The organism is Shewanella waksmanii, from assembly GCF_043643685.1.
Lineage (GTDB): Bacteria > Pseudomonadota > Gammaproteobacteria > Enterobacterales > Shewanellaceae > Shewanella > Shewanella waksmanii_A.
This window is the reverse complement of the sequence record NZ_JBHZSN010000004.1, coordinates 72,245-129,915: the sequence shown is the minus strand read 5'-3', so window position 1 is coordinate 129,915 and position 57,671 is coordinate 72,245. Positions and strand designations below refer to the sequence as shown.

48 protein-coding genes, 1 tRNA gene and 1 riboswitch (1 of these 50 cut by a window edge) are annotated in these 57,671 nt (G+C 44.7%); of the genes, 25 read left to right on the top strand and 24 right to left on the bottom strand.

Annotation, left to right across the window (positions count from 1 at the left end; all coding sequences use genetic code 11):
- The 3 genes from ACHUFW_RS07495 to ACHUFW_RS07485 all read right to left on the bottom strand — a co-directional run.
- Positions 1 to 820 carry the 5' portion of a DUF3108 domain-containing protein gene (locus tag ACHUFW_RS07495; RefSeq protein WP_394201896.1) on the bottom strand. It extends 20 nt beyond the left edge of the window, so only the first 820 of its 840 coding nucleotides appear in the window; it begins with the start codon at positions 818 to 820; its stop codon lies off the left edge, out of view.
- Positions 821 to 845: 25 nt separating this feature from the next.
- Positions 846 to 1,196, bottom strand: a complete 351-nt coding sequence (locus ACHUFW_RS07490) for an MGMT family protein (protein ID WP_394201894.1) — start codon at positions 1,194 to 1,196, stop codon at positions 846 to 848.
- A 215-nt stretch (positions 1,197 to 1,411) separates the two neighbouring features.
- Positions 1,412 to 3,139, bottom strand: a complete 1,728-nt coding sequence (locus ACHUFW_RS07485) for an MFS transporter (protein ID WP_394201892.1) — start codon at positions 3,137 to 3,139, stop codon at positions 1,412 to 1,414.
- A 150-nt stretch (positions 3,140 to 3,289) separates the two neighbouring features.
- On the opposite strand from ACHUFW_RS07485, the gene def reads away from it, so the two are divergent.
- Entirely contained in the window at positions 3,290 to 3,781 is a 492-nt protein-coding gene (gene def, locus ACHUFW_RS07480; protein ID WP_394201890.1) for a peptide deformylase, read from the top strand.
- A 102-nt stretch (positions 3,782 to 3,883) separates the two neighbouring features.
- On the opposite strand, the gene ACHUFW_RS07475 is transcribed toward def, so the two are convergent.
- A complete protein-coding gene (locus ACHUFW_RS07475; RefSeq protein WP_394201888.1) occupies positions 3,884 to 5,338 on the bottom strand; it encodes an ATP-binding protein in 1,455 nt (484 codons plus the stop codon).
- 140 nt (positions 5,339 to 5,478) lie between these two features.
- Here ACHUFW_RS07475 and imuA point away from each other — a divergent pair, with 140 nt between their 5' ends.
- The 4 genes from imuA to ACHUFW_RS07455 all read left to right on the top strand — a co-directional run bounded on the left by imuA (position 5,479) and on the right by ACHUFW_RS07455 (position 11,591).
- Positions 5,479 to 6,252, top strand: coding sequence for a translesion DNA synthesis-associated protein ImuA (gene imuA / locus ACHUFW_RS07470; RefSeq protein ID WP_394201886.1), 774 nt, complete (start codon positions 5,479 to 5,481; stop codon positions 6,250 to 6,252).
- Complete coding sequence (locus ACHUFW_RS07465; protein ID WP_394201885.1) at positions 6,249 to 7,832, top strand: Y-family DNA polymerase; 1,584 nt, start codon at positions 6,249 to 6,251, stop codon at positions 7,830 to 7,832. Before imuA ends, ACHUFW_RS07465 begins: the two co-directional genes overlap by 4 nt.
- Positions 7,833 to 10,994, top strand: coding sequence for an error-prone DNA polymerase (locus ACHUFW_RS07460; RefSeq protein WP_394201884.1), 3,162 nt, complete (start codon positions 7,833 to 7,835; stop codon positions 10,992 to 10,994).
- A gap of 63 nt (positions 10,995 to 11,057) precedes the next feature.
- The gene (locus ACHUFW_RS07455; RefSeq protein WP_394202256.1) at positions 11,058 to 11,591 is read left to right on the top strand and encodes a DTW domain-containing protein; all 534 of its coding nucleotides are present in this window, start codon (positions 11,058 to 11,060) and stop codon (positions 11,589 to 11,591) included.
- Here the strand turns inward: ACHUFW_RS07455 and trhA are convergent.
- Positions 11,577 to 12,254, bottom strand: a complete 678-nt coding sequence (trhA, locus tag ACHUFW_RS07450) for a PAQR family membrane homeostasis protein TrhA (RefSeq protein ID WP_394201883.1) — start codon at positions 12,252 to 12,254, stop codon at positions 11,577 to 11,579. The two genes, ACHUFW_RS07455 and trhA, sit on opposite strands and share 15 nt — an antisense overlap.
- Positions 12,255 to 12,492: 238 nt before the next feature.
- Here trhA and ACHUFW_RS07445 point away from each other — a divergent pair, with 238 nt between their 5' ends.
- The 9 genes from ACHUFW_RS07445 to ACHUFW_RS07405 all read left to right on the top strand — a co-directional run bounded on the left by ACHUFW_RS07445 (position 12,493) and on the right by ACHUFW_RS07405 (position 21,914).
- Entirely contained in the window at positions 12,493 to 13,515 is a 1,023-nt protein-coding gene (locus ACHUFW_RS07445; protein ID WP_394201882.1) for a hypothetical protein, read from the top strand.
- Positions 13,516 to 13,662: 147 nt separating this feature from the next.
- Positions 13,663 to 13,761: riboswitch (TPP riboswitch) on the top strand.
- A gap of 159 nt (positions 13,762 to 13,920) precedes the next feature.
- Positions 13,921 to 15,861: a phosphomethylpyrimidine synthase ThiC gene (gene thiC / locus ACHUFW_RS07440; RefSeq protein WP_394201881.1), complete on the top strand. Its 1,941-nt coding sequence runs from the start codon at positions 13,921 to 13,923 to the stop codon at positions 15,859 to 15,861.
- A 1-nt stretch (position 15,862) separates the two neighbouring features.
- Positions 15,863 to 17,473 carry a thiamine phosphate synthase gene (gene thiE, locus ACHUFW_RS07435; protein ID WP_394201879.1) on the top strand — a complete coding sequence of 537 codons (1,611 nt, stop codon included), beginning with the start codon at positions 15,863 to 15,865 and terminating at the stop codon, positions 17,471 to 17,473.
- The gene (locus ACHUFW_RS07430) at positions 17,470 to 18,240 is read left to right on the top strand and encodes a HesA/MoeB/ThiF family protein (protein ID WP_394201877.1); all 771 of its coding nucleotides are present in this window, start codon (positions 17,470 to 17,472) and stop codon (positions 18,238 to 18,240) included. Before thiE ends, ACHUFW_RS07430 begins: the two co-directional genes overlap by 4 nt.
- A complete protein-coding gene (gene thiS / locus ACHUFW_RS07425) occupies positions 18,237 to 18,464 on the top strand; it encodes a sulfur carrier protein ThiS (RefSeq protein ID WP_394202254.1) in 228 nt (75 codons plus the stop codon). Before ACHUFW_RS07430 ends, thiS begins: the two co-directional genes overlap by 4 nt.
- 3 nt (positions 18,465 to 18,467) lie before the next feature.
- Complete coding sequence (locus tag ACHUFW_RS07420; RefSeq protein ID WP_394201876.1) at positions 18,468 to 19,289, top strand: thiazole synthase; 822 nt, start codon at positions 18,468 to 18,470, stop codon at positions 19,287 to 19,289.
- Positions 19,290 to 19,298: 9 nt separating this feature from the next.
- Positions 19,299 to 20,411, top strand: a complete 1,113-nt coding sequence (thiH, locus tag ACHUFW_RS07415) for a 2-iminoacetate synthase ThiH (RefSeq protein ID WP_394201874.1) — start codon at positions 19,299 to 19,301, stop codon at positions 20,409 to 20,411.
- Between the two features lie 79 nt (positions 20,412 to 20,490).
- Positions 20,491 to 20,751: a chemotaxis protein gene (locus tag ACHUFW_RS07410; RefSeq protein ID WP_394201872.1), complete on the top strand. Its 261-nt coding sequence runs from the start codon at positions 20,491 to 20,493 to the stop codon at positions 20,749 to 20,751.
- 2 nt (positions 20,752 to 20,753) lie between these two features.
- The gene (locus ACHUFW_RS07405; protein ID WP_394201871.1) at positions 20,754 to 21,914 is read left to right on the top strand and encodes a putative metalloprotease CJM1_0395 family protein; all 1,161 of its coding nucleotides are present in this window, start codon (positions 20,754 to 20,756) and stop codon (positions 21,912 to 21,914) included.
- A 1-nt stretch (position 21,915) separates the two neighbouring features.
- Here ACHUFW_RS07405 and ACHUFW_RS07400 read toward each other — a convergent pair whose 3' ends face one another.
- The 8 genes from ACHUFW_RS07400 to cmoA form a co-directional block, all read right to left on the bottom strand.
- Positions 21,916 to 22,818, bottom strand: a complete 903-nt coding sequence (locus ACHUFW_RS07400; protein ID WP_394201869.1) for a LysR family transcriptional regulator — start codon at positions 22,816 to 22,818, stop codon at positions 21,916 to 21,918.
- Between the two features lie 118 nt (positions 22,819 to 22,936).
- Positions 22,937 to 24,028 (bottom strand): DUF3541 domain-containing protein, encoded by a 1,092-nt coding sequence (locus ACHUFW_RS07395; RefSeq protein ID WP_394201868.1) that lies wholly within the window; start codon positions 24,026 to 24,028, stop codon positions 22,937 to 22,939.
- On the bottom strand, positions 23,982 to 25,682 hold the full coding sequence (locus tag ACHUFW_RS07390; protein WP_394201866.1) for a hypothetical protein: 1,701 nt from the start codon (positions 25,680 to 25,682) through the stop codon (positions 23,982 to 23,984). Before ACHUFW_RS07390 ends, ACHUFW_RS07395 begins: the two co-directional genes overlap by 47 nt.
- The gene (locus ACHUFW_RS07385) at positions 25,645 to 26,601 is read right to left on the bottom strand and encodes an alpha-L-glutamate ligase-like protein (RefSeq protein ID WP_394201864.1); all 957 of its coding nucleotides are present in this window, start codon (positions 26,599 to 26,601) and stop codon (positions 25,645 to 25,647) included. Before ACHUFW_RS07385 ends, ACHUFW_RS07390 begins: the two co-directional genes overlap by 38 nt.
- A gap of 2 nt (positions 26,602 to 26,603) precedes the next feature.
- On the bottom strand, positions 26,604 to 28,109 hold the full coding sequence (locus tag ACHUFW_RS07380) for a UUP1 family membrane protein (protein WP_394201862.1): 1,506 nt from the start codon (positions 28,107 to 28,109) through the stop codon (positions 26,604 to 26,606).
- 14 nt (positions 28,110 to 28,123) lie between these two features.
- Entirely contained in the window at positions 28,124 to 28,876 is a 753-nt protein-coding gene (locus ACHUFW_RS07375) for an ATP-dependent zinc protease family protein (protein ID WP_394201861.1), read from the bottom strand.
- Between the two features lie 28 nt (positions 28,877 to 28,904).
- The gene (cmoB, locus tag ACHUFW_RS07370) at positions 28,905 to 29,897 is read right to left on the bottom strand and encodes a tRNA 5-methoxyuridine(34)/uridine 5-oxyacetic acid(34) synthase CmoB (RefSeq protein WP_394201860.1); all 993 of its coding nucleotides are present in this window, start codon (positions 29,895 to 29,897) and stop codon (positions 28,905 to 28,907) included.
- The gene (cmoA, locus tag ACHUFW_RS07365; protein WP_394201858.1) at positions 29,894 to 30,625 is read right to left on the bottom strand and encodes a carboxy-S-adenosyl-L-methionine synthase CmoA; all 732 of its coding nucleotides are present in this window, start codon (positions 30,623 to 30,625) and stop codon (positions 29,894 to 29,896) included. The genes cmoB and cmoA overlap by 4 nt, the downstream gene beginning before the upstream one ends.
- A 185-nt stretch (positions 30,626 to 30,810) precedes the next feature.
- Between cmoA and ACHUFW_RS07360 the strand changes: the two genes are divergently transcribed.
- From ACHUFW_RS07360 to ruvB, 6 genes are all read left to right on the top strand, one after another.
- Complete coding sequence (locus ACHUFW_RS07360; RefSeq protein WP_394201856.1) at positions 30,811 to 33,576, top strand: transporter substrate-binding domain-containing protein; 2,766 nt, start codon at positions 30,811 to 30,813, stop codon at positions 33,574 to 33,576.
- Between the two features lie 167 nt (positions 33,577 to 33,743).
- Positions 33,744 to 35,525 carry an aspartate--tRNA ligase gene (gene aspS / locus ACHUFW_RS07355; protein ID WP_394201854.1) on the top strand — a complete coding sequence of 594 codons (1,782 nt, stop codon included), beginning with the start codon at positions 33,744 to 33,746 and terminating at the stop codon, positions 35,523 to 35,525.
- Between the two features lie 66 nt (positions 35,526 to 35,591).
- Positions 35,592 to 36,338, top strand: coding sequence for a YebC/PmpR family DNA-binding transcriptional regulator (locus ACHUFW_RS07350; protein ID WP_394201853.1), 747 nt, complete (start codon positions 35,592 to 35,594; stop codon positions 36,336 to 36,338).
- A gap of 14 nt (positions 36,339 to 36,352) precedes the next feature.
- Entirely contained in the window at positions 36,353 to 36,874 is a 522-nt protein-coding gene (gene ruvC, locus ACHUFW_RS07345) for a crossover junction endodeoxyribonuclease RuvC (protein WP_394201851.1), read from the top strand.
- A gap of 22 nt (positions 36,875 to 36,896) precedes the next feature.
- Complete coding sequence (ruvA, locus tag ACHUFW_RS07340) at positions 36,897 to 37,514, top strand: Holliday junction branch migration protein RuvA (RefSeq protein ID WP_394201849.1); 618 nt, start codon at positions 36,897 to 36,899, stop codon at positions 37,512 to 37,514.
- An 18-nt stretch (positions 37,515 to 37,532) separates the two neighbouring features.
- Positions 37,533 to 38,546 (top strand): Holliday junction branch migration DNA helicase RuvB, encoded by a 1,014-nt coding sequence (gene ruvB, locus ACHUFW_RS07335; protein WP_394201847.1) that lies wholly within the window; start codon positions 37,533 to 37,535, stop codon positions 38,544 to 38,546.
- Positions 38,547 to 38,604: 58 nt separating this feature from the next.
- Here ruvB and ACHUFW_RS07330 read toward each other — a convergent pair whose 3' ends face one another.
- A complete protein-coding gene (locus tag ACHUFW_RS07330) occupies positions 38,605 to 39,126 on the bottom strand; it encodes a hypothetical protein (protein WP_394201845.1) in 522 nt (173 codons plus the stop codon).
- A 432-nt stretch (positions 39,127 to 39,558) separates the two neighbouring features.
- Between ACHUFW_RS07330 and ACHUFW_RS07325 the strand changes: the two genes are divergently transcribed.
- The 5 genes from ACHUFW_RS07325 (at position 39,559) to ACHUFW_RS07305 (ending at position 47,866) form a co-directional block, all read left to right on the top strand.
- On the top strand, positions 39,559 to 40,020 hold the full coding sequence (locus tag ACHUFW_RS07325) for a hypothetical protein (RefSeq protein WP_394201843.1): 462 nt from the start codon (positions 39,559 to 39,561) through the stop codon (positions 40,018 to 40,020).
- 113 nt (positions 40,021 to 40,133) lie between these two features.
- A complete protein-coding gene (locus tag ACHUFW_RS07320; RefSeq protein ID WP_394201841.1) occupies positions 40,134 to 40,913 on the top strand; it encodes a fimbrial biogenesis chaperone in 780 nt (259 codons plus the stop codon).
- A gap of 97 nt (positions 40,914 to 41,010) precedes the next feature.
- Complete coding sequence (locus ACHUFW_RS07315) at positions 41,011 to 44,151, top strand: carboxypeptidase regulatory-like domain-containing protein (protein WP_394201839.1); 3,141 nt, start codon at positions 41,011 to 41,013, stop codon at positions 44,149 to 44,151.
- Between the two features lie 246 nt (positions 44,152 to 44,397).
- Complete coding sequence (locus ACHUFW_RS07310; RefSeq protein ID WP_394201837.1) at positions 44,398 to 44,814, top strand: hypothetical protein; 417 nt, start codon at positions 44,398 to 44,400, stop codon at positions 44,812 to 44,814.
- A 535-nt stretch (positions 44,815 to 45,349) separates the two neighbouring features.
- The gene (locus ACHUFW_RS07305) at positions 45,350 to 47,866 is read left to right on the top strand and encodes a TonB-dependent receptor (protein ID WP_394201835.1); all 2,517 of its coding nucleotides are present in this window, start codon (positions 45,350 to 45,352) and stop codon (positions 47,864 to 47,866) included.
- A 57-nt stretch (positions 47,867 to 47,923) separates the two neighbouring features.
- On the opposite strand, the gene gloA is transcribed toward ACHUFW_RS07305, so the two are convergent.
- The 10 genes from gloA to ACHUFW_RS07255 all read right to left on the bottom strand — a co-directional run bounded on the left by gloA (position 47,924) and on the right by ACHUFW_RS07255 (position 57,670).
- Positions 47,924 to 48,334 carry a lactoylglutathione lyase gene (gloA, locus tag ACHUFW_RS07300; RefSeq protein ID WP_394201833.1) on the bottom strand — a complete coding sequence of 137 codons (411 nt, stop codon included), beginning with the start codon at positions 48,332 to 48,334 and terminating at the stop codon, positions 47,924 to 47,926.
- Between the two features lie 538 nt (positions 48,335 to 48,872).
- Positions 48,873 to 49,514, bottom strand: coding sequence for an endonuclease III (gene nth, locus ACHUFW_RS07295; RefSeq protein ID WP_394201832.1), 642 nt, complete (start codon positions 49,512 to 49,514; stop codon positions 48,873 to 48,875).
- 2 nt (positions 49,515 to 49,516) lie between these two features.
- Positions 49,517 to 50,215: an electron transport complex subunit E gene (locus ACHUFW_RS07290; protein ID WP_394201830.1), complete on the bottom strand. Its 699-nt coding sequence runs from the start codon at positions 50,213 to 50,215 to the stop codon at positions 49,517 to 49,519.
- On the bottom strand, positions 50,208 to 50,834 hold the full coding sequence (rsxG, locus tag ACHUFW_RS07285; protein ID WP_394202253.1) for an electron transport complex subunit RsxG: 627 nt from the start codon (positions 50,832 to 50,834) through the stop codon (positions 50,208 to 50,210). Before rsxG ends, ACHUFW_RS07290 begins: the two co-directional genes overlap by 8 nt.
- A gap of 26 nt (positions 50,835 to 50,860) precedes the next feature.
- Positions 50,861 to 51,913, bottom strand: coding sequence for an electron transport complex subunit RsxD (rsxD, locus tag ACHUFW_RS07280; RefSeq protein ID WP_394201829.1), 1,053 nt, complete (start codon positions 51,911 to 51,913; stop codon positions 50,861 to 50,863).
- 3 nt (positions 51,914 to 51,916) lie between these two features.
- On the bottom strand, positions 51,917 to 54,328 hold the full coding sequence (rsxC, locus tag ACHUFW_RS07275) for an electron transport complex subunit RsxC (protein ID WP_394201827.1): 2,412 nt from the start codon (positions 54,326 to 54,328) through the stop codon (positions 51,917 to 51,919).
- Positions 54,322 to 54,891 (bottom strand): electron transport complex subunit RsxB, encoded by a 570-nt coding sequence (gene rsxB / locus ACHUFW_RS07270; protein WP_394201826.1) that lies wholly within the window; start codon positions 54,889 to 54,891, stop codon positions 54,322 to 54,324. The genes rsxC and rsxB overlap by 7 nt, the downstream gene beginning before the upstream one ends.
- Before the next feature lie 2 nt (positions 54,892 to 54,893).
- Positions 54,894 to 55,472: an electron transport complex subunit RsxA gene (rsxA, locus tag ACHUFW_RS07265; RefSeq protein WP_394201824.1), complete on the bottom strand. Its 579-nt coding sequence runs from the start codon at positions 55,470 to 55,472 to the stop codon at positions 54,894 to 54,896.
- A 95-nt stretch (positions 55,473 to 55,567) separates the two neighbouring features.
- On the bottom strand, positions 55,568 to 57,481 hold the full coding sequence (locus tag ACHUFW_RS07260; protein WP_394201822.1) for an EAL domain-containing protein: 1,914 nt from the start codon (positions 57,479 to 57,481) through the stop codon (positions 55,568 to 55,570).
- Positions 57,482 to 57,594: 113 nt separating this feature from the next.
- Positions 57,595 to 57,670 (bottom strand) — tRNA-Asn (locus tag ACHUFW_RS07255).
- Position 57,671: the final 1 nt, after the last annotated feature.

Sequence of the window (57,671 nt, the reverse complement as noted above, 5' to 3'; positions counted from 1 at the left end):
ATAAGCCTTCTGCTAAATCTTTCTCTACTTCTTCGGCAAGGGCTTTAGCAGCTTCTGCATCTACGGGCTGGCTAGTGCCTTGGGCAATGCCTTTAGCGGGGGCGTCATTAAACTTGTAGTTAAGCAGTTTAATATCCAGTTGCTTACTGCCACGCTCAAAGTGCGTTAGGCGGATGGGGAGGTAACCAAGTTCAGGTGCCATCCAGAAAAAGGTTTGACGTTTTTTACTGCTACGCACTACTTCAATTTTTACGGTTTCATAACTGCCGCTTTCTATGTTTAAGCGTTCTTTAGAGACCACATTGAAGTCGTACTCATCAATTTCGCCTTCTTTGACCATGCTAAAGTTAAGCTGCTTTTTGCCTTCGGCCATCTCCATACGAAACTGCAGTTGCACCATTAATGGATCGAATAGGGTGTCGGTATAGGGCAGTTTGGCACGCTCATCTTTATAACGGCTATGCACCACTTGTTGATCTTTGGCAAAAGCGGCTTGCTCTTGATAGTCGGAGCCGGTGCCGCTGCGGCGATGAAGATAACGCAGTGGCATCAATTGGCCGTTTTCTAGTGAAAAATCACTGGTGACAGTGCGCCTATCTGATAACATTAATAAGCTAATATCACTATCAAATCGATAGTGGTATAGGTTATCGTTTGGCGCCTTTAAAATATAACGCGCTTTACCTAAGCCGATACTGCCGTAACTGACCCGATACTCGGCAGTTTGTGGTGTTAATGGGCTATAAGCTGCTGCGGAGGCAAAGCTTACAATAAGGCAGACAACGCCACTGAGACCGAAGAGTTTACTTGTGAACGACAATATCGACTCCTGAGATTAATCTTGACTAAAACGACAGCTGCATCACCAGTGTTGCCATGTCGGGTTGCCACATATATTGGGTTTTATCTACGCGGCCATTTTTTACATCAACACCTTCTAATCGCAACAGCATCATCTGCTCGGCGAATGCTTCTGTTTGTTTATCAAAAGCAATTCTGCCTTGGCTGTTAAGTACCCTGTGCCAAGGTAAGTTTAACTCATCATTGGCAAGTTTGAGTGCGCGCGAGACATATCGTGCTCGACCTGGTAACCCAGCAAGATCGGCAATCACGCCATATGAAGATATTTTTCCGGGCGGAATGAGTGCGACCACCTGCCAAATTCGCTCGGCATTTGAAAAGCTAGGTTTATGCATTGGTCATCCCATTTGCAAAGGTGTCTTTGATATTACTGGTAACTGTATGGCGATACCAGTGTTAACTGCGGTATGTAAGAAGGGGGTTATATTAGCGAAAACATTTGCGAGATGAAATGTAAAGCTTGTGTGTCATTAAGCAGCAAGCGGTTGTAAAACTTGCTGCTTATTGTTTTAAGACTCTCGTTCAGTGCTAGTGGTTTAGTGCTTGTGGATTAGCTAGCCGTTTGTGGCTTTTGGTTAGGGTTAGCACTGTCGGTGAGCGAGTCCATGACGCCAAAGCGATGAAACAGGACTAAGCCAATTGCCGTTAATCCGCCAAAACCACCGATGATGTACCACATTAAATCAGGGCGTCCGGCGGCTTTTGCCACTTCACTATATAGGTAACCTGATAGCGGGCCAGCGAGTAAAAAGCCAATAGCAGATGATACAAAGTAATATCCCATAAACATGGCTTTTTTATCGGTTGGGGCAAAACTGGCGACATACTCCTGACTTTTGGGAGAAGCGACCATTTCGCCAATGGAGAACACTAAGATAGAGGTGAGTACCATTGCGCCGCCCATCAACATACCGGTAGCAAGGCCACCTAAAGCGGTGCCCAGTGCAAGGATAAGCGTACCAGCCACCAAAATAGGTAAGGCTTGGTATTTTTCAATCGTGCGGCTGACGATGATTTGCAATAACACGATGGATAAGAAGTTCAACCCGATAAGGTACTCAGGGTTGACTTGGCGGTATTGGCTTGCCCATGTTGCGGCGATAGCTGTGGCTTTATCGGCATCATGGCTAATGGCGGCTAATGCAGATGTTAGTTGGGATTCTGGCACCATGACTTTGGTATGTACTAGCTCGAAATAGGCTTGGTTGACAGTTAAGCTCGCTTGGCTCACTTCGTTGGCAAGTCTAATCAATTCGGCTTGCAGGTGGGTTTGATCAACAGGGGCGAAGAAGGCTTGTAGATCTGGGTAGCTTGCTAATGCCATGACTAAGTCAGCGGTATCGACAAAGTCGCGAATAAAGATTGGCAGGGTAATAAAGATCTGCTGATAGACCATCCAAAACCCAGACAGAATCAACAAGTAGGTGACAAACGGCTTGTTACCGACACGAATTTTTTGTCGATACCAAGGTGAAGTCGTGCTGTTGTTAGCGCTTAGATTCCACAAATAGTGGCTGGTAAACCAGATAAGGTAAGTGATGGTGGTTGTTTGGCCGTCTATCCATTTTGCGCCGTATGCCATCAAAATAATTAGGCTGCCAAAAAAGATCAGTGCAAAGCGCGCATTGCCTAATACTTCTTGAATGTCTTGTAATACTTGTTTTAAAGGGCGGCCTTGTTGCTGGGCTTGATCTGTGGGTTCTTGGTAGAAAAACAGTGCCGGAATAAAGTTAAGTGCTATCCAGAACGAAGACATAATAAAGACCCAATCCCAACTGATAGCGCGCACATAGCCTGCAATGAAAGGCCCAAGAAAACCGCCGATGTTAACCATCATATAGAAGATGCCAAACCCAAGACCTCGGTTGCTACTGTCTGTGGTTCTGGCAATGGTGCCTGTGACTACGGGTTTAAAGCAGGCTGCACCAACGGCAACCCCCATAAAGGCAAAGAAGAAGCCTGAGAAACTACTCACTTGGCCTAGCAGATAATAACTTGGGCACATGATGGCATAGGCAATAATAAACATTTTGCGGTAGCCATATCGATCTGCAAGTGCGCCAGTTAATACAGGAAAGAGATATAAAAAGAACGGGATCATGCCTTGTAATAGTCCACGCTCTTGCTCGTTAAAGCCTAGTCCGCCTTGGTTAGCCGGTGAGGTCATATACAGCGAGGACAAGGTAAAAAAGCCATACCATGCTAGCCGTTCAAATATTTCCATGGTGTTGGCAACAAAGAAGGTGCGCGGTAGTGGTGTGCGTTCAGGGTGTGACATAGATATATCCGTATATTTTATACAATTATTTAATGCTACTGATTATCTATGGGGAATTCAAGCATTAACCCAAAAGCGCTTATCAGGAATAACTTGCCTTTAGTGTGACATTCGTCATAATGGCGACAAATTTTTTGATGATGACTGACTATGGCCGTACTCGATATTCTCACTATTCCCGATGAACGCTTAAAACGTAAAGCCGTTAATGTCGATGATGTGCAATCGGTGGCGGGTTTGGTGGACGATCTACTTGAGACCATGTATCACACCGATGACGGTATTGGTCTAGCTGCGACTCAAGTGGGTAGTACCGATGCGGTATTGGTGATTGACTTATCCAGTGACCGTGATCAGCCTTTAGTGTTAATCAATCCAGAGTTGGTTGAAGGGCGAGGCGAGTTTGTTGGTGAAGAAGGCTGTTTATCTATTCCTGGTTACCGCGCCAAAGTGACTCGCTTTGAGTATGTTAAAGTGAAAGCATTAGATAGAGAGGGTAAACCCTTTGAAATTGAGTCTGATGATTTTCTTGCCATTGTGTTACAGCATGAGATGGACCATCTTCAGGGCAAAGTGTTTATTGAACACTTATCTAAAATGAAGCAGCAGATTGCCCTGCGTAAAGTGAAGAAATTTGCCTAGGCGCATTTGTCTCTAGCCTTGCCTCTAGTTTTGTCTCTAGCGCCTTTTATTAGGCGCTTTTTGTTGCGAAAGGCGTTTTTCTTGCGTAGCTATTGGGTGTATTTAGCTGGTGGCTGCAAGTTGATTATCAGACGTCGCGTTTTGCGTTTTTGATGATTCAGGCGAATTAAGCGCTGCTGGCGCTAAGGGATGCGTGATTGGCAAAGTTAGGGTGAGCATTAGGCCACCGTCAATATGATTGGTTGCAGCGACATCACCTGCTAGTAATTTCATACATTGTTTCACAATGGCTAACCCTAGACCAAATCCTCCTTGGCTTGAATGACGCGCTTCATCTAAACGGGTAAATGGGTTAAACAGACTACTCAGCTCCTCTTGTTTAATGCCTGGGCCATTATCTGCAATGGTGATATGTAAGTCTTGATCGATCGCACGGGTTTCAATGTGGATCTCACACTGATCGCCTGCATATTTCAGTGCGTTACGAACAATATTCTCTATGGCACGGCACAGGTATTGACGATCAGTATGTAGTATTAGTTTGTCATGGTTGTGCCAGTGGATCTGCTGCTCCGGTTTTGCTTCAAACTGACAATCCTGTTGGATTTGGCTTTGCAGCGTACCCACATCAAACTGGCTATAGTTAAGCTGTATATAGGCGTTATTGAGACGGCTGTAATCCAAAATAGTATTAATCAATCGAGACATCTGCTCACCTTCAGTTCGTAGGCGATTAATCGATGCCTGATGGCGATCATCTAGTTGGCCTTCCAGCAGGTGCAGCGCCAGTTCCTGTCTAGCCAGCGGCGTACGTAATTCGTGAGACACATCCCTAAGTAAGCGTTTCTGGTTCTGCATGCCTTGCTGCAATTGTTCAGCCATATGATCAAATTCAGTGGCTAAGTGATAAAACTCAGGCTCTTTAGTGGAAAAGTGGTTGGCAATGCGGGTGTCTAGCTTACCTTGGGCTAGCGCCTCAGTACCTCGCTTAAGGTGCTGTAGCGGGGTGATCAAATAACGACTTAATAGATAGCTAAACAGCAACAATACCGTGATACCGACAACGCTACGAATTGTCCATAGGGCAAAGTTTAGTTGTTGTGCAGGGTGAAGATCAGCATTGAGCTGTATCACCAAACTAAGCGGTTGGTCATCTTCTAAACGGTTACTGAGTGGCAACATAATTAGCGGCTTGCGTACTCTATCTCCCATTGGCTGCTCTATCTGTCTTGAATATTGAAGCTTAAATACAAAGTGGGGATGAATAGGGCGTTGGGTAATAGGTTGCTGCTGTGGATTTAAGGTGTACAGCGTAAATGCTTGCTGGCTTTCCCAACGGGTTAATCCGGCAATATCTTTACGTTTAATAAATTCATTGGCTTGGGCTGCGAGGGCATGAAGTTGTTGCTGGGTCGCTGGAGATAAGGTCAGTAGTCGACTTACGATTAGGCTTTCAATACCAGTTGCTATCAATAGGATAGCGAGTAAAGAGATGGCAAAAAAGCTAAATACTCTCACTTGTAGGTGTGAAAATAGTTTGTTGAAAGAGGTCGACATAACACTACTAAATAAAAACGATTCTCATTAATGTTAACTTTTTATGCTAGTGATCGCCATGGGATCTTAAGATTATTGTGGTTGAGATCTGTAAATTCTCTATTATACTGTGTATCTGTACAGTATTTTGTGAGAGTGTCATGAAACCTGACTCTGTGGCTGCACTTGATGAGCAGCAATCCCTTGATGCATTAGACAGTTTATTGAACCGAGAAGACCTATGGCGTGGTCAGCAATGGCAGCAGCAACCCAATTGCTTTAGCAGTGGCTATGCTGAGTTAGATGCGGCATTGGCAGGTAAGGGCTGGCCAAGTTCTGGGGTGTGTGAACTATTAAGTGATCAGCTTGGTATTGGTGAGTTGACCTTGCTATTACCGTTAATGGCACAGCATATCCCGTTAAAGCATGCGACGGATAAACACCAAGCGGGAGTAGTGGCAATGGTGGCGCCGCCTTTTGTGCCTTACGCTGCAGGGTTAGCTCAATATAATGTGGATGTAGAGCGGATACTATGGATTGATTGTGAAGATCGTAAGTCGCAGCTATGGGCATTAGAGCAAGCTTTATCAAGCGGGGTTTGCCAGTTAGCCTTGATTTGGTTGACACAGCTGTCTGTGACCGAGTCTCGGCGTTTACAGCTTGCCTGTGAAAAAGGCCAAAGCTTATGTTTTTGTTATTTACCCACTCGCTTGAGTCAGCAATCGCACCCAGTACAGTTACGCATCCAACTCACACGCAATTATCATAGTACGATTAAACATGGGCAAACCGAGTTGTCTATTGTTAAACGACGTGGCGGTTGGCCAATATCAGCATTTGATTTGTGCTTATTACCTCGCTATCTAGCCAATACCCAGTGGCAACAACAAAGTTCTACACATGCGGATGTGATACAGGGACCGTGGTCGTCATGATCTGGCTTGCCGTTTATTTGCCCCAAGGTGCTTTGCAGTATCAACGTTTTTGTCATGGTATTGCGATAGAAATTCCTATGGCTTTTTATGATCCGCAACAGCTGACTATTTTAGCGGTCGACACTGTTGATGTCAGTGTTGACGCCAGTATTGAAGTGGGGCTTAGCGTTGCAACAGCGCAAGCCTTATGTGCAAATTTAGTGTTGATTGAATACCAGCCAAGTTTGAGTGAGCAGTATATCGATTGGCTGGCCAAATGGAGTTACAACTACAGTGCCCGCGTGGTGGTTCCTCATTGTGAGCTGCAATCTAAGCAGTCTGGTTTATTGAGGAAAGTGCCTGATGTGCTGCTATTAGAAGTGGGCTCAATGGCGCAAATTTTTTCGGGGGTAGCGAATTTATTGCGTCAATATGCCAAACAAGCCAGTGATTATGGTTTCCGTTGGCAGATGCAGCTGGCAGAGCATCCGCTGGTGGCGCAATTATTGGCTGTCTATCAACCGCAATTGACCTATCTGAGTGAATCAGGCTCATTGCAGGAGGGTGCTTACCAGCTTAGTGAGGCCAGTACCCATCAAGAAACCCTAGCTGAGCTGCCAATCAGTGCTTTACCCGTTGAAAATGCTGTCATGGTACGATGCCAGCAGATGGGAGTGACAAGTATCGGAAAACTATTGGCACTGCCCCATGGGGAGTTAGGGAAACGATTTGGCGAAGCCTTGTTAATGCGGCTTGGGCAGTTACAAGGGCGAATTGAGATGCCACAGTGTTTTTATGTGCCTGCCGAGACTTATCAGCAAAAACTCAGCTTAATGTATGATGTTGAACATATTGAAGGCATCTTGTTTCCCTTAAGTCGTATGTTGGCTCAGTTAAGTGATTACTTGGTACAACGGCAGTTAGCCATTTTGCAGTTGCAGCTAACTTTAGTGTATCGCAGCCATGAGTTTGCTCCTTTGTTATTAACGATTCATTACCCGTTTGCCGAGCATCGTAGCGATAATCTATTGGCTTTATGTCGGTTGCAGTTAGAGCGGCAGACCTTGTATTCACCGTTAGTGGCATTACAGCTGGATGTGGATGATTTTGTCAGCCAGCAAATTGATGAGTCTAGCTGGTGGCAAGAGCAGGGGATAACGACTGAAATTCGCCAGCTTTTTGCCACGCTAGAAGCCAGGTTAGGTGAAGGGTGCGTGAAAAGCTTACGCTTAGCCAATCATCATTTACCTGAATCTAGTTATCAATTAAAGCCTCTGACAGAGTGGGGGCAGACTCGGCATCAGCACACTTTAAGCGACTTAAGTCATAAGACTGCCGGGGTGTTTTACCACAGATTGGCAGCTGAAGGCGCTGCAATCAATGGCGCATTAGGTTTGTTCCGTCCTAGCTTTTTATTGCCGACGCCGCAAAAAGTCACCAGTAAAGAGATCACCCGTTTAAAGGGGCCTGAGCGCATTAGCCCTCCTTGGTGGCTAGCCCAAGCCGACCGTGATTATTATGTTGCAGCCCATTGTGATGGGGGCTTATGTTGGGTGTTTTACGATGGACAAGCCAATTACATACAAGGTTGGTTTAGCTAAATGTATGCTGAGCTTCATACCTTATCTAATTACAGCTTTTTACGTGGGGCTTCTCACCCCCACGAGCTGGTGGAACAAGCCGCAGCACTTGGGTATTCAGCCATTGCGCTGACTGATGAATGTTCCTTATCGGGGGTGGTAAAAGCCCATGATGCGGCGAAAAAGCATGGCATCAAGCTGATTGTTGGGGCTGAGTTTCAATTGCCTCAAGGGGTATTTGTACTACTTGCACCGAATCGTCGTGCCTATGGGCAGATCAGTCAATTGATCACACTGGCAAGACGGCGTGATGAAAAAGGCAGTTATCGGTTACGTTTTGCTGACATGCTAGCAGACCTTGATCAGGTACTGCTGCTTTGGCGTCCAGCCAGCCCTGAGCAACTGCAGATGACCCATGTTGTCGCTAACGATGACAACATAGAGACTGTCGCTGAAAGCGCTGCTGAGCTAGGTGTTAGCGGTGATCAAGCTCAGGTGTATTACCACACTCAGGTACAGCAGCTACTGCAGAAACTACAACAGCATTTTGCTGAGCGATTGTATGTATTAATGGAGCGCCAACTGCTTGCATCAGAAGCTTGGCGTATTGGCATGTGGCAGACGCTTGCTCAGCAACATGGTGTCGACTGTGTTGCCGCCGTTGGCGTGCGTATGCATGTGAAACAGCGACGAATGCTGTTGGATGTACTCACCTGTATTGCCCATGGTACCGAACTTGAAAAGGCGGGTGGTTTACTGAGTGCCAATCATGAGTCTTGTTTTAAAACTCTGGCAGAGCTGTCACGCCGTTACCCTCGGGCTTGGTTAGATAACACCTTAAAAATTGCGAGTTTGTGTCAGTTTTCATTGGACGAGCTTAAGTACGAATACCCGTCTGAGGTGATACCTGCGCAGATGAATGCCAGTGACTATTTAGCTCAAGAGGTAAAGCTAGGTGCTAAACGTAGGTTTCCTTTGGGTGTGCCTGACTCTGTATTGCAGCAGTATGAAAAGGAGCTATTGCTGATAAAACAGATGCAGTATGAGTACTTCTTTTTAACCATTTACGACATCGTGAAGTTTGCCAAACAGCAAAACATTTTACATCAAGGCCGTGGCTCTGCGGCTAACTCTGTGGTGTGCTACTGCTTAGGGATCACCGAAGTAGACCCGACAAAAGTGAATATGCTGTTTGAGCGCTTTATTTCTAAGGAGCGCAATGAGCCACCTGACATTGATGTGGACTTTGAACATGAACGCCGCGAAGAAGTTATTCAATACATCTATGCTAAATATGGCCGTGAACGTGCCGCATTAGCGGCAACCGTGATCAGCTATCGTTTTAAAAGTGCCATGAGCGATGTTGGCAAAGCGCTTGGGTTAGATCAGCAAAGTATCGATCGTATGACCAAACAGGTGGATCGCCGCGATGGTACTGAGTCTTGGCAACAGCAGTTACAGCAAAAGCAGCAAATACCTCAGCAAGGGCTAGGGCGGTTTTTATTACCGTTAGTTGAACAGATCCGTGGTTTTCCGCGGCACTTATCACAACATGTTGGTGGTTTTATTATCTCGGCGGGCCCTTTGGCCCAGTTAGTGCCAATTGAAAATGCCGCCATGCAAGATAGAACGGTTATTCAGTGGGATAAAGATGACTTAGAGTCGCTAGGCTTATTAAAAGTAGACGTTTTAGCTTTAGGGATGCTGACGGCGATTAGAAAGTGCTTTGAATTATTGAGTCATGATAAGCAGCCATACACTATGGCGCAGGTACAGTGGGAGCAAGCTGAGGTATATCAAATGCTGCAACGCGGTGACAGTATTGGTGTTTTTCAGGTTGAATCCAGGGCGCAAACTTCCATGCTACCTCGCCTTAAACCACGGAACTATTACGACTTGGTGGTGCAGATTGCCATTGTTCGTCCAGGCCCTATTCAGGGGGATATGGTGCATCCCTATTTGCGGCGACGAGATGGCATAGAACAGGTGTCTTACCCTAGTGCGGAAGTTGAGTCAGTATTATCTAGAACACTGGGCGTGCCTATTTTTCAAGAGCAGGTCATTGAGCTGGCTATGGTTGCTGCGGGTTTCAGCGGAGGTGAGGCCGACCAGCTTAGGCGGGCGATGGCGAGTTGGAAGCGCTCCGGTGAGCTAGAGCAGTTCGAGAAGAAGCTGCTTGCTGGTATGGCGACGCGAGGTTATAGCCAAGGGTTCGCTGAGCAAATATATCGTCAAATAAAGGGCTTTGGTGAGTATGGTTTTCCTGAGTCTCATTCAGCAAGTTTTGCGCTATTAGCCTATGTTTCTGCTTATTTGAAATATCATTATCCAGCGGCGTTTTGCTGTGCACTACTCAATAGCCAGCCCATGGGGTTTTATAGTCCGTCGCAGCTTATACAGGACGTAAAGCGCCATGGCGTTAGTGTCTTGCCTGTGTGTGTTAACCATAGCTTGTGGCAACATCAATTAGTTGACGTTGATGGGAAAAAGGCAATTCGTTTAGGTTTTCGCTTGGTAAAAGGTTGTCAGCAAGATGCAATGCAGCAGCTGATAAGGGCGCGGCCTGTAGCAGGGTTTGACTCGGTGGATCAAATATATCAACTAGGCATTCATCGCCATGAGTTAGAACTGCTTGCCAGTGCCGATGCTTTTAAAGCGCTCAGTGGTAATCGCTATAAAGCTCGCTGGCAGCTTTCGGCTTATCAACCGAGCTTACCTTTGTTTGATGGTATTGAATTACCTGAAGAGGTTGTCTCGTTAGCTGAGCCTTCGGTGGTGGAGAATTTGCAATGTGACTATCGTTATACCGGCTTAACCTTAGGTGTGCATCCTATGGCGCTGTTACGGCCAACACTCGCAAACTGTGTCAGTGCCCAAGAGGTTGAATGTTGTCGTCATGGTCAGGTTGTTAGTGTGGCAGGTCTCGTTGTTGGTCGGCAAAGGCCGGGGACCGCATCGGGTGTGACGTTTGTGACACTGGAGGATGAAACCGGCAATATCAACGTGATTGTATGGAGCGCGACAGCAAAAGCACAACGACAAGCGTATTTATTGTCAAAAATTTTGAAGGTAACTGGTGTGTTTGAAACTCATTCGGGAGTATGCCATATCATCGCAGGAAGGCTAGAGGATATCTCTCATATGCTGGAGGATGTTAATTTACGCTCGCGTGATTTTCATTAATCCGTATACTATGGCGTGAAAATAGTAGATTTGGTGTGAAAATATTAGAACTGGTGTGAGAGTATTAGGTCGATGCATTTACAGATAACATTGTTAACCCATGAACGTGAAGTTGATAGACCGACAAATACCGGCTGCATCGCACTTGCGCAGCTACCTCATATTTGCCGCCGCATCGTATGGTCACGGGTCGAGCCAGATGATAGTTTGCTGTCTCTTGCGGCTCAATCAAACACTTGGTTACTGTTTCCTGCTTCAGAGCGGCAGCCAGATCCTGAACTGCACTATTCACAGCCTAGTTTTTTTGCACAACATGCATCGGTCAATATCATTATTTTGGATGCGACTTGGCAAGAAGCGAATAAGATGTTTCGTCAAAGTCCCTATTTAAAGCAACTAAAACGCTTAAGCTTTAGTGATATTGCGCCTTCTAATTATGTGCTAAGACGTAACCAGGTGGCAGGGGGCTTGTGTACACTCGAGTGTGTTGCGCAATTGATGGCCGATGCGGGATGTCAGCAAGATGCACAACAGCTGCACCAAGCGCTAACTGAGATGCCCACGTCACGCCAGCCAAAGGGATTAGATCACCGTTAAGTAGATACACAAAAAGTGACTGATGGCGCCACCTAGCACAAATAGGTGCCATATGGCGTGGTTGAAAGGTATGCGTTTTGCTACGTAAAACACCACACCGAGACTGTATAACACCCCGCCTGCTAAAAGCAGGTTAAATCCAAGCTCACTCATAGATTGGATCAGCTCCTCCATCACAGTGACACACAGCCATCCCATGATTAAATAGAGCGCTAAACTGAGCTTTTTAAAGCGATGGATAAACAGTGCCTTGAAAATAATTCCGCCTATGGCTAACCCCCAAATTGCGACCAATATTAACGTTGCTTGTGTGTCTGCAAGCTCAATCATCATCATTGGGGTGTAGGTACCAGCAATTAACAGGTAGATAGCGCAGTGGTCTGCCAGTTTCCAGCGTTGTCGCCAAATAGGTGTGGTAGCACTGTGGTAAAGTGTTGAACATAAAAACAGCAATATGAAGCTACCGCCATACAAGCTTACGCCAACGAGTTGGCCCCAAGTCATGTAGGGTAGCCCCTTACTGAGCATCAATACTAAGCCGATAATGCCAAAGACTACGCCGATCCCATGACTAATGCTATTGGCGAGCTCCTCCTTTGCACTGTATGGCAACAGGGCAATATTTGGGTTAACGCTCGTCATGGCTTGGTGATTCTTTGACATTAAGTAAATACTCTAATTCAGGCTTGATTTTGCAGTGTAACAGCTCGCGGGATGGAATACATCAATTAAGTGAACACTTGTACGCTGAAAATGGTAGCCATAAAATTTGAACTAATCTGCTTAAGTTATTTCTAAAGCGCTGTGGACGAGGTTTTGAAAACGTTAGCTTACGCATAATGGATGCAACATGATGGCCGGGCATTGAGCGCCCCTAAGCCAGCCACATAGGGAGATAAGGTTGAAGCGAGGCGAGCAGCAACAGGGTTTTTACGTATCACGGCAAGTTGAGCCACCAGCGAGCATCAATTTTGATAAAACGATGCCCAGCTATGATGCGCATGAATTAGTGCAAGATCATCAATTTGATGCCGGTACGCGCGCTGTGAGTCCCGTGAACCATGTTTCTTCTAACACATCAAAGTTCGCGCTGAGCATGATACCGATTGCGTTAGCTGCCCATATTATCTTGTTATTGGCATTGCACCATTTGTGGCGAAATGCTGATTATCAGATTGAGATAACCGCTCCCCAAGCGCCAAAGATACAAGCCTATACGGTAACGGCGGCGCAATTGGCACAGTGGCAGGCTGATACTCAAACTCCCTTACTGCCAGAAACAGAAACAGAAACAGAAACAGAAACAGAAAACCAAGAGGTTTCACCCAACGTTGAGGATGAACCTGAGGCAACGGTCATTGTTGATGATGCTCAGCTTGACCAAGACGAAGCTGCTCCTTTAGTGAATAAGCAAACCGTTGTATCTAATCCACCGCAGCTTAATTATCGTAAGCCTAACACTCCCCAATATTTTGAGCGGCAAATTGATAAGCGGTTTACCCAAAAGGCGATAGATCCGAATAATCATAATGTCAGCAGCTTTACTCAAAGCTACATGCAGAAACAGCATCAACAAGCGATGGATGCGCTAGTTGCGGATAGTGCGGCAAGTTACACCAGTAAAAAATCGATGAGTGCCTTAACCGCAGACATGCTGGTATTGGAGCTGCCAACTATCGATTTTTATGACACTGCATTAACCTTAGACAATGAGTTAGATCCTAACCGTGTGGTTAAAATCGGTGATACCTGTTATCGAATCGCCAAAGTGCCAACGCCGCTAAATCCTCACGCTGAGAATATTGGCTTCCCGTTTAACTGTACTGGCGATAAAGTAAAAAAGGCCATTCAGGCCGCAGTCGCTAAAAGACTCCAAAAGATGCATCATCACGCCGTGAAAAACTCATCTTTTGTAAATGAATAATTTTCAATTAAAACTTATGTATCATTCTTTTATCTTCCTTGGTTTTTATTAGTCTTTGTTATATAGGCATTTTTATACCTCAATTATTTTGATGGTAAAGTTAACCTAAGGGCTTGTGAGTCTAATCCGTTTAGGTCTATACTGCTTGGCATCTTGTCGGAGTGCCATTTGGCTGAGACCGTTAATTCGGGATCCGTTGAACCTGATCAGGTTAGACCCTGCGAAGGAAACAAGCATGATAATCCTTACTATAAATTGATTGATATCGTTAAGCGTCATCAGTGTATTTTAGCGTTAGGGTTATTGGCAAAATAACGCGTAAGCAAGCTTTAGCGTTTTTTGCAGCTCATCAACTCTCATTTCTCCTGACAAGCAACTTCATTCTAAATTTAAGTGAGATTGCTAATGTCAAACCGCCGTGAAACCCGAGCTCAAGCTCAACAATTTATTGATAACCTAAAACCATTGCAGCACCCAAATTCTGAAAAAGTGTATCTGCAGGGGTCCCGTGCCGATCTGCAAGTTGGCATGCGCCAAATTTTTCAATCGGATACCTTAGTGGGTGGGACCGAACAAGAGCCGGTTTTTGAAGCTAATCCACCCTTAAAGGTCTATGACTGTGCTGGACCATACTCAGATCCAAAAGCCAATATAAATGTCAGACTCGGTCTGCCTAAAATGCGTCAAAACTGGATTGAGGAGCGTGGCGATGTTGAGAAATTAACCGGGGCGAGTTCTGGATTTACCCAGCAACGTTTAGCGGATGATGGGTTAGACCACCTGCGTTTTGAAGCTTTGATGCCACCAATTCGTGCCAAACAAGGTAAAAAGGTTACCCAGTTGCACTATGCAAGGCAGGGGATCATCACGCCTGAAATGGAATACATCGCCATTCGGGAAAACATGGCTCGCGACCAAATTACCGATGAAGTCCTTACCCAAAAAGATGCCGGTGAAAGCTTTGGCGCGGCGATTTCTACGCCGATCACACCTGAATTTGTTCGCCAAGAAGTGGCCAGAGGCCGCGCAATTATCCCGCTGAATATCAACCATCCAGAAGCAGAGCCGATGATTATTGGCCGAAACTTCTTGGTGAAAGTGAATGCCAATATTGGTAACTCGGCGGTGACCTCATCGATTGAAGAGGAAGTAGAAAAGTTAGTTTGGTCTACTCGTTGGGGGGCAGATACGGTTATGGATCTGTCAACCGGACGCTATATTCACGAAACCCGTGAGTGGATTATTCGTAACTCGCCGGTGCCAATTGGTACCGTGCCTATCTATCAAGCGTTAGAGAAAGTCAACGGCGTAGCAGAAGATCTGACTTGGGAAGTGTTTAAAGACACACTGATTGAACAAGCAGAGCAGGGCGTGGACTACTTTACGATTCATGCCGGTGTGTTATTACGCTATGTGCCTATGACGGCTAAACGCTTGACGGGCATTGTTTCTCGCGGCGGCTCTATTATGGCTAAGTGGTGTTTGTCTCATCACCAAGAGAACTTCCTGTATACCCATTTTGATGAGATTTGTGAGATTTGCGCCGCCTACGATGTATCGCTGTCGCTTGGTGATGGTATGCGTCCAGGTTCGATTGCTGATGCCAACGATGAAGCGCAATTTGCAGAGTTAGAAACGTTAGGTGAACTGGTTAAAATTGCCTGGAACCATGATGTACAGACCATCATTGAAGGCCCTGGCCATATTCCGATGAACCTCATTAAAGAGAATATGGAAAAGCAGTTAGATCACTGTGATGAAGCACCTTTTTACACCTTAGGCCCGCAAACGACTGATATTGCGCCAGGCTATGATCATTTCACCTCAGGTATTGGTGCTGCAATGATTGCTTGGTATGGCTGTGCCATGTTGTGCTATGTCACTCCAAAAGAGCATCTTGGCTTGCCTAACAAAGAAGATGTTAAACAGGGATTGATAGCTTATAAAATTGCAGCCCATGCCGGCGATGTGGCGAAAGGCCACCCAAGTGCGCAAATTCGAGACAACGCCCTATCTAAGGCACGTTTTGAGTTTCGCTGGGAAGATCAATATAACCTCGGCTTAGATCCCGAAACGGCGCGCAACTACCACGATGAGTCATTGCCTCAAGAGTCGGCTAAAGTCGCACATTTTTGCTCGATGTGTGGCCCTAAGTTCTGCTCAATGAAAATTACCCAAGAGGTACGTGAGTACGCTGCAACCCAGAAGGTCAGTGTGCAATCAGACAGCCAATACAAGGCAGCCAGTGACGCCGACATAGGTATGGCACAAATGTCGGCACAGTTTAAAGCACAAGGCGGGGAGCTATATCACGAAGCCAAGCTTGAAGCAGCTGAGGAGTCCTAAAGTGGCGATAGAGACCGCTAAGGTTGGTGTTGCTAAGCCCATTGTTTGGACCATTGCTGGTTCAGACAGTGGTGGCGGCGCGGGAATCCAAGCTGATTTAGCTGCTATTAACGCGCTTGAAGCCCATGGCTGCTCAGTCATCACGTCATTAACGGCGCAAAACTCGGTGTCGGTTGATTTAGTGCAGTCTGTTTCAGAGGAAATGCTGCTGGCCCAGTTGGATACTTTGTTAAGTGATTTACCGCCAAAAGCAATAAAAATTGGATTGTTGAGTGATCAACAGCAGCTACAACATGTGGCCAATTGGCTTGCGGTTGATCTCAAGGATTACCAAAAACGTCACGATGTTGAGGTGGCGGTGATTGTTGATCCTGTGATGGTGGCCACCAGTGGTGATAAGCTGAATTTGTCGAGTCAGTTAGACTTTAGCCCCTTTAAAGGTTTAGCGACGTTAATTACGCCTAACTACCATGAGTTGGTTCAGCTCACACAACCTCTTGAAGATATGGGGTCGGTAATTGAAGCGGGCTATCAACTGGCTGAAACCTTACAAACCAATGTGTTAATCAAAGGCGGCGACAATAGCCCATTGTGGCATACCGATTATGCGCAGGACTTGTTTATTTGCCGCTCTGCTAAGCGCACATCACCACTGCACCAGCAACGGACCTTTTTACTAAAAGGCCCGAGGGTGGGGACTGGCTTATATCGTCAACAAGGCTGTCATGGTAGTGGTTGTACGCTATCGTCTGCTGTCGCCGCAGTCATGGCCCATGGTTTTGTGTTGCATGATGCTGTGGTGGTTGCCAAGGCGTTTATTACTCAAGGCATAGAGTGTGCCGTACCGTTAGGCCAAGGTCATGCGCCAGTTGAAAAAACCAAATGGCCGAATTCTCTGCGCTATTTCCCGAAGATCGATGTAGTGGATGACGGGCCATGGTATGACAGCCAAGTGAGTGAGTTTGCTGCGTGTGTCTCAAGCCTTGCTGATAAACCTTATCTTGGGGTTTATCCTGTGGTGGACAATGTCGATATGATAGCCAGTCTACTGCATGCCGGAGCACGCACCATTCAACTAAGGATCAAGCAAGAAAGCGACTTGGAAAATGACCCGCTATTAGCGGATAAAATTGCTGCAGCTATCGAACTTGGTAAGCAATTTAATGCCAGAGTTTTTATTAATGATCATTGGCAACAGGCCATAGCGCATCAAGCTTATGGGATTCATTTAGGTCAAGAAGATCTCTACCAAGCTGATTTAAGTGCGATTGCCGCCTCAGGTGCGCGACTCGGTTTGTCGAGTCATGGCTATTTCGAAGCCTTGATCGCTTTGCAAGTTAATCCCAGTTATTTGGCGTTAGGTCATATCTTCCCTACAACCACTAAGGCGATGCCTTCAACGCCGCAGGGGATTGATCATCTGCAACGTTATGTTCAACTGTTTGCCGGCCAGTTACCGCTGGTTGCAATCGGTGGCATTGATTTATCCAACCTTAACCAAGTAAAACACACCAAGGTGGATGATATTGCGGTGGCAAGAGCGGTAACTGAAGCTGATGATCCTGCTGGTGCGTATCAAGCATTAGCGGCTGCCTGGCAGGAGGTGTCATGATTAGCGACCAAGACTTCATCCGCTATTCACGGCAAATCATGCTGCCAGAGTTTGGTGAGCCGGGCCAGTTAAAATTGGCTGAGGCCAAGGTAGCCATAGTAGGGGTTGGTGGACTTGGGCACCATGTTGCCCACAGTCTTGCTGCTGCTGGTGTTGGTTCGATTCATCTGTTTGATGGTGACAATGTTGAGAGCAGCAATCTACCCAGACAGTTGTTATTCAATCAGGCGGATATCGGCAGCAATAAAGCCGCTGTAGCCGCCAAACGTCTAGCTAGATTGTACCCAAGCTGCCAGCTTAAGGCGTATGAGCAGTTTGTCGGCGAAACGGCTACTGAGGGATTCGACAGTGACATCGATTTAATGATTGATTGCTGTGACAACTTTGAGACCCGCCATTGGGTGAATCAAGTCAGTGTTGATAAGCGCTTGGCGTTGCTGTCGGGCTCTGTCAGTCATTTCAGTGGTCAGCTATGCCTATTCACCCCAAGGCACTTTGCCCAATCTGGGTGTTATCACTGCTTATTCCCTCAAACTATGCAGGTTAGCAATACTTGTAGTACAGCAGGGGTGTTGGGTCCTATGGTGAATCTTGTCGCCGCGGCACAATCATTAATGGCAATAAAGTATTTAGCGAACATCGAGCAGCCCATCGGTGTGTTACACCGTATCGATGGTCTATCTATGCGTTGGCAGCAAGCTAAATTACATGCCGATCCGCTTTGTCCAATTTGCAGCTTTTCACGCCAGGAGGCGTTGTGCATATGAATAATCAGCAAACAGAATCTTTGTTAACTTTGCTCGTTAATGATATTCGCCATCAGGTACCCAGTGGTACCTCATTGAGCCAGTTACTGACAATCCTTGATGTTGAAAGTAACAGTGTGGCGTTAGTGTGTAATGGCCAAGTTGTGCCTAAGAATCTTTGGCAATCAACATGTTGTGAAGATAACGCTCAAATTGAGTTGTTTGGCGCAGTGGCAGGAGGTTAAACGATGGAAGATCAACTCGTTATTGATGGATTTAGTTTTAATTCACGTTTATTTACAGGTACTGGCAAGTTTAGCCACTCTGATGTGATGCTCGATGCGATTCGAACATCAGGATCTCAGCTCGTTACCATGGCTGTTAAACGCATTGATTTAAAACAGGGTTCCGATGATATTTTACAGCCGCTGATTGACGCAAATATCAAACTGTTACCCAATACCTCAGGGGCTCGTGATGCCAAGGAGGCGATATTGGTGGCGCAGCTTGCCAGAGAGATGATGGGCACGCATTGGGTAAAATTAGAGATTCATCCAGACCCCAAGTACCTAATGCCCGATCCGGTTGAAACCCTAATAGCCGCGAAAGCGCTTTGTGAACAGGGTTTTACTGTACTTCCATATGTTCATGCTGATCCTGTGCTTTGTCGTCGACTTGAAGAGGTGGGCTGTGCGGCTGTGATGCCACTAGCTAGCCCTATTGGTTCAAATAGCGGCATGCAAACCACGGCATTTTTAGAAATGATCATTGAGCAAAGTAATGTGCCTGTTGTTATTGATGCCGGAATAGGTCGACCATCACAGGCCGCAATGGCGATGGAGATGGGCGCAGATGCGGTGCTAGTGAATACCGCTATTGCCAGCAGTGCCAATCCAAGTGCGATGGCACAGTGTTTTGCTGATGCGGTAGAGTGTGGTCGTCAGGCCCATTTGGCGGGCTTGGGACAAGTGACCCGTCATGCAAACCATACAAGCCCACTCGATATAGGCTTAAGCACAGCTCAGCAACAATCAGCCAGTTTAACTGGTTTTTTAGATGAGCCAGCTTAGGAACTAGCCATGAGTTTTGTAGAGCAGTTTTCAGATCTTAATCGAGATGCGTTATCAATGCAGCTGTATTCCACCACAGCAGAGCAGGTTGAAGCTGCCTTGATTAATCCACGCGGCGATTTAACCAGTTTGTTGGCATTATTGTCACCGGCTGCGGAGCCCTATTTAGAGCAAATGGCTCAGGCGTCTGTGGCATTAACGCGGCAACGTTTTGGGGCAGCGTTAAACATGTATATTCCGCTGTATTTATCGAATTTGTGTGCCAACGAATGCGATTACTGCGGATTTAGCATGAGCAACAAACTAAAACGTAAAACCTTAACAGATGATGAGATTAGTGCTGAGGTTAAGGCGATTAAGCAATTGGGTTACGACTCGATTCTACTGGTATCTGGCGAGCATGAAACCAAAGTGGGTGTCGATTACTTTGTCAATGCACTGAAAATCATCAAGCCGCACTTTAATTATCTGGCGATGGAAGTACAGCCTTTAGCGACTGATGAATATCGTCAACTAAAGCAACAGGGGCTAGACGCGGTGATGCTATACCAAGAAACCTACCAACCACAGACTTATGCTCAGCATCATACTCGAGGTAAAAAGCGGGATTTTGCCAATCGTTTAAGTGCCCCTGAGCGGGTTGCCGAAGCTGGGGTAGATAAAATCGGTTTAGGGGTCTTGTTAGGTTTAGATGATTGGCGTCTTGATGCATTAATGATGGGGCATCAGTTAAGTTATCTAGAACAAAAATATTGGCGTAGCCGCTATAGTATATCGCTGCCTAGATTACGTCCTTGTACAGGTGGGATCACCCCAAAAACGATGTTAACAGACCGCGGGCTATTGCAGATGATATTTGCCTTTAGGTTATTCAACCATGAACTTGAAATTAGCCTATCGACACGTGAGACTCCAGCATTAAGAGATAAGCTATTTGCGCTTGGCGTCACTCATTTAAGTGCCGGTAGTTCAACCCAACCTGGTGGTTATGCAAATCAACAGCGCCAATTGGATCAATTTGAGATCAGCGATGATCGCTCCCCAAGCCAGATTGCTAATGTTATTCGCAGCTTAGGTCTCACGCCAGTCTGGAAAGATTGGCAAGGCCAGTGGAGTTGCTGATTTGACACTGAGTTTTGCTGTACTTTTGCCGCTAATTGGCCAATAATTACACTGTTTATAGTGGTAATTGGAGCAAAGCATGGAAATCCCATCAAGTTTTGCATCTGGCGTTGCTGGATTGCAAAGTGCACAGTCTGGGTTAACTCAGGCAACGGTTGATGTGGCAAAACCCAGTACCAATCAGGCAACTGCAACCGATTCAAATCGCCCTGTTGAGTCTACTGATAAAACCCAAGCGCTGGTATCAGCCCTTGAGTCAGGCCAACAGGCAGAAGCTGCTGTTGAAGTGATTGAAGCCTCAAATGAGACCTTAGGTACTATTATCGATTTAGAGGTTTAGTTATGGCTGGCGTATCGTTAGCGCCAAATCAATTTGCTTTGCCACCATCAGGTGGCAAAGCGGATGTCGCTCATTCGTTACATAGCACTTCAGCCGCTTCCGCTATAACTCAGAGCCAATCAAAATCTGAGCCTTCCTCTGTTAAATCACGTTCGCTGCAGCATAGCAGTGCTGAGATAAGACCCGTTAGTCCAGCGCCGGTTTCTTCAACAGTTTCTTCAGGTATCGACTCACCTAGCAATCGAGTATCAAGCACCTCTTCGAGTGCGGCTCAATCAAATAGCGCAAGCCAGTTTAGTTTGCAGCAAGGAGCCTTATCGGTAGATGGATTAGTCAATGTCAGTCAAACACCGGCTGAAGATGACAGTGGTACAAACAGCAACTCCTCTGGCGCACCACAGCAACAAACCGAGCCTGATGCTGCACAAGTTGAACAGGGCCAAGCGTCTGGTGTTAATACTGAAGAGTCATCTGATACAGAGGATTCTGACCAGCGTGATCAGCAACAGGCTGAGCGGCAAGATGCAGCAAAGGAGCAGCAAGCCAAACAGGAGTTAGATGCGTTAGCCAAGCGGGATGCTGAGGTGAGGGCACATGAACAAGCTCATGCCGCTGTAGGTGGTCAATATGCGGGCGCCCCTAGTTATTCCTACGAGCAAGGTAGCGATGGTAAGCGTTATGCGGTTGATGGTGAGGTTCAGATAGATGTATCTCCTATTGCAAACGACCCGCAGGCAACGGTCAATAAGATGCAAAAGGTTTATGCGGCAGCTATGGCACCGGTGCAACCGTCTATGGCAGATATTCAGGTTGCTAATGAGGCGATGCGTACCATGAACCAAGCCAAAGCTGAGTTGGCCAGTGATCGCAGCGAGCAGCTCAATGACGCCAATAGCGCCAATGAGCTGCAAGATAGTATTGAAAATCCTTTTGCGGGTAATTTTTTTGATTCTCAGATAGACGATCAAGGAAATATCACTTATCAACCGGCTTCAGATGAGCCAAGCCCTTTTGCTGATGCGATTGACAGTATCAATGTGCAGGTTAATCGGCAGCAAGCTGAATCTTCACCTAATGAGATACAACGCTTTGCGGCTGAAGTGTTATCTTCACGATACGAGCAAGGCGCTGGGCAAACCAATCAATTAGACTTACTGGTTTAATCTACTCCACTATCGACTGATGCTGTTCCAATATCAATTGTTCTAGCAACTGACTTGCAGGTCCTTGCTGGTTGCGATTGGGAACCACTAAACTGGTCATCACCCGTCGGCGAGTACCGCCTTTGAGGATTAACTTCGCTAAGGTGTTGTGTGCTAGCCCATCGGCCACTAAATGGTGCGGTATCCAACAAAAGCCTGTGGGTTGTTGTAAGACCAATAATGCCTCATGGAAGTTAGATACTGTCCATCGACGCTCCGCTTTTAACCAGCCGATGTCATCGGTATTTTTTAACCCAGTGTCTTTAATCACTATTTGTAGATGTTGCGATAAGGTGTGGTCGTCCACTTCTCCTTGGTGCTTAGCCAGCGGGTGGTCGGGGTGACAGACTAAAGTAAAATCTACTTCACACAAAGGCTCGATAAGGTGACCCACTGGAGGTAAACCACCGACAATGGCAAGGTCGACCGCTTGTTGATCTACCAACTCTTTGGTGCCATTAATCACCGAATCTAAAATGGTGACTCGCGTGCCTCGACTTTGAGATTCAAAGGCATTGAGTGCATTGACGAGGTAGTGGGTTGGATAGACAATTTCTCTAGCGATAGTCAGGGTAGGTTCCCAGCCACTGTCAAAGTTTCCTGCGAGTTGTTCAATTTCGCTAATTGTATGGGTTAGGGTGCGAGAGCGGCGAAGTAGCACCTCTCCAGCTTCGGTAAGCTGGGCTTTACGACCAACAACTTGCAGTAATTTGACCCCAAGTTGTTCTTGCAGTTTCGCCACCGCATGATTGAGAGATGATTGACTTCGATTGAGGTACGCAGCAGCTTGCGCATAGCCACCATGATCGATAACGGCTTGTAAAATTCGCCATTGTTCTAGTGTCGATTTTGCTCGATTTGTCATATAAAAAAATCCCATCACCTCGCTGAGTCAATGGGATTATACCAATCAGAATAAAGATTTGATCGCTCAGCGAGAATTTAGCGCTCCTGAGCCGATCAATCTCTTATCATCACAGGTTTTACTTTTCAGGTTTAACCGTGACTTGCTTTGGCAGATACTTTTTAGTCGCCTTTAGTTTATGGAAGTAAGGGCCTTTGTGAAGCTTCTCTGGCCATTCCAGTAACATCATCGCCAGTACATTTCGGTGTTCACCTAGTGCGAGATCTGGGTTGCCTCGTGGTGATTTAATGATGTTAGTTTCCACATCATAAGCGTTGACGATATGTTGCTGGGTGAGTTTGACGACGCGATGGTCACTTAACCCTGCTAAATGAAAACTGATCCCCACTTCAGCAATAATATCATCTGTCGCATCTTCGAGGATGCGCTCTATATTGGCATCAAAATAGTCGAGGATCCATGCAAACTCTTTAATATCGACTCGGTGTTGGTAATACTCACTTGCTGCAAAGATAAAGTGAGTTAACCCATAAATTTTATTGCGATATTGTTTTTTGCTTAGCTTTTCATCTTGATCATTTGGGTAAACTTCGTTGAAAGCGGTTTTGTACTCTTGTACATAATCACCTACACCGATTTGCTTAGCCCAATAGACATAATTAATTAACTGCGCCGCCCAAGCTTCAATCATGGCCTTATCGGTTAGACCTTTACGCAAATCAGTTTTCTTTAGCGCTGCGCGTAATTTATCGTCGCAGGGACCGACTAAGCCAAACTCATCGATACGGCTTGAAAATCTCAACAATACATCGGTGTAAAACAAAAATTCAGGAAATGGCTGCAAGGCTTTTTTTCGCGCCTTAGCACGTGGGCCGTTGCCAAGTACTGAAATAGCGCGCTCTGATTCGCTGTCGATAAAGCCAGGTTTATCAAGTTGGCAAGCATAGAAGGCTTGAGCTTCGGTGACTGCGTATAAATCGACGAGGGCAGCATTGGCATATTTCTCATCACCAGTCATGCGATATTGTCGGATACCGTAATGACCTTGAATTCTAGGTGGCAGTTGATACAAGTGATTTTCAAGGTTCATCTTAATGCCTTGGTATACTTGATCTGCGCTGACAGTTTGCTGTTTTTGCTCGGCAGATGCCAGTGGCGATACACTAAGAAGCGCAAGTACTAAGGTGCTTGTTTTCAGCAGCTTGTGCATGATTTATCCTTTCTATCAGTTGGGTCGGAGTCAGTGACTCATTGAGCAATAGCGTTAATATTGCTGTCAATGACAACGCATCTTCATTGATGAGTAATGCGTTAAAGATCGTGAGTTGATTTTGACACGGTTTATTGTATTGGTAAATGTAACGGCTCAGCGCGCTAAGCCACGCTTGTTGATAATAAACGGCACCTTGTTCTGCAATGCCATAAAAGTGATAGGGGTAGGCGTTCGCATCAGGCCATGATTGACCGAAACTATTGAAAAACTGCTGAGGCAGATCATCATACAAGTTAGCTTGTTCACTATAGAAGTTGAGGGCAACTTTAGCTCTAAAAATGCGTTGTTGCTGACGATAGTCAGCCAAAATAGCTTCTCTACTGCCTGGCTGAATGCTGGGCAATAGCTTTTCTGATAAATAATGGGTTAACCACAGCTGGCCAAGCTTTCTGATTGAGTCACGACTGGTACCTCGATTAAGCAGGTAATAAGGTTGTGAATAGCTCATCTCTTCTATTGCTTGCGCCATCACAGCAATGAATCTTTGCTGTTGCCGAAAGCTGTCTAATGTCGACGGTAAGGCGATATCAATCTGGGCAAACTGTTGACCTACCACACCGATACGACGCGTCATCAACTTGGGTTGTTTGGCAGGGCGGATAAATAACTCACCCAGTAAGCGATTATCCAACCATAAGCGGTGTTGGGATTGACCGATGTATTCAACGCTTAACCCAAAAGGTTTTAGTAATTGATAAACTTGTTGTAGTAGATTGTCTCTACTTGCTGTCTTCACTTTGGTCTTGTCAGCGAATTTCAGTACCTGGGGTAAATCCCACGGCGCCACAACTTGATGAGTGTGACCATCAAGGAATAATTTGACCTTTTCTGGGCTGGTTAAATAACTAAAGCTGAGATCAAAATTACTGGCTTGGGTGTAGCCATTGGCCTGCGCTTGTTGGGCTTTTATCTGCTTAATCTGTGTTAATGCGGCTTGATTTCGTATGACAGCCCGAGCTTGATAGGCTTGCCATACTTGCTGACGGCAGTCAGGATCAGATTGCCTGATTAAATAGTTAGCCACGTTGAGGTTTAATGGCGCACTTTCAGCTTGATTTTGCGGTGAAGCAATTTCACAGCGGGAGTCGCCAAATTGCAAACGAACATCGTGAGTGGCTAGGCCGCGTTTAATGGTGGCTTGAGCTGTATGTAGTTTTGATTTTGGTGTTTGTCCAAGTTGCTGTGAATTCAATTGGCTAAACTGCTGACCAAGTTGCTTGAGCTTGTTATCTACACTTTGACTCAGTGCATCAACGGTTAACGCCATGGTAGGTTGTTGCAAGAGCTGTTCGAATAAGTCTGCGAGGTGCAATTGGCACTGCAAAAGCTGTTCACGATGCTGGGGTTCAAGTGCGTAGTGACGATAATATTGCACGCTATCCCGCAGATTAACAATTGCGAGTAAATGACGCTCTAGCGGCACAATTTGGTGTTCAAGTGTCGGGAATGCTTGATTGGCTTGATCGTCAAAGTAGGTATCGTTATTAAAGGCGATACACTGATTATGAAGTAGGGTAATAGGCGAGACGGCAGCGACTGCTGCCGTCATACAACTAAGGCTGAGCAGTACTGCAGAAATGCTTCTTAGCATAGGCAACACGCTCTTCTACCGACATAGTGGTGTGTTTCATGTTTTCGACATGATGGAGAAACGGCAATATACCGCGGCCATTGGCAATTTGGATTGCCAGACCAGGACGTGCGTTTAGCTCTAGTAGCAATGGACCGCGTTTTTGGTCCAACACCATATCTGTGCCCAAATAACCGAGCTCACTCATTTCATAGGCCTTGGAAGCCGTATGTAATAGGGTGTCCCAATGAGGAACAGCAATATCGGTGAGCTTTTTGTTGGTGTCAGGATGGAAGTCGATCGGTTGGTCAAATTGCACAGCGTGCAGCCCTTGTCCGGTGCCAATGTCGACACCGACACCAACGGCGCCTTGGTGCAAGTTGGCTTTACCATCGGATGCGGCAGTTGATAATCGCAGCATGCCCATAATGGGGAAGCCTTTAAACACAATCAGGCGAATATCTGGCACGCCTTCGTAGGAGTAGCCGTCAAAGACCGGATCAAATTCAATTAACCCTTCAACAATGGCAACATCAGGATTACCACCCAGTGAAAATAGACCACTTAGCACGTTAGAGACGTGGCGATCCACTTCCGATGGCGTGACTTCATTACCATTAGGTTTGTAATAACGGCCATTCTCAACTTTAGTTACAACCAAAATACCTTTACCGCCAGAACCTTGAGAAGGTTTGATAACAAACCCTGTACGGTTATTGACCATTTCAGGTATGTGAGCGATTTCATGTTGCTCACTGACGGTGCCAATCAAATCAGGCACCGCTATGTCGTTGGCTAAGGCCAATTGCTTAGTCGTTAACTTATCATCCACGCGCTTATAAAATTTGCGCGGGTTATAGCGACCGATGAAGTCGATATTGCGTTTGTTCATCCCAAGTACACCTTGGGATGCCAACGATTTGGGGCGAGCAAATATCATATTTACTCCCCAGCCAATGGTTTAAAGCGACGTAGTTCAAGCAATTTGTAGCCGGTATACTGACCCATGAGTAACACCATAGCTAAAATCACCAAGTGAATACCTAAGAAGTTAAACACCCAATGTTGTACCCAAGATGCGCTCATAGCTAGGTAAGCTAATGTCGCGACAAACAAACTACCGCCACCTTGAACAAATACCTCTTTCGCGCCTTCTTCTTCCCAAAGAATGGACATTCTTTCAATTGTCCAAGCCAAGATGATCATTGGGAAGAAGGTGATGGTTAATCCTTCACTCAAACCAAACTTGTAAGATAGTAGGGTAAACAGGCCGATAATTCCGATGACCACAATGATCACCGCGGATATTCGCGATATCAGCAGCAAGTTAAGCTTAGATAAATAGGAGCGAATGGTTAGACCGAAAGCAACAATCAGTAAAAAACCAATTAAACCGGTTAATAGTGTGGTTTGGATAAATGCCAGTGCAATCAATACTGGCATGAAGGTTCCCGATGTCTTAATGCCAATAATCACCCGCAGGAACACCACCATTAATACGCCAATCGGGATGAGTAAAATACCTTTAAATAGGCTTTGCTCTTCAAGAGGCAGTTGGTAAAGGCTGAAATCCAATGCGTCATTATTCATCATCACATCAATGGACGTGGCTAATGCTGACCGTGTGTCTTGTAGCATTGAGAAATTAACTTGTGAGTTAATACCACCAATCACATCTAGGGTCGACTTGCCAGAGCGATCCCAAATAAGCAGATTATCTGGACGACCTTGGCTACCATCAACAGGGTTAAACAGATGCCATTGACCATCATGATAAACTTCTACAAAAGTCACTAGCTGTTGACGACGGCGCTGATCTTCTAAAAACAGGCCACTAACTGCTTGAGCTGGAATGCCTTTACTGTTTAGCATACGTACAAAAAGCTGTGCTGGACGGTTGCTGCTAAGTAACAGTTCGATGTTTTGGCTGCGCTCACTTGCCGTCAGTGCTTTATTGAGCTGCTGTGCAAAGGATAGGTTAGTTGCACTGCGTGACCACACTTCTTCAATGGCTTGTTCAGCTGCTGCTTGTTCTGTTGCAGGCCAGCTATATGGCTCAGGCGTTGCTGGCTCTTCTGTAGCAAGAATTTGTTTAACACCCGTTGGAATTAGGGTGACTTTATAATAAAGGTCTTGCTGACCACGCGCTTGTCGAATCGACCAAATCGCGCGGCGTCCTTCTTCATCACTCGTGATAGATAACCCATAACCTGGCGAGGTTGCATTTTCAACCAGTACTTCATAGGCAGGATCTTCGGGAAGTGAGAATGAAACCTCGGCAGGTTCGCCAGTTGCTTGAAAACGCACTTTGGCATCAACGGCCCAACTTTGCACTTGTTTGCCAGGCAAAAAAGGCACGTTATGTTCGATACCGCGGTAGATGCTCGCGGCTAGCCCTGAAATGAAAAGTAGGGCGACCAGAAGATAAAAAGGTTTTCTAGAATGCATTGGTCAAATTTTCCTTACTTGCTAGTCGCTTTTTCGACGGCAGGTTTTCCATGAATGTAGGTTTGGCTTACATCGACAACAGCTATGTCTTGCATAAACTTACGACCGAGCAGCAGCGGAAATTCTAGATGACTGCGATCAACGAGGTTAAGGTCAGTTTCTGCTTTGTACTTACCGATTTGTAGATGTGCATGAATAACCGGACGACGGTCACTATTCTCATTGGCATCTTGCTTAATTCTCACAAAACGCTCGACTTTAGATTCAAAGGTTTGTGCTGGGTTATCTTCACCCAGGGTAAAAACATCAAAGCGAACCCATTGTTTACCGTCGCGCTCAAATAAAATGATATTGCGAGCATCTAATGATGATGACTCCGCACCGGTATCGATACGGGTTTTGAAGCGGGCTTTGACTTCATCAATATAAACATGTTCTGTGGCGCCAAGAATAAACTTATCGCCAATCGGTGACACATCACATTCGACTTCTACGGGAATGACTTGAGCATCTTTAGGTTGTTGTTTTTGATTCAAGTCTGCTAACTGGGTTTGCAGTGATTTTACTTCGTCAGTTAACGCGGTCAGACTTTGCTGCTGCGTTTGTTGGTTGTTTTCAATAATCTTAACTATTTGAGCCTGCTGAGCTTCAAGCTGACTGTCTAATGTTGCTGCATCGACTGGAACCGGCATGTTATCGGTGTTTGACTTGGCTGCACAGCCTGTCAAACCAGCGATAACGGCTAGGGTGATAATCTTTTTCAACATAGTCCTGTGTTTCCCATTTACTCTTTGTTTAGATTAAATCTTTATTTGGCTGATTTTTTTTAGCGACAAAGGTAGCACGTTTAGGTGCTGGATACCCTTCAATTGTCTGACTTATATCGTTAGGGTCTAAATAATCAACTAATGATTCATTTGGCATCCAATCGGTACTGCGTTGTTCGGCCAATGATGTCACATCAATGTCGACACATTTCACATCGATAAAATCAGCTTTTTTAAGCCATAGCTCAAGGGCTTTTGCCGATGGAATAAACCAAGTGTTATTCATTTTCCCGTAACGATCGCTAGGCACCAATACGGTATTTTCATCACCATCGATAACTAAGGTTTCCAATACAAGTTCGCCCCCAGTACGCAATTGATCTCGTAATTGGAACAGGTGATCGATAGGTGAGCGGCGGTGATACAGCACGCCCATTGAAAATACGGTATCAAAGGCATCTAGTGGCGGTAGCTGTTCAATGCCGATAGGTAATAGATGCACTGGATGGTGATCGCCTGCTAGACGTTTTACCGCTTCAAACTGGCACAAAAATAACACTGATGGGTCAATACCGACTACATGCTTAGCGCCTTCGCCTAACATTCGCCACATGTGGTACCCGCTACCGCACCCCACATCCAGTACAGTGCGATTCTCTAGTGGGCTGATATGGGGTTGTACTCGTTCCCATTTCCAATCTGAGCGCCATTCAGTATCAATGTCGACGCCGTGTAGTGAAAATGGCCCTTTGCGCCAAGGCGTGAAAATTCTTAGTAGGTTTTCAAGTTTTTGCTTTTCGCCTTCACTAAGCTGGTTGCCGCTGCCAACGGTGACCGAGTTTTTAAAGTCGAGTGTATCAGGAGTAGGGTAATGGAGTTTGTTTAGGACTTTTTCCCACTTTGGCAAACTGCCGTGTTTATGGTCTCGTTGCCATTGCCCCAAAATACTGGGGAGAGTCTCTAGCCAATGTTGCAGGCTAGAGTCAGAAATTTGTTTGTAGAATGAACTAAAACTGATCACTTTATTGCCACCATAGATGCAAAATTAAAACATTGATACCAAATATTGGTGTGCTCAAATCCTTGTGCGTTTAGCCGCTCAATATGAACTGGCAATGAATCGGGCTTCATCACATGTTCAAGTGAGCTTCGCTTTTGGCTTATTTCTAGCTCGCTATAGCCGTTGGCTCGCTTAAAGTCTAAGTGTAAGTCGTCTAAAAGGGTTTGAATTTTTTGGTCTTCGAAATAGAGCTTTTCTGATAAAACAAGCATACCGCCGGGATTAAGCCCTTGGTGTATTTTTCTCAGTAAGTTGTCGCGATCGGTAGGTGCTAGGAACTGCATGGTGAAATTAAGTACCACCATAGAAGCATTTTCTATTTCTATATCACGAATATCGCCACAAATAAGATCTACCGGTGTATCGCTTACATAGGCTGATAGATTTTGCTGACAACCTTGAGTCATGGCTTCGCTGTTATCCACTGCTACGATTGTGGCCTGGCGGCCTTGTATTTTTCGGCGAATGCTAAGTGTTGCAGCGCCCAATGAACAGCCTAAATCGTATACTCGACTATTAGCAGTGACATATTTATCTGCAAATTCACCGATAGTGCTGATTATTTGGCCGTAACCAGGTACTGAACGCCTGATCATATCGGGAAAAACGCCGGCAACTTTATCGTCGAATTGAAAGTCGCTGATATGTTCGCAGGCTGTCGCGTAGATGGTGTCTTGTGCTGATTTCATTGGATAGTACTGGTTAATTTCAACAGGTTATTCTAGCGAATGATAACTGTTGTCAGCAAGGCTAGTACTGGAAATTATAGATAAAATTTTGTCTAATAGCCTTATTACAACATTCATGTCACATCGTATTGACGTTCAAGGTCTGCAAGTTGAAAAATTTTCTCTTCATGTTGGGATGGTCGCTAGTGTTAGTTTTGCTATCTGCGACGGTATGTGCTGAAACAAAACAACCCTTAGTACTGGTAATGGGCGAAGACAGCTATCCCTACCAGTTTGTAGACGAAAGTGGCCAACCAAAAGGGGTACTGGTTGACCTTTGGCAGGAGTGGTCGCGGGTGACTAATACACCTGTAGTATTTGTTGCACGTCATTGGCAAGACTCGTTAAAACAATTAGCACGCGGTGATGCCGATATTCACATTGGCATGGCTAAAAATGCAACACGTCAACAACATTATGATTTTGCTAAACCCATTGCTGAGTTAAGTACCTATTTATATTTACGATCTTCACTTGCTGGTAAGCGACAATTATCTGAATTATTGCCTTATAAGATTGGTGTCGTAAAAGGTTCAGCTCACGCCAGTACGTTGTTGGAATTGGAACCAAGGTTGGCGGTCGTTGAATATGAAAACCGTACCGAGTTACTGGCAGCGGTTTTACGCAACGAGCTTGATATATTCGGTAACATGGAAGGTTACTTGCGAGATCAGTCAGTTAATAGAATTATCGTTGAGCAATTTCCATTAAATCAGCGGATTAGCATCGATAACATCAATGTTGTACCGGCGGTTGTGAAGGGCAGAACCGAGCTTATTGATAAAATTAATCAAGGCTTTTCCGAGATAAGCCAGTCACGTCAAAACCAAATTAAGAAATTATGGCTTGGATACAGTAACAGCGCTGATGCGCTGGTGATTTCAACTACCGCAGGTATTGAACCTTTTGTGGATATTGATGCTGATGGCCAGCCCCATGGTATGTATATCGACTTATGGAAGCTCTGGTCGCAAAAAACTGGCATTAATATCAGTTTTCGCGCCGGCAACATGAAGCAGACGTTGGGCGATGTGATGCAGGGGCGCAGTGATATCCATATTGGTTATCCTGAAAGTGAGTCAATGAACACGGGTTTAACGCGCGCTCACCGTCTGTATCAAGTAAAAAGTCGGTTGTTTAGCTATCAAACGCCCATAACAGATTTAGCTCAGCTAAAAGGTCAGCGTATCGGAGCGGTACCCACTGCGCCCTATTTAGATAAATTAAGGGAAGTGCTACCTGAATCGCAGTTAAAACTGTATCAGGGTGTCGATCAAATGATTGAAGCGGCACAAAATGGTCATATAAAGGCGTTTGTCGCGTCGTCTGCTTGGACACATCACTATTTAATTAGTTTAAAAGTTTGGGGTGATTTCCATCAATATATTCCTCTTGAATTCACTACCGATATCTTTGCGTTGACCCGTAAAGAAGATGTCGGCTTAACGGGGCGCATTGCGGCTGGATTCAATTTGATATCACAGCGGGAGTTGATTGATATTGAGCGAAAGTGGGTACTGGATAGAAATGATCACACTTTTACGACTGAGCGAAGTTTATTGTCGTTGACACCCGAGCAGCAGCAAATAGTAGCGCAAGCGCCAGTGCTTAAAGTGGGCTTTATCGACAATTGGCAGCCGATGGAATTTGAGGGCAGCAATGGTGAGTATGCCGGCATAAATGGTGAAGTTTTTGCGTACTTAGAAAAAGGATTAGGATTTAAGTTTGAAGCGGTCGCATTTAGTCGTTGGCAAGATTTAATCGAGAGCCTAAAGCGAGGAGATATTGATATTGCAGGTAGTGTGGCTAAAACCCCCGAGCGCGCCTCAAGTTTATTGTTTACTCAGTCCTACTGGCCATCGCCTTGGGCATTAGTGACGCACCTCGATAAAGTATCGTTATTTAGTTTAAAGGAACTAGCAGGGCAGCGTTTAGCCGTTGTTGAAGGCTATCATTTAGTCAATCGATTAATGTCTGATGAGTTGGATATTGATTTAGTGCTGGTGCCAGATACTCGGGCCGGGATTGAAGCTGTATCCCAAGGTAAGGCTGATGCCTTTGTAGAGAAAGTGCTTAATATGGCATTTGAGCTGACTGCAGAAGAATATAACAGTTTAAAAATGTCTGTTTTAGCAGATTTTTCTGAGCAGCAAAGCCATATCGGGCTTCACCCGAGACACAGCGAATTACTGCCTGTTTTAAATATTGGTGTTGCTAGTATCACGTCTGAGCAGCGACAACAAATATACCAACACTGGGTGAAACCGACACAAAACAGTCAGAGCTTTTTTAACTCCAAGTGGTGGTGTGGTTACGTAATATTGGCGGTGTTAACTGTGCTGTTATGTGCCTTAGCATTGTTACTTATCGTGTCTCGATATCGTAAGCTTTCTAAGGCACTAATGGCCGAAAAAGACAGTGCATCTCATATCGATTTTTTAACCCAGTTGCCAACGAGAATTATTTTAGATGACAGATTAGAGCAAGCTATTTTGCATCATGCCCGCGAAATGCAGCGTTTTGGGTTGTTGTTTGTCTCTATCGACAATCTAAAGCAGATTAATCAGTCATTGGGGCATAGTGCAGGCGACAGACTGATTGTACAAATTTCCTCTGAATTAAAAGCCTTGCTCCGAAATTCAGATACCTTAGCTCGCTTTAGTCACAATGAGTTTGTTATTGTGCTTAATCGAGTTCAAGATTTAGATAAAGTGTGTCAACTCGCCGATGGCGTCTTAAGACAGTTGAATAAGCCTTTTACTATTGACGAGAAAACCGTCAACGTGTCGGTTAGTATCGGGGTGGCTTGTTATCCTAATGATGGCGATAGTGCCGTTGAATTATTGCGTAAAGCTGATGGATTGATGTCTAGGGCGAGGGAGTGCGGCGGAAACTGTTATCGAACCGCTTGATGACCGTTTAACCGTGCGCTTTGCTGGTAAATTGCACAAACCCACTCTTTGTCACGTGCTTTAGTGATGAAGTTGTTTTGAATCGGGCATTAATTCACTATAATGCCGCTTTTATCATGTTATTGAATATTCCCAGATAAGAATTTGTGGATGTAAGGAAAAGAAAGATGCGCAGTCATTATTGTGGAGACGTCAACCGGTCTCATGTTGGAGAAGAAGTCACTTTAGTTGGTTGGGTCAACCGTAGCCGTGATTTAGGTGGGGTTGTGTTTCTAGATCTGCGTGATCGTGAAGGTGTTATTCAGGTGGTATATGACCCAGACTTGCCTGAAGTTTTTGAAGTAGCCAGTACCTTACGTGGTGAGTTTTGTGTGCAAGTCACCGGACTTGTTCGTGCACGTCCTGATAGTCAAATTAATAGTGACATGCGCACCGGTGAAATTGAAGTATTGGGTAAAGGCCTAACTATTCTCAATGCTGCTGCGCCACTGCCAATTAACATGGATAAAAACCAGCACAATACTGAAGAGCAGCGATTAAAGTATCGCTACCTTGATTTACGTCGCCCAGAGATGGCTGAGCGTATTATTTTCCGCTCTAAAGTGACAAGTGCTGTACGTCGTTTCCTTGATGGTAATGGCTTTTTAGATATTGAAACGCCTATTTTGACCAAGGCTACGCCAGAAGGCGCACGAGATTACCTAGTGCCAAGCCGTACTTATAAAGGTCAATTCTTTGCATTACCTCAAAGCCCACAGTTGTTTAAACAATTGTTGATGATGTCAGGGTTTGATCGCTATTACCAAATCGTCAAATGCTTCCGTGACGAAGATTTGCGTGCAGATCGTCAGCCAGAATTTACCCAAATTGATATCGAAACTTCGTTCATGACATCAGATCAAGTGATGGCAAAAACAGAAGAGATGACTCGTTCATTGTTCCAAGAGTTGCTCAACGTTGATCTTGGTGAGTTTCCACGCATGACATTTGCTGAAGCAATGAAGCGTTATGGTTCAGATAAACCTGACCTACGTAACCCGCTTGAGCTTATCGATGCTGCGGATATTTTAAGCGAAGTTGAATTCAAAGTTTTCCAAGGCCCAGCGACTGACCCAGAAGGCCGTGTCGCGCTATTATGTGTGCCAGGTGGCGCTAAGCTATCTCGCAAGCAGTTGGATGAGTACGCCAAGTATGTCGGCATCTACGGTGCAAAAGGTCTAGCTTGGATGAAAGTTAACGATCTCGCCGCAGGCATGGAAGGTGTGCAGTCGCCAGTGCTTAAGTTCTTAAATGAAACTGTGGTAAATGCACTACTAGCGCGCACTAATGCGAAAGACGGTGACTTGATCCTATTTGGCGCAGACAAAGCTAACATCGTTGCAGAAGCTATGGGCGCATTACGTTTAAAAGTCGGTGAAGACTTTGACCTAGTCTCTGATGAGTGGAAACCGCTATGGGTCGTTGATTTCCCAATGTTCGAACGCACATCAGACGGTGGTTTACATGCGATGCACCACCCATTTACCGCGCCTACTGGTATTACTCCTGAAGAGCTTGAAGCCGATCCAACTGCCGCTATTTCTGATGCTTATGACATGGTACTTAATGGTTGTGAGCTTGGTGGTGGTTCAGTTCGTATTCACGACAGTAAGATGCAGTCAGCGGTATTTAGAATTCTTGGCATCAACGATGAAGAAGCTAATGAAAAGTTTGGCTTCTTATTAGAGGCGCTACGCTATGGTACTCCTCCACATGCGGGTCTCGCGTTTGGTTTAGATCGCATCATTATGTTGATGACTGGTGCTAGCTCTATCCGCGATGTGATGGCATTCCCGAAAACAACCACAGCCGCTTGTCCGTTGACTAACGCGCCAGGTTTTGCAAACCCTGCTCAGCTAGAAGAGTTAGGTGTTTCTGTGGTTGCCGCAGAGGATTCAGAGCAGCAGTAATAGACAAAACCACTGCGTTGGGATGTACTCAACGCAGTGTCAGTTTACCCACTTGAAGGAGAACACATGGCTGGACACAGTAAATGGGCCAATATTAAGCACCGCAAAGCCGCACAGGATGCCAAGCGTGGCAAGCTGTTTACCAAGTTTATCCGTGAGTTAACCGTCGCTGCCCGTGAAGGTGGCTCAGATCCTGATTCAAACCCTAGATTACGAGCGGCCATTGATAAGTCTTTGTCGAATAATATGACCCGCGATACCGTTGAGCGCGCCATAAAACGTGGTGCAGGTGAGCTTGATGGTCAAGTATTAGAAACCATTATGTATGAAGGTTATGGTCCCGGCGGCACTGCTGTGATGGTTGAAACCATGACAGATAACCGTAATCGTACTGTGTCTGGCGTGAGAAACGCGTTTAGCAAGTCAGGTGGCAATTTAGGAACCGATGGTTCTGTCAGTTATCTGTTTAGCAAGCGTGGCGTCATTTCATATCCTGCTGGCATCGATGAAGAGCAAGTGATGGATGCGGCATTAGAAGCAGGCGCGGATGATGTGGTGACTTATGATGATGGCGTCATTGATGTATTTACCACGCCAGAAGATTTTGGTGCAGTTAAAGATGCACTTGATGCACAGCAGCTAAGCTCAATCAATGCAGAAGTCACCATGATACCGTCCACCAAAGCCGAGTTAGATGCAGCTACCGCACCTAAATTTTTACGTTTGATTGATAACCTTGAAGATCATGATGATGTGCAGGAAGTCTATCATAACGCTGAAATTTCAGATGAAATCATGCAAGGCTTAGAATAGGCAACCTATAAAACATGCCGATAATATTGGGGATCGATCCTGGTTCTAGGGTGTGCGGTTACGGGGTGATTCAATGCCAAGGCCGCCAGCAAATTTATCTCGGTAGTGGCTGTATCCGCACCCAATCTGGCGATCTTCCCAGCCGGTTAAATATCATTTTTAATGGTGTTACCGAAATCATCAAACAATATCAGCCTGATGAGTTTGCCATTGAAAATGTCTTTATGGCCAAAAACGCTGACTCAGCGTTAAAACTTGGTCAAGCACGTGGTGCAGCGATTGTTGCAGCAACCCATGCAGAACTGCCTGTATCAGAGTACACCGCAACTCAAATTAAAAGTGCTGTAGTTGGCACCGGTCGTGCACAAAAAAGCCAGGTTCAACATATGGTTCAGCAGATATTTAAATTAAACTCTGCGCCGCAAGCTGATGCAGCCGATGCACTGGCTGTCGCATTATGCCACTACCATACTTATCAAGGGTTGATAGCCATGGGTGGAAAGGCTAAATCACGTAGCTATGGTCGTTATAAATAAAGATAAATATTAAGGATTTATTATGTTGGGTAGATTAAGGGGCGTATTAGTAGAAAAACAAGCTCCAGAAGTGTTAATCGATGTCTCTGGTGTTGGTTATGAAGTGCAGATGCCATTAACTAGCTTTTACGAACTGCCCGAGCTCAATAAAGAAGCCGTTATTTATACCCATTTTGTGGTGCGTGAGGATGCTCAACTGCTCTACGGTTTTATTACCAAGCAAGAACGAGCATTGTTTCGTTTATTAATCAAAGCTAATGGCGTTGGGCCTAAACTTGGTTTAACTATTTTATCAGGTATGACGGCGGCAGAGTTTGTTAAGTGTGTTGAACATGATGACATTGCGACATTGGTTAAGCTGCCTGGGGTTGGTAAAAAGACGGCTGAACGATTGCTGGTTGAGATGCGCGACAAGCTGAAAACGCTGATGGAAGCATCAGTTGGCTCCGAGAGAGAGTTTGTATTGCAATCTAATTACACGCCAGCACCTGTGGTGAATACAGCAGAAGAAGATGCTATTGCAGCGTTGCTCAGCTTAGGGTATAAGCCTGCTCAAGCCAGTAAGGCGGTGTCTAGTGCTTTTGAAGAAGGCATGGACTCAGAGGCCTTGATTAAGGCATCATTAAAATCAATGCTATAACGAAGGCGCTAAATTGAAATGATAGAAGCAGATCGGTTAGTTCACGCTCAAGCGCAGGAATTTGAAGAGCGAGATGAACATATTGATAGGGCAATGCGACCTAAGTTACTTGATGAGTATACTGGTCAAGATGATACGCGTGCGCAACTAAAAGTGTTTATTGAAGCGGCGAAAAAACGGCATGAAGCATTAGATCATATGTTGATCTACGGGCCTCCAGGTTTGGGAAAAACGACTCTTGCAATGATTGTCGCCAATGAAATGGGAGTCAATATTAAGTCGACCTCCGGGCCTGTGCTTGAAAAAGCGGGGGACTTAGCTGCGTTGCTGACTAACCTTGAAGAAGGTGATGTGCTGTTTATTGATGAAATTCATCGATTAAGCCCCGTTGTTGAAGAGATCCTCTATCCAGCTATGGAAGACTATCAACTGGATATTATGATAGGCGAGGGGCCAGCAGCACGTTCAATTAAATTGGATTTGCCACCGTTTACGCTGATTGGAGCTACAACGCGCGCCGGTGCGCTAACCTCGCCATTGCGCGCTCGTTTTGGTATTCCACTGCGCTTGGAGTTCTACAATGTCGTCGATTTGAGCAGTATTGTTGCACGCTCTGCTCAAGTGATGACACTTCCCATTGATGCAGATGGCGCTACCGAAGTTGCTAAGCGTTCTCGTGGTACACCCCGAATAGCGAATAGATTGCTTAGGCGTGTAAGAGATTATGCCGAAGTAAAGCATGATGGTGTGGTAAGTCAGCAAGTTGCAGAAGATGCGTTGAATATGCTTGATGTTGACGCCGAAGGTTTTGATTACATGGATCGCAAGTTGTTGTTAGCCATTATCGATAAATTTATGGGCGGCCCCGTTGGTTTAGATAATCTCGCAGCAGCAATAGGGGAAGAGCGGGAAACTATTGAAGATGTGTTAGAGCCGTTTTTGATACAACAAGGCTTTATTCAACGTACGCCGCGAGGACGAATCGCGACCGCAAGAGCCTATAGTCATTTTGATATGATTAAAGCAGAATAAAAAAAGCAGCCTTTGGCTGCTTTTTTATGCATTTTTACCTAAGTGATGCTCTAGGCGATTATTGCTCGGTAACTTCCAGAACATACTGCGGTAAACGCAAACCGGAATCTGCCTTTTTACCCGCAACCACTTTAGCGCCGATCTCTAAGTATTCCCCAGTGGGCCCCGGATTATCTAGGTCGACCGCTGGGAAATTTTTCAAGGTTTTACCTTTGTAACGGACTCTAAGGGTCTTTAAATTGACTTTATTTTCATTGCCTAACTGATAAAAGTTAATCGTTATCGGAAGATCAGTGTCTGAGGTAATAAAATACTGGCCGTTATGGTAGTCATTATCGAGCAACGTGACGTTGGTAGCGCTACCTAAGTTACCTTTCCAATTAACCACCACAATTGAACTACTGGTAGCATTTTTAACCACCGCAGGATATTTCAGTGGCTGGATCTCCGTAATGGAAATTTGTCCCCATACAGGCTTGATGAGCAAAGCGCTTGCGAGTCCAAGTGCAAGGGCAATTTGAACATTTACTAGTAAACGTGGCATTTTCTTGCTGATTTCTAACAATAACGGCTTCCGCATATCGTACTTGTTGTTATGCAAACACACCTTATAAGCTGCCATGAAAGGATAGTTTAATACAAGCTTTTGGTTGATTTATCTAAATAAAACAAAAGTTAATAACATATTCCATTAAGAGATAAGAGTAGGAGTAAGACTAAAGTCTAACGATTTTTCACTTGTAAGCTCACATTGTAACCGCTTTCACCCGTATAACTGACCAAAATACTCAAGTTTATCGATATTTACCACTAAAAAAGAAAATCATTTGTAAACAGCTTGTAAATAAAGTGTTGCTAATTGTTTCTACTTTGATAGGGTAATTGCCATGGCACAGCTTAAAGTGCCTTTTAAACATCGACTTATACGGGATCAAGGAAGAGCGGAGTCAGCAACGGAAGGGCTGGGTGTGAGTGATAATAATAAGACGTACTACTTATGGAACTCAAAATAATGAAAAAAAGACTTCTGACTACTGCTGCTTCTGTGTTATTTTTTGCTGGACAAAGTGCTGCTGAGCAAGCCACCGGCACGGCACAGTTTAAACTAGTTCAGCCTATCACCGTAACTGAAACCACTGTGATGGAATTTGGTAACATTGATATCTCTGCAGATGGCAATTGTACCCTAGACTATGCTAATGCTGTCACTGGTGCAGCGTGCTTAGCTGGCGGTAACGCTGCGGCATCTGGTGTTTTCGCCATTACTGCCAATGATGGTAATGTTAATGTAACCCTTTCTGGTGCTGATACATCAGTTGCTGGTGTTACCTTTACGCCATCAATCGCCTCTAGCACAGTGACTGTTTCATCGAATACTGCCACAGTAGTTGTAGGCGGCTCTATCGATGTAGTAGCAGCTAGCGCCACTTCAGGTGACCAGACTATTAGCTACACTGTAGACGTTGTTTATTAATTTAAGCAGATAAAAATGGCGCCCTAAGTGTTGTTAGGGCGCACAAAATGCTCGAAGTAAGCTAACCAATAATATTAATGAGTTCGACTCATATAAACTAGCTGGGCGTGATTATGAAGAGATCTATTTTAGGCTGTTTAGCCTTGTTTTTTGTCATATCTAACGTTAATGCCAACCTACTTGTTACTCCTACCCGTGCAGAACTAGATGATAAACGGCAGAAAAGTGCCATTTTCTCATTGGTTAATAAAGGCAGTGTGACCTCCCGTTACAACATCTATTTTCAAGATAAACGTCAGCTACCCACAGGTGACTACCAATCGGTTGATGGCAAAGGCGTCTTGGCGAAATATGTGCGTTATTCTCCTAGAAGAATCACCCTCGATCCCGAGCAAGGCACAAGAGTCAGAGTGGCGTTGAGATTGCCAAAAGGAGTAAAACCTGGCGAATATCGTAGTTATTTGGTGTTTAATCAAATTCCGCTTACTGAAGCCGAATCGACTTCGTCAAGTGATGATAACCAGTCGCTTTCTTTAAGTATCTCTGCTGTGTTAAGAATTTCAGTGCCAGTGGTGCTTCGTGTCGGGGAGTTGAACAGCGAGGTTGAAATCGCCACTGGGCAACTTAACCCACAAACCAATAATGTATCAGTGACCTTAGCGAGAGCGGGGAGCCGTAGCACCTATGGTGATATCGAAGTGCTCACTGAAGTTGACGGTAAAAAGCAGACTATAGGTAGTTACAAAAATGCGGCCTTATACACAGAAATCTCTGAACGTAATTTTGCAGTTTCTTTAGACAGCGCTGTTGAAGCTTCAACTAAATTGTGGGTGCGATACAGTGAAAGTGACCAACTACCCAACCCACAGGTGATTGAATACGCGTTAAATTAATCTGCTAATGGTCGGGACCAACAAGCAAAAAAACAATCTTCAGCACTGGGTCGTTTATCCAGCGCTAACTGTATTGTTCTTGCTTGTTGTCTTAGTCTTGACTGTTACACTAACGCCTACTCGTCATAAAGATTCAAAAGCCTACAATACCGCTAGTTTCGAAAGTGACTTCAAAGCGACCAGCAGGGTTAGTGATAGCACTCATAGTGATCAAAGTGTTTATAATGATAAAAGTGTCGGTATTGATAAAAGTGGCGCTAATTATGATCATCAATCGCCCAACAACGAATATGTAGACCAAGTCGATAGCATAAAGCGAACTAGCAACCAAACAACTATCGACCAAACAACTATCCACCAAACAACTATCCACCACCAAAGCCACCTAAAGCCTCAACCTACTTCAGAGTATCAGTTTCAAGCCAATGCGGATGAGATGGGCCAAGTTCAAACAAATATGGGGGAGCTTGCAAGTCAACTTCCTGCTAGCCAACGTGAAACGGTGTTTTTAGCCAAAACAAAGCCTATGCAGCCTCGCGAACAGGTGAGCAAAGTGGCAAATAAGTCGCTAGTTGGTCAAAAGCTCATTCAAGGTGAGATGGTTCAATTAACTAATAACCAACCGCAATCTACTGGGAATGTGGCTCAACAAGTTCAAGACTCGGCCAGTCGCTCGCTAACAAGGGGGAAGTCACAAAATCAAACAGTGATTGAAGCGGCGCAAAACTTGGGTGGCTTCTCAGTATGTGCTGAAACGATAAATCGTCACTATGTCAGTCAGCCAACCGAAGATGAGCAATTTATTATTAGCCAACTACGTTATGCCGGTGAGGTACTGAGTGAGGAGCTATTTGCTTACCAACAGGGAAATACGGTGTATCTTCCTGTGCAACTGTTAGCAGAGCTATTGCTCCTACCAGTGGTTGCAGATATGGATACATTGGCTGTCAATGGTTGGTTTAAATCACAAAACGCTGAAATTGAAGTGAGTAACGGGCTGATGAAATACCTCAATTATTCTGCCGATTGTAGCCGCCAAGATACGGTACTTTTTTATGATGATTGGGACATCTATATCGCTATGGATGTGATTAAACAGATGTTTGGATTGGACATTCAGTTTCAAGCCAATCGACAATTATTTCTAATATCAGAGTCGATTGATATCCCTTTGAGCCAACTAAAGCAAAGGCAGAAGCGTTATCAGCTTTTTAATGCGCAAAAGGCATCAACTGAACAAAATAATGTCGTTCATGTGGGCAAAGACAATGCGCTATTGGGGGATGTTGCGTTAAACGTAGATCTTGGTGTTAACGCGTTAAAGCAAGGCGATCCCAAAGAGTTTAGCCAAGAAGTGTCAGCACAGGCAAAAGTTGATTTACTCAATCACCAAACTTACCTCAGTTACAGTCAATCAGAATCCGGAGAAAGCCTGACCGCATATATCGAGAAAAACACCCCAGAAGCTTGGGTTAAGCACTATCGGTTAGGTACCGTTAACTCTCAAAGTATGCCGCTGGTTTCTGATGGCGATCAAGGCCTTGGGTTTACCGTGAGTGCAGGTGATGGTTCAACACAAGACCTGCGCTACATCATAGTGGAAGGTGAGTGGTTGCGGGATTGGGACGTTGAGCTATATCGTAATCACGCGCTAGTTGATGTTAAACGCATTGGCGCTGATGGTTTATATCGATTTGAGCAGGTGCCATACTTTATCGGTTTGAACCAATATCAGTTGCGCTTTTTTGGCCCAAATGGAGAAACAAAAGTAGAAAATTTCTCGCGTTTGCTTGATGACTCAGTGCTTGAAAAAGGAGATGCAGGCTTTCAGGCAGGGGCTCTGGCTAGGGAGCAAGATGACCTGCAGCAGTATTATGTCAGCGGTCAATATGCACTTACTGAAAACATAACGACTGGCTTAGCTGTGATAAGGCAGGAGCAACCAGATGATGATTGGATGACAATCTCCAAACTCAATTTGAATGTAGTCGGGGATCATAATCTTCTACAGCTAAACTATGCCCATAATGGTCAAGGCTATGCAGCAGGTGCGACGCTACAGGGAAGTGCCGATACTGTCGACTGGATAGCTGATTGGTCATTTTATGAAGACTTTAGCACCTGGGGTAACCCTAATGAGCGTCTCCAGCAGCAAGCAAATCTAGCTTTCAATGGTAGTTTGGATAATTTACCCATTAGTTGGTCTCTTGGCGCTGATTGGCGCGATTACACTTTATCGGCAGACAGCTTACAGGCCAACGCAAGGTTATCAGGCCAGTTACAAAGACTTTCCCTTTCAGCTGAGCTTCGCTGGCTACAGACTGGCAGCGTTGATGATTATATTGGTCGCTTAGCGATATCCGGAAAGCTATCGGATTGGTATTTGCGTAGTTATTTGGATTTAGGTTTAACCGATGACCGAGGCATTGATATCTGGGTTGCTAATGCGAATCGCTCGATTGGTGAGCATCTGAACTATCAGGTAGAGATGCGTTATCAGCCGCAATCCTATGCCGAGTATAGTATTCGAAATTCAATATCTTACTTATTTGATTATGGTTCATTGCGGCTAATGGTCGATACTGACTCTGAAGGCGATTGGTTTGGTCAAATTAAATGGAATAGTTCTGCCTTGTGGTTTATTGATGACAACACATTGTTGTTAGAGCGCTTAAATTACCTCAATACCGGTGCGATTAAGTTGATTGTTTACCAAGATGACAATGGTAATGATCGCTATGATGACGATGAGATACTGATGCAAGGGGTTCGATTTTCGGGTCATAGTCAAGCAAGCAAAGCAACCGATGAATTTGGCCAACTGCTGATAACACAACTTAGAGTGGATCAACCACATAAGCTAAGTATTAACGAAGCCAGTCTTCCCGATCCGTTTTTAGTGGCAAAAATGCCGAATTTCAGTGTTGACGTACACCCTGGTAATGTACAACAAGTCTATTATCCGATTGTGAATACCGCCGAGTTGGAAGGCAGTGCATTTATCAAAGGAGATGAACAACTTGCTGCTAAAGGAAAGTTAGTTGAGTTAGTGTCTATTGATAAAACTCATCATTACCGGACTTATGTTGAGTTTGACGGTATATTTTTATTCGACGGTATAACGCCGGCAACGTATGAGCTTAGTATCCAGTCTGAAGTATTACAAACTATTGCCATTAAGCCGGGCCAATTTGTTGAACTGGCACCTATTCATATTGAAAACGCCGATGTGGACTAATCCTCAGAGCAATCCATATAGTCCTAGTTAGCTGATAAGCTTTTAGTTCCAAATGCAAACACCAATATTGCAGCATCCAAAATCAGTATCTAAGCCTAACCTTTATGCCCTGAATGACCTTTTGTTGTAATGCAAAAGTGAGCAAACTCAGGTTTTGTGATCTGTAAGTTGATCTTTAGCAACGCAAAATACAGGTAACACTATAATAGATGGTAAGACTAAAAGGTTAGAGAGAAGCGCGATAGGGTGATAACGTTTTTGTTAGCGGCAGCGGTTGGCCATGTTGGTTTTAATCTAGTGCATCCCATAGATATAGTAGAAGCTGCGCCAGTTTACTTTGGAGAAGTCCTTAATGACGATAATGCAAGCTGTCAACTAAGCCGGGAAGGGCGCACAGGTAGCGGTTGTATCGGTACTGATGCGCAGCTTGGCTTACTCACTTTGTCAGCCAAAGATCACTCCAATGTGAATGTCATTGTGCACTCAATTGAAAATAATCACTTCAAGTTTGAACCCTTATTAGCTGATGGTGAGCAGAGCCAACAGTTTACAGTGTTTTCTGGCAATTTAAATATAGATATTGGCGGCAAGATTACTGTTATTACCAAACCTAATAATGGTGATTATAAATTAGAGTACATTATTGAAGTTAACTATGATTAATATATTTAAAATTATAACCATATTAAGCTACAAATATTATTATTTAACCCAGCCTTATTCACATTTGTCGCTATTTGTATCCACGCGTTTGCAGAATAATATTCTGTTAACAATCTTAACTCATTCCTGTACGCCAGCTTTATGGTGGAATTTTATCCACGACAAAAGTATGAACCAGCTCACTAGTTGGTGATATTTTCGATATCTGAAAAGCATGGTCAGTATATTTCTGTGACCCTCATCACACTTTTGCTTAGTGGTGAGGTTAAATTCCTGTTGCTGCTGTTGTCGATATTAAAACTACTCAAATTTACTTTCTATAGTGATTTATGCTGTCATGCGTTTCTTTTTGGCTTTTTATAAAATTGCTGCATCTATTTAAAACCTTTTTTATCATTTATTTTAACAAGTTTTTATCGTTGGTTAAAATAATTGGTGATTGACTGTAGTTACGTGAAACTACAGTATCGATTCCAACGCCGATTAATTAATTTGTGGCGCTAATAAAAATAATTAATTTAGGGAGTGAATCGTAATGATCAGAACATCAAAATTGGCCTCAGCAATTAAGTACAGCTTAATTGCATCAGTAGCAAGTGGTGCTGCGTTGACCAGTACGACAGCAGCAGCTGAAGAAGCATCTGCCAATGTAGAACGTATTGCGGTAACTGGCTCCCGTATTCAACGTCAAGATATGGAAACCGCATCGCCAGTCACCGTAATTGATGCTGGTGCCATTCGTGCAGAAGGTTACACCTCGGTAGATGAGATTCTTCAAGCGCAGCCTGCTATGGCCGGTATGGCTGTGGGTTCGACCACTAACAATGGTGCACGAGGAATCGCACAGGTAGATCTACGTGGTATGGGGGCAAACAGAACCTTGGTGCTACTTAATGGTCGTCGTATGGTTAATTCAGGTTCTGGTGCCGATAGCGCAGTTGACTTGAACACTATTCCAGTTGCCATGATTGCTCGAGTAGAGATTTTAAAAGATGGCGCATCTGCGGTTTACGGCTCTGATGCAATTGCCGGTGTTGTGAACATCATCACCAAAAAAGATTTTGAAGGCTTCCAGTTTGATGTAAATGGTGGTGCTGCATCTGAAGGGGATGGCGAAAACATCGAATTAAGTGGCTTATATGGTTTTAATACTAACGGTGGTAACTACACATTCGGTTTAGCATATTCTGAGCGTAAAGGTGTAATGCAAGGCGACCGTGACTGGGTTGAGAAGGGCTCTAGCTCATTTATCCCAGAAGGCACCTTAGGTGGCAAGCAGCTTGATCCTGATTCAGGTGAGTGGGTAGACCGTCAATATGGTTATGACTACACCCAAGATAGCTGGTTACAAACGCCAAATAAACGCTATAGCTTCTTTTTTAACGGTACTCAAGAGCTAACTGACGATATCGTATTTAATGGTGACTTCTTATACACCAAGCGTAAGTCTAAGCAGATGATGGCTGCACAGCCAGCTAACCTAGACCTTAAAGTGTGTGAAAACAACATTAAGCAAGATGATTGCATTACTCTAGATGATGCAATGATTGCAGGTGGTGTTGCACCAGACGAAAACGGCATGGTCAACTACCGTAAACGTATGAATGATGTGGGTAATCGTGTTTATGAGCAAGACACTGATACCTTCCGTATCTCTGCCGGCCTAGCAGGCGTGATTGATGTTAATACCGGTCTAGATTGGGACGTGTCTTATACCTATGGTAAGAACGAAGCTGAGACCTGGGTTCATAACTCAATTCACCAAGGTAACATGGAGAAGTCTATCTACGCCAATCAAGACGCATGGTTTGGTGGCGACCCAATGACTCAAGAAATGATCGACGCAGTCAGCTACACCGAATTCACCACTGGCGGAAATGAGCAGCATGTTGTTGCCGGTGTGATTAGTGGTGAAGCCTTTGATTTAGAAGCTGGCGCTGTAGCGTTCGCGATTGGTGCTGAGTATCGCCACGAAAGTGGTTATTTTAACCCAGACCCTGTGATTGTTGCTGGTGAAGGTACTGCTGCACAGCAAGATCCAACTGACGGTAGCTTCGACGTATTCTCTGTATACCAAGAAGTCAGCGTGCCATTTACCGATAAATTAACCGGTGAGTTTGCAATCCGTTTCGATGATTACTCAACCTTTGGTAATGCATCAACTTGGAAAGTGGGTTTAACCTATGAAGCGACTGATGATTTAATGCTACGTACGGTGGCTGCAACAGGTTTCCGTGCTCCAAGTGTGAGTGAGCTATATGGTGGTAACTCAGGTTCATACGACTACCTTACGGATCCATGGGGTAACGAGCAAGATCCGCAAATCTTGGTTAACTACACCTCTGATGAAGACCTAGATGCAGAAACATCTGAGTCATACACAGCTGGTATCGTATATTCTCCAAGCTATATCGACGGATTATCACTGACTTTAGATTGGTGGAGATTCAAGATTGATAACGCCATTGCACGTCTAGACGTACAAGCGGGGCTAGATGCTTGTTTTGCCGGTGACGGTTCAGCGTGTGAGACTTTCAACATTGGTCCAAATGGTGATTTGAGTAACCTGACTAACCCACTAACAAACGTAGGTTATCAAGATACAAGCGGTATTGACTTCAATTTGGCATATACCTTCGAAGCGCTTGGCTTAGATTGGAAAATCAATAACGATTTAACCCACTTAATCAAGTTTGAGCAAGACGGTATTGATTACACTGGCACCATTGGCGGTATGTACGGTGGATACGCTGAATATAAGAACAACTTTAACCTAACGGTTAGCCGTGGTGACTGGAGTGTTATGTACTCTAACCGCTACATTGGCGAAATGAACGATGTTAATACTGGTGAAGATATCTCTTCAGTGCTGTATCACAACGTTTCTGGTGTTTATCACTTCACTGATGGTTTCTCTGCCAACATTGGTGTGAAAAACCTAACCAATGAAGAGCCTGTAATGGTTTCAAGTGGTAACGAAGCGGGTACCGTTCCAGAGGTTTATGACACAATTGGTCGCCAGATTTACGCTGGTGTCTCAATGAAGTTCTAAACAATAAAGATGAAAAAAGCGCCTATTAGGGCGCTTTTTTTTGCATTACTTTAGGAGTTAACCTAAGCCTTTTGTTGCACTACTTAATTGAATTAATTCAATTTTATAACCATCAGGGTCTTCTACAAAAGCAATTTCAGTGCTGCCGCCAGCTACTGGGCCAGGTTGCCTGGTAATTTTGCCTCCGGCATCAGCGATCGCTTGGCAACGTTGGTAAATATCGGCTTCACCAATGGCTAGGTGGCCAAAGCCATTGCCGAGATCATAATTATCAGTGTCCCAGTTATAGGTTAACTCGACAACAGCGGCGCCGCTTGATTCCTCATCAAAACCTACAAAGGCCAGGGTATAGCGATATTCTGGATTTTCTGATTTTCTAAGAAGCTTCATACCGAGCACTTGGGTATAAAATTCGATGCTTTTGTCTAAATTAGCGACTCTAAGCATAGTATGGAGTAGTTGCGACATCGTGTTCACTCTTGTTGTTTTGATTGGCTAAAGTGTACTGCGTCGATTTAAAGCTTGTCTATGAAATAAATTGGTTTTGGATAACGGTTTAGTGAACTTACTCGAAATTTCATGTTATGTGGTAGTTATAGCAATCGGCATAAAGATGTGATCGCTCAGCGAGAGTTTAGCGCTTCTGAGCCAAGGTTAACACACTGAGTACTCGCCGTTGTTCTATCATTACAGGTCCCTGCTTTTTTCAAAATTAGCGACATGTAATGTATGTTATAGATGTTGATCGTCTTCACAGAACTTTGGATATAATTGGTGTAGAGCGCAATTCACTGGGATAATAAAGCACACAACAAATAGGAGTACCTTATGTCTTCAGAACTAAAAATGGCCATTGGTCTTACAGTTGTTATCGCAGCTTTCCTAAGCATGTTTTTTGTGTTTATGTACTAAATGCACTTTGGTATGTAGAAAGCAAACTAAAAAGCCGCAAGATGCGGCTTTTTAGTGTTTGAATCGGTGACTTAGCAATTAAAACCCATTGCACTTATTCGTCGGGATAGACTTTTTCTTTAAATTCACATAAATGCTCGATAATACAGCTTCCACAGCGCGGTTTTCGGGCGATGCAGGTGTAGCGCCCGTGAAGAATAAACCAATGATGGACATCGACTTTAAATTCTTTTGGTACTACTTTTAGCATTTTTTCTTCTACGAGATCGACATTTTTACCCATGGCGAATTTTGTGCGATTTGCGACACGAAAAATATGGGTATCAATGGCGATGGTAGGCCAGCCAAAAGCTGTGTTTAATACTACGTTTGCTGTTTTTCGGCCAACACCGGGCAGGGCTTCCAAGGCTTCACGATTTTCAGGTACTTCACCTTGGTGTTCGTCAATGAGTATCTTACAGGCTTTAATGACGTTAATCGCTTTATTGTTGTATAGCCCGATAGTTTTGATGTACTCCTTTAAGCCATCAACGCCCAAGTCATAAATAGCTTGTGCGGTATTAGCTACTGGAAACAATTTATCAGTGGCTTTATTGACACTAACATCGGTGGCTTGGGCCGACAGAGTTACGGCGACTAATAGCTCAAATGGGCTAGAGAAATTTAGCTCAGTTTCTGGGTGTGGGTTGTTGTCTCGAAAAATCTCGAGTATTTGACGACGTTTCTCGGTATTCATAGTTAATTGACTTTTGTTATTCTAGCTCGAGTAATCGTAGTTTCTGGTTGTACTTTGGGTTGTCTGCGTTCAATCACTTGGTCAATATAGTTTTTGGTGGCAATCAAAAATCCCATGGCAATAAAAGCACCGGGTGGCAACATGGCAAGTAAAAATTGTGTGTCCATTTGCCAAACTTGTAGGGTTAAACCTTTCGCCCATTCGCCAAGCAGTAGATCTGCACCATCAAACAAGGTGCCTTGACCCAGTAGCTCACGACTCGCGCCTAGGGCAACCAATACAAGTGTAAATCCAATTCCCATCATCAAGCCGTCAAAGGCTGAACTTAAGACATTGTTGCGTGATGCAAACGCTTCAGCGCGGCCGATAATTACGCAGTTGGTGACGATTAAAGGTAGGAAAATCCCTAATGACAAATACAGCCCATAAGCATAAGCATTGATCAGTAGCTGTACGGTGGTGACAAGTGCGGCGATGATCATCACAAACACCGGAATACGAATTTCCTTTGGTACATAATTTTTTACTAGCGAGACCAAAACGTTTGAACCAACAAGTACGATTAGTGTGGCTAAGCCCAACCCTAAGGCATTAGTAACTGTTGCAGTTACGGCTAATAGTGGACAAAGCCCAAGCAGTTGTACAAGGCCTGGGTTATTTTTCCATAAACCTTGCCAAGCAATTTCGCGATAATTACTCATATTCAACCTCACAATTAGCAGGGCGAGTTAATAGTTTCTGTTGCTCAGCATTAAAGAAACTGACTGCCTTATGTACCGCTTTGACATAGGCTCTTGGCGTAATGGTGGCACCGGTGAATTGGTCGAAATCGCCACCGTCCTTTTTTACCGCCCAGCGACTTTTATTGTCTTCAAATACACGCAGGCCGTTGAAGCCAGTCACCCAATCGGACTTTCTTAGTTCAATTTTGTCACCTAGGCCAGGTGTTTCGTTGTGACTCAGGGTTCTAACACCTAATACTTGCTGGTTGGTATCAATGGCTATGATGATCTTAATATCACCATTGTATCCATCGGGGGCGACAGTCTCTAGCGCGATAGCAACAGGCTCGCCCTGCATTGACGCTATGTAGGCTGGTAGCGGCTCATCGGTTCCTAGCGCCTCTGGGTTATGAATCAAAATACAGTGTTCGATGAGGTTATTGTCGTGGATGTTATCGGGTATTATTTGATGCAAAACACGCAATAACTCCTGTGCTTCCTGCTGCTTAATTTTGTCATAGGTAAACTGGTTGATGCCGGCCACGAGTGCGGTACATAGCATGGCAAATAAAGCGAGTAATGCGCCATTTTTTAACATAGATTTTTTCAACATGATCTAGTTTCCTAACGGCTCGTTCTATGGCCATAGGCCCGTGGTTTGACATAGTGGTCGATAAACGGCGCACACAAATTGCCCAATAGAACCGCAAATGCAAATGCGTCTGGGTAGCCACCATAGGTTCGTATCACATAAACAATTACGCCAATTAAGGTACCAAAAATTAACCGACCTTGATTACTGGTTGCAGCACTGACTGGGTCTGTCGCAATAAAGAATGCTGCAAGCATGGTAGCACCAGAAAATAGGTGCATTATTGGGCCTAAGTGCGTATCTGGGTTAAGTAAGTAGCCAATACTTGCACAAATAAACAGTGATGCAATGATAGCCACACTAATATGCCAACGGATCAGCTTTAGCTTTATCATGATTAAACCACCGATAAAGTAGGCGCAATTGATCCAAAACCAACCTACGCCTAAGCCGTCACTGAAACTATTGGCTAGCAGCGCTTCGTTAATGGTCAGCCCAGTAGAGAAAGCGGTTTTTACGCTGTCCAGCGGAGTGGCCATTGCCATACCATCAATGCCTAGTTGGTATTGGCTTATGTCGGCTCCTGTGGCACCGAAAAAGATAAGTTGTAGGGTTTCGTTGAAACTAAAACTCTGTTGTGCAAAGCCAATTGGCGCACTCCAGGTGGTCATTTGCAAAGGAAAGGCAATTAACAGCATGACATAAGCTGCCATTGCGGGATTGAAAATGTTATTACCTAAGCCGCCATATAGCTGTTTCACTATGATGATGGCAAACAACACGCCGATAAATATGATCCACCATGGTGCAAAAGCCGGAACGGCAAGACCAAGTAAAAAACCGGTGAGCAATGCACTATTGTCTTTTAGTGTTGCTAGGGTAGGTCGATTTCTGATTTTTAAAACAAGGGCTTCAGCTAACCAGGCAATTAACATGGCAAATACAACTTGGATGAGAGTCCCCCAACCAAAGAAATAGCATTGTACAGCGAGTCCCGGTAGGGCACACAGCATAACTTGCTGCATCAATCGACTGGTTTGCATTTTATCACTCAAATGAGGTGATGATGCTATCTTAAATGCCACGTGTTAATCCTCTTCTTTAGACGTATGCTGTGCTTTGGCTTTCTTAGCTTTTGCTTTGGCAACAGCGGCGGCTATTCTAGCTTTTTTGTCATCGGCCTGAGTATGGTGCGAAGCAGCATCTTGTTCGACGTCGATTTTGTCATTACTGGACTCTATAGCGTCGCTATTAACTGTTCTAGGTGACTCAGGTACGCTGGTTTGGTCTTCCACGGCATTGGATGAGTCTATATCTTGAGCGGCGGCTTTTTTAGCTTTAGCTCTTGCGACAGCCGCTGCGATTTTAGCTTTCTTATCAACGGCCTGATTATCAGAGGTTGGCTCTGGCTCTTGAGCTGCCGTTTTTTTAGCTTTAGCCTTTGCGACAGCCGCTGCGATTTTAGCTTTCTTATCATCAGCTTGATTATCAGAGGTTGACTCTGGCTCTTGAGCTGCGGCTTTTTTAGCTTTAGCTCTTGCGACAGCCGCTGAGATTTTAGCTTTCTTATCATCGGTCTGATCATCAGAGTTTGACTCTGGCTCTTGAGTCGCGGCTTTTTTAGCCCTAGCCCTTGCTACAGCAGCGATTTTAGCTTTTTTGTCATTGACTTGATCATCGGAGATTGATTCTGGCTCTTGAGTCGCGGCTTTTTTGGCTTTAGCCCGTTCAATAGCCGCTGCTACTTTAGCTTTTTTATCATCATTATGTGACGCACTAGTGGCGTCCTGGTTATTTGCCGCTGCCTTTTTGGCTTTTGCTCGGGCGATAGCAGCCGCAACTTGATCAGACTTACTGTCTGCGCTGCTGTTATCGGTACTGAGTTGTTTTTTAGCTTTAGCGCGCGCTATAGCTGCTGATACATCGGCTTTCTTATTATCATTGCCTTGCTCTTGGGCTTTTTTCGCTTTTATTCGTGCCATGGCTTCAGCCACTGCATCTTTATCACCACTGCTCATTGTTGCTTTACGACGTTCAGCTGCTTGTTTGGCTTTGGCCTCTCTTGCTGCTTTCTCTTCTTCTAGTCGTAATGTACGAGAGTCAAATCGTTGTTTTGCTAATTCAGCTTGTTTCTTTTCTTCAACTTCGGTTCGTATAGCTGATTTAGCGATGCGATAATACTCGACTAAGGGAATATCACTTGGGCAAACATAGCTACAGCAACCACATTCGATACAGTCTTGTAAATTATAGCTAGCCGCTTTGTCGTACTCTTTTGCTTTAGCGTGCCAAAAAAGCTGTTGCGGTAATAATTGAGCAGGGCAGGCTTGGGCGCATTCTCCACAGCGCACACAGGGCAGTTCTGGGCGAGGTTGTCCGAGTTCGCCTGGCTCAGGAACTAACACACAATTGCTTCCCTTTAAAACAGGGGCGCTAGCGTCAGGTAGGGTGTATCCCATCATAGGACCACCAATAATCACTTGCTCTACACGGTTTGCATCAAATTCACAGACGTTAAGTATATGTTTTATGGGTGTGCCGATAGGCACCCAATAGTTACCGGGTCTTTTAATCCCTTTGCCTGTTACAGTGACTACGCGCTCTGTAAGTGGTTTATGATCATAAACTGCTTGTTTAATAGCAAATGCAGTTGCGACGTTTTGTACAACTATACCAAGCTGGGCAGGTATCGCACCTGACGGTACTTCCTGTCCTGTCAGAATTTGAATGAGCTGTTTTTCACCGCCTGATGGATAAAGCGTTGGGACGACAGTGATTCTTATCTTGTTCGCGTCAATGGCACTACGATTCAACCCATGTTCAATCGCTTCAATCGCTTCAGGTTTGTTATCTTCAATCGCGATGATAATTCGCTGAGGATTGACTAACTTATCAATAAGCTCGATGCCCAACAAAATATCATCTGCATATTCTCGCATTAACCGATCATCAGCGGTAATAAACGGCTCACATTCAATGCCATTGATGATAAGTAGTTCAATGTCTGAAACGGGATTAAGTTTAATATGTGTTGGGAACGCAGCGCCACCTAGGCCCGCAATGCCGGCTTGTTCAACCAGGGTTAAAATACGCTGGTTATCTAATGCCATAACCTCACTATGCTCGCGCGATGGCAAGGATTGTTCTGATAAATCTTGGCCATCGGGGTGTAGCACAGCACTTAGCACAGGTAAGCCAGAGGCGTGATTACTTGGCCGTGCTTCTAATAAATGGATATGACCTGAGGTTGGAGCATGGACCGGTAAATAGCCAAAGCCTGCAGCTGCAGTTAAGGTTTGGCCTTTTTTAACGTAATCGCCTTTAGCTACAACTAATTTCGCGCTATCACCTACTTGGGGAAGTGGAATAATATACTCTTGCGCTGGCGAGAGGCGAGTAATGCAGCCTGCGTTACTCTGAATTTTATTTTCTGGTGGATGCACTCCACCTATCGCGCGCCACAGTGTTCCTTTATCAATCTGCTCTAATAAGGTTAACACTTTGATTCCTCTTGAAGCACAGTGACTGGAATAGCGTTTAGCTGCCAATCCCAGTTTTTAGTTGTTTGTTTTACCGGTAACATGTCAATACAGTCTACAGGGCAGGGCTCGACACAAAGATCGCAACCGGTACAGTAATCTGTGATCACCGTGTGCATTTGCTTTCCTGTACCCAAAATGGCATCCACTGGACATGCCTGAATGCACTTAGTGCAGCCAATACACTCATCTTCTCGAATATAAGCGACCTTTTTCACCTGAACTTCTTCACTAACAGTCAGAGGTTCAGGTTCTTGACCTGTTAATTCGGCCAGTTTTTCCATTGTCGCTGTACCACCAGGGGGGCACTTATTGATCTTCTCACCGTTGGCAATTGCCTCGGCGTAGGGGCGACAACCTGGGTAACCACACTGACCGCATTGGGTTTGTGGTAATAAAGCTTCGGCTTGATCTGCTAGCGGGTCACCTTCGACTTTGAATTTTTCGGCAGCAAGGCCTAATAAGGCGCCAAAAAATAGTGCTAATAAGGTTAATAATACAATTGCAATAACAAATTCTAACATAACTATTTAACCAGCCCCGTAAACCCCATAAAGGCTAATGACATCAGTCCGGCGGTGATCATTGCAATTGCGCCGCCTTTGAAAGGTGCGGGGACATCAGCGGCTGCTAGGCGCTCACGCATCGCTGAAAACAGAATTAATACCAAGGAAAATCCAGCTGCTGCGCCGAATCCATAGAAAGCGGATTCGATGAAGTTATGGTCTTCGTTGATATTGAGTAATGCGACCCCAAGCACTGCACAGTTAGTGGTAATTAATGGCAGGTAGATACCAAGGGCACGGTGTAATGAGGAACTGGTCTTTTGCACAACCATTTCAGTAAACTGAACTACAACAGCGATAACCAAAATAAATGCCATCGTGCGAAGGTAGCTTAAATCAAATGGAAGTAGTAAGTACTGGTTGACTAAGTAACTGATTATTGAGGCAAGCGTCAGCACAAAGGTCGTTGCCATAGACATGCCAATCGCCGATTCTAGCTTGCTAGACACTCCCATAAATGGGCAGAGTCCGAGAAATTTAACTAATACGAAATTGTTGACTAGCACGGTGCTAACCAACAACAGGAGATATTCACTCATCTCTATCAATTATCTTATTTAATTTATGCGCATATTATCGACTTTTCCAAGTCTATAAACAACACATAGAATGCAGGGATTAACCAATTAAACTACTAATTGGACGTTGATTCGCCACCTTTATTTTTAAAAGCTTGAGGTTGGGCGATATAGTAGCCTTGTAGCCCGTCTACGAGTAGTCGTTCTAACGCGAGTTTTTCTTCCTGTCTCTCAACACCACAGGCGATAACGCGAATTGCTAGTCTTCTTGCGATGTCTATCATCATTTTGACAAAGAATCGGTTGTTGGTGTCAACTTCGATAGACTCTGCATAACTCCTATCAAGTTTGACAAAGTCAGGGCGTACTTGCTTGAAAAACTTAAACGATGTCAGTCCCATACCAAAGTGCTCAACGCTGACTCTAGCACCAACACTGTGTATTTCATGGACTAACTTGTGGGCTGCATTGAAATTGGATTGCAAACCAGCCTCATTAATTTCAAACACCAAACGTGCCGCAATATGGCGTTGGCGAGCCAAAATATCCTTCAACCAAGCGACAAAGTCAGGCTGCATTGCTGATGCGCTACTAATATTGATGCCAAAGGCGCCATCAATACTGGGATCTTCTAGTAACATGCGAATAGTGCTAAGAATAATAAGCTTGTCTAACTCGATACTTTTACCATGCCTTTCAGCCATGGCGATAACTGTTGCGGTGGGTAAGAACTTGCCTTCACTATTATAAAAACGTGCCAATAACTCTTTGTATACCTGGACTTCTGAGCGGCAGGGGGAAATGGGTTGTACGTAAAATTTTAATGCTCTACGTTGGATCAAATCTTCAATCGCTTCTTGCCAACGCGTATCACCATAAAGCTCATCACCATTAAGTTTTTCTTGCACATGGTAGCTGTTGGGACCTTGGGTTTGTGCGATGCTAACGGCAGCGTCTGCGAGCGTGAGTAACGGCACGGCTTCGGTGCCTTGCTGATAGGGGACTAAACCAATATGGCCAATCGAATCGGCGTTAATCGTTTGCTGATACTCACTAAACTGGGTTTTAATTGCTTTAAGAAGTTGTTGACTGTCTTTTAGGGTGAGATCTTGAATAATGATGCCAAAATCCCCGGTAGAGATACGATAGCAGTGGGCATGCTCATAGGCTCCGGCGCATTGACTCAGTATTTCAGCAATTTTTTTCAAATAGCTATCGCCAGCAGAGCGGCCTTGTGATTGGTTAATGCTGGCCAATTCGGTGGCTTTTATAATCGCAAGTACACCTATACGACTATTTTTGCCATTGGTGATGCTGTCTAAATGCTCGGTAAATTTTTGCCTTGTGCCTAGCCCTGTGATCGGGTCTTGATATGCTTCTTTATTTAACGTAGCTAATTGTTTCTCATAAGTGGCGATGGTTTGTGCGAGTTGGCCGCGTCCATTATCTAGCGATTCAGCAAGTGGCTTAAATTGTCCGGTTAAGCGTGATTGTTCTAATGCTGTAAATTTGCTGTTAGTAAGCTGACTAACATACTGCGCTGCATAATCGATGCTTCGAGACTGACGTTGCATTAACAAGGTGAAAATTACTGCGAGTAACAGGTAGGCAATACTGATTATGGCCCACCAATGTAATAAATCATTGATGGCAATATCAGTCAGTGGTTTGCTATTTAACCTAATTTGTAAGCGTCCACCTGAGTATGTACGGGTATCGTCAAGCTCGATGGTCAATAACGATTGTAAGCCGGTATCTGAGTTATTAAGGCTACCGAATGTGTAGCTTAGGTCATTGTCTTCTGTGTGGATATATTGAAAAAACTGGAAGTCAAACTCAGTATTTAATTGCTGGTAAAACGCTTTACCACTAGCTGCTGACATCGTTTGTACAGCTTGAGATTGTAGATAAGCTTCCAGCTGTTGTTTACCAAGCTGTTGTAGCTGTTTTTGTTCAACAAACAGCCCTGCGGTTGCCATGGCAGCAAAACAGATAAACAGAAGTAAATGAAAAGATTTTGTCACGCTCATAAAGAATCCGTTCCACAACACTTGATATTACTAATGGACAATATCAAATAAGTGTAACTGATTAATGCCTAAAGCGAAATTACAAAAAGGGAAATTTATTTAACGCAGAGGAGTGGCTCCCCAGACTGGACTCGAACCAGTGACATACGGATTAACAGTCCGCCGTTCTACCAACTGAACTACAGGGGAA

Excerpts from the sequence above, each read along its gene's own strand:
- ACHUFW_RS07490 (WP_394201894.1), bottom strand. The coding sequence starts at position 1,196 with ATGCATAAACCTAGCTTTTCAAATGCCGAGCGAATTTGGCAGGTGGTC.
- ACHUFW_RS07485 (WP_394201892.1), bottom strand. The coding sequence starts at position 3,139 with ATGTCACACCCTGAACGCACACCACTACCGCGCACCTTCTTTGTTGCC.
- def (WP_394201890.1), top strand. The coding sequence starts at position 3,290 with ATGGCCGTACTCGATATTCTCACTATTCCCGATGAACGCTTAAAACGT.
- ACHUFW_RS07475 (WP_394201888.1), bottom strand. The coding sequence starts at position 5,338 with ATGTCGACCTCTTTCAACAAACTATTTTCACACCTACAAGTGAGAGTA.
- imuA (WP_394201886.1), top strand. The coding sequence starts at position 5,479 with ATGAAACCTGACTCTGTGGCTGCACTTGATGAGCAGCAATCCCTTGAT.
- ACHUFW_RS07465 (WP_394201885.1), top strand. The coding sequence starts at position 6,249 with ATGATCTGGCTTGCCGTTTATTTGCCCCAAGGTGCTTTGCAGTATCAA.
- ACHUFW_RS07460 (WP_394201884.1), top strand. The coding sequence starts at position 7,833 with ATGTATGCTGAGCTTCATACCTTATCTAATTACAGCTTTTTACGTGGG.
- trhA (WP_394201883.1), bottom strand. The coding sequence starts at position 12,254 with ATGTCAAAGAATCACCAAGCCATGACGAGCGTTAACCCAAATATTGCC.
- thiC (WP_394201881.1), top strand. The coding sequence starts at position 13,921 with ATGTCAAACCGCCGTGAAACCCGAGCTCAAGCTCAACAATTTATTGAT.
- ACHUFW_RS07430 (WP_394201877.1), top strand. The coding sequence starts at position 17,470 with ATGATTAGCGACCAAGACTTCATCCGCTATTCACGGCAAATCATGCTG.
- thiS (WP_394202254.1), top strand. The coding sequence starts at position 18,237 with ATGAATAATCAGCAAACAGAATCTTTGTTAACTTTGCTCGTTAATGAT.
- ACHUFW_RS07420 (WP_394201876.1), top strand. The coding sequence starts at position 18,468 with ATGGAAGATCAACTCGTTATTGATGGATTTAGTTTTAATTCACGTTTA.
- thiH (WP_394201874.1), top strand. The coding sequence starts at position 19,299 with ATGAGTTTTGTAGAGCAGTTTTCAGATCTTAATCGAGATGCGTTATCA.
- ACHUFW_RS07410 (WP_394201872.1), top strand. The coding sequence starts at position 20,491 with ATGGAAATCCCATCAAGTTTTGCATCTGGCGTTGCTGGATTGCAAAGT.
- ACHUFW_RS07405 (WP_394201871.1), top strand. The coding sequence starts at position 20,754 with ATGGCTGGCGTATCGTTAGCGCCAAATCAATTTGCTTTGCCACCATCA.
- ACHUFW_RS07400 (WP_394201869.1), bottom strand. The coding sequence starts at position 22,818 with ATGACAAATCGAGCAAAATCGACACTAGAACAATGGCGAATTTTACAA.
- ACHUFW_RS07395 (WP_394201868.1), bottom strand. The coding sequence starts at position 24,028 with ATGCACAAGCTGCTGAAAACAAGCACCTTAGTACTTGCGCTTCTTAGT.
- ACHUFW_RS07390 (WP_394201866.1), bottom strand. The coding sequence starts at position 25,682 with ATGCTAAGAAGCATTTCTGCAGTACTGCTCAGCCTTAGTTGTATGACG.
- ACHUFW_RS07385 (WP_394201864.1), bottom strand. The coding sequence starts at position 26,601 with ATGATATTTGCTCGCCCCAAATCGTTGGCATCCCAAGGTGTACTTGGG.
- ACHUFW_RS07380 (WP_394201862.1), bottom strand. The coding sequence starts at position 28,109 with ATGCATTCTAGAAAACCTTTTTATCTTCTGGTCGCCCTACTTTTCATT.
- ACHUFW_RS07375 (WP_394201861.1), bottom strand. The coding sequence starts at position 28,876 with ATGTTGAAAAAGATTATCACCCTAGCCGTTATCGCTGGTTTGACAGGC.
- cmoA (WP_394201858.1), bottom strand. The coding sequence starts at position 30,625 with ATGAAATCAGCACAAGACACCATCTACGCGACAGCCTGCGAACATATC.
- aspS (WP_394201854.1), top strand. The coding sequence starts at position 33,744 with ATGCGCAGTCATTATTGTGGAGACGTCAACCGGTCTCATGTTGGAGAA.
- ACHUFW_RS07350 (WP_394201853.1), top strand. The coding sequence starts at position 35,592 with ATGGCTGGACACAGTAAATGGGCCAATATTAAGCACCGCAAAGCCGCA.
- ruvC (WP_394201851.1), top strand. The coding sequence starts at position 36,353 with ATGCCGATAATATTGGGGATCGATCCTGGTTCTAGGGTGTGCGGTTAC.
- ruvA (WP_394201849.1), top strand. The coding sequence starts at position 36,897 with ATGTTGGGTAGATTAAGGGGCGTATTAGTAGAAAAACAAGCTCCAGAA.
- ruvB (WP_394201847.1), top strand. The coding sequence starts at position 37,533 with ATGATAGAAGCAGATCGGTTAGTTCACGCTCAAGCGCAGGAATTTGAA.
- ACHUFW_RS07330 (WP_394201845.1), bottom strand. The coding sequence starts at position 39,126 with ATGCGGAAGCCGTTATTGTTAGAAATCAGCAAGAAAATGCCACGTTTA.
- ACHUFW_RS07325 (WP_394201843.1), top strand. The coding sequence starts at position 39,559 with ATGAAAAAAAGACTTCTGACTACTGCTGCTTCTGTGTTATTTTTTGCT.
- ACHUFW_RS07320 (WP_394201841.1), top strand. The coding sequence starts at position 40,134 with ATGAAGAGATCTATTTTAGGCTGTTTAGCCTTGTTTTTTGTCATATCT.
- ACHUFW_RS07305 (WP_394201835.1), top strand. The coding sequence starts at position 45,350 with ATGATCAGAACATCAAAATTGGCCTCAGCAATTAAGTACAGCTTAATT.
- gloA (WP_394201833.1), bottom strand. The coding sequence starts at position 48,334 with ATGTCGCAACTACTCCATACTATGCTTAGAGTCGCTAATTTAGACAAA.
- nth (WP_394201832.1), bottom strand. The coding sequence starts at position 49,514 with ATGAATACCGAGAAACGTCGTCAAATACTCGAGATTTTTCGAGACAAC.
- ACHUFW_RS07290 (WP_394201830.1), bottom strand. The coding sequence starts at position 50,215 with ATGAGTAATTATCGCGAAATTGCTTGGCAAGGTTTATGGAAAAATAAC.
- rsxG (WP_394202253.1), bottom strand. The coding sequence starts at position 50,834 with ATGTTAAAAAATGGCGCATTACTCGCTTTATTTGCCATGCTATGTACC.
- rsxB (WP_394201826.1), bottom strand. The coding sequence starts at position 54,891 with ATGTTAGAATTTGTTATTGCAATTGTATTATTAACCTTATTAGCACTA.
- rsxA (WP_394201824.1), bottom strand. The coding sequence starts at position 55,472 with ATGAGTGAATATCTCCTGTTGTTGGTTAGCACCGTGCTAGTCAACAAT.
- ACHUFW_RS07260 (WP_394201822.1), bottom strand. The coding sequence starts at position 57,481 with ATGAGCGTGACAAAATCTTTTCATTTACTTCTGTTTATCTGTTTTGCT.